Annotated in this window: 45 protein-coding genes, 1 tRNA gene, 1 rRNA gene and 2 other annotated features; of the genes, 45 read left to right on the top strand and 2 right to left on the bottom strand. The window is 53.0% G+C overall.

Going from position 1 to position 53,404, the window contains the following annotated elements; all coding sequences use genetic code 11:
• Positions 1–116: 116 nt before the first annotated feature.
• Both V4U84_RS25820 and V4U84_RS25815 read right to left on the bottom strand, forming a co-directional pair.
• Positions 117–1,169, bottom strand: a complete 1,053-nt coding sequence (locus V4U84_RS25820) for an IS4 family transposase (RefSeq protein ID WP_334076942.1) — start codon at positions 1,167–1,169, stop codon at positions 117–119.
• A gap of 1,233 nt (positions 1,170–2,402) precedes the next feature.
• Positions 2,403–2,476, bottom strand: a tRNA-Arg gene (locus V4U84_RS25815).
• A 139-nt stretch (positions 2,477–2,615) separates the two neighbouring features.
• Here V4U84_RS25815 and V4U84_RS25810 point away from each other — a divergent pair.
• The 45 genes from V4U84_RS25810 to V4U84_RS25590 form a co-directional block, all read left to right on the top strand.
• Complete coding sequence (locus tag V4U84_RS25810) at positions 2,616–3,551, top strand: hypothetical protein (RefSeq protein WP_334076040.1); 936 nt, start codon at positions 2,616–2,618, stop codon at positions 3,549–3,551.
• A 210-nt stretch (positions 3,552–3,761) separates the two neighbouring features.
• Complete coding sequence (gene tig / locus V4U84_RS25805) at positions 3,762–5,174, top strand: trigger factor (protein ID WP_334078202.1); 1,413 nt, start codon at positions 3,762–3,764, stop codon at positions 5,172–5,174.
• 254 nt (positions 5,175–5,428) lie between these two features.
• Positions 5,429–6,019 (top strand): ATP-dependent Clp endopeptidase proteolytic subunit ClpP, encoded by a 591-nt coding sequence (clpP, locus tag V4U84_RS25800; protein ID WP_148457252.1) that lies wholly within the window; start codon positions 5,429–5,431, stop codon positions 6,017–6,019.
• Between the two features lie 12 nt (positions 6,020–6,031).
• Positions 6,032–7,288 carry an ATP-dependent protease ATP-binding subunit ClpX gene (gene clpX, locus V4U84_RS25795; protein ID WP_334076038.1) on the top strand — a complete coding sequence of 419 codons (1,257 nt, stop codon included), beginning with the start codon at positions 6,032–6,034 and terminating at the stop codon, positions 7,286–7,288.
• 194 nt (positions 7,289–7,482) lie between these two features.
• Positions 7,483–8,601: a flavodoxin-dependent (E)-4-hydroxy-3-methylbut-2-enyl-diphosphate synthase gene (gene ispG / locus V4U84_RS25790; RefSeq protein ID WP_334076037.1), complete on the top strand. Its 1,119-nt coding sequence runs from the start codon at positions 7,483–7,485 to the stop codon at positions 8,599–8,601.
• A 150-nt stretch (positions 8,602–8,751) separates the two neighbouring features.
• Positions 8,752–10,470 carry an ATP-dependent protease LonB gene (gene lonB, locus V4U84_RS25785; RefSeq protein WP_334076036.1) on the top strand — a complete coding sequence of 573 codons (1,719 nt, stop codon included), beginning with the start codon at positions 8,752–8,754 and terminating at the stop codon, positions 10,468–10,470.
• Between the two features lie 118 nt (positions 10,471–10,588).
• Complete coding sequence (lon, locus tag V4U84_RS25780) at positions 10,589–12,925, top strand: endopeptidase La (protein ID WP_334076035.1); 2,337 nt, start codon at positions 10,589–10,591, stop codon at positions 12,923–12,925.
• A 14-nt stretch (positions 12,926–12,939) separates the two neighbouring features.
• A complete protein-coding gene (gene yihA, locus V4U84_RS25775; protein WP_334076034.1) occupies positions 12,940–13,551 on the top strand; it encodes a ribosome biogenesis GTP-binding protein YihA/YsxC in 612 nt (203 codons plus the stop codon).
• A gap of 216 nt (positions 13,552–13,767) precedes the next feature.
• Entirely contained in the window at positions 13,768–14,355 is a 588-nt protein-coding gene (locus tag V4U84_RS25770; RefSeq protein ID WP_334076033.1) for a non-ribosomal peptide synthetase module, read from the top strand.
• A gap of 334 nt (positions 14,356–14,689) precedes the next feature.
• Positions 14,690–15,088: an adenosylmethionine decarboxylase gene (speD, locus tag V4U84_RS25765; RefSeq protein ID WP_148457265.1), complete on the top strand. Its 399-nt coding sequence runs from the start codon at positions 14,690–14,692 to the stop codon at positions 15,086–15,088.
• Positions 15,089–15,299: 211 nt separating this feature from the next.
• On the top strand, positions 15,300–16,685 hold the full coding sequence (hemA, locus tag V4U84_RS25760) for a glutamyl-tRNA reductase (RefSeq protein ID WP_334076032.1): 1,386 nt from the start codon (positions 15,300–15,302) through the stop codon (positions 16,683–16,685).
• Positions 16,686–16,847: 162 nt separating this feature from the next.
• The gene (locus V4U84_RS25755) at positions 16,848–17,495 is read left to right on the top strand and encodes a precorrin-2 dehydrogenase/sirohydrochlorin ferrochelatase family protein (protein WP_334076031.1); all 648 of its coding nucleotides are present in this window, start codon (positions 16,848–16,850) and stop codon (positions 17,493–17,495) included.
• Positions 17,496–17,498: 3 nt separating this feature from the next.
• The gene (gene hemC / locus V4U84_RS25750; RefSeq protein ID WP_334076030.1) at positions 17,499–18,461 is read left to right on the top strand and encodes a hydroxymethylbilane synthase; all 963 of its coding nucleotides are present in this window, start codon (positions 17,499–17,501) and stop codon (positions 18,459–18,461) included.
• A 5-nt stretch (positions 18,462–18,466) separates the two neighbouring features.
• Positions 18,467–20,020 carry a uroporphyrinogen-III C-methyltransferase gene (cobA, locus tag V4U84_RS25745; RefSeq protein WP_334076029.1) on the top strand — a complete coding sequence of 518 codons (1,554 nt, stop codon included), beginning with the start codon at positions 18,467–18,469 and terminating at the stop codon, positions 20,018–20,020.
• A 22-nt stretch (positions 20,021–20,042) separates the two neighbouring features.
• The gene (gene hemB, locus V4U84_RS25740; RefSeq protein WP_334076028.1) at positions 20,043–21,047 is read left to right on the top strand and encodes a porphobilinogen synthase; all 1,005 of its coding nucleotides are present in this window, start codon (positions 20,043–20,045) and stop codon (positions 21,045–21,047) included.
• A gap of 31 nt (positions 21,048–21,078) precedes the next feature.
• On the top strand, positions 21,079–22,380 hold the full coding sequence (hemL, locus tag V4U84_RS25735) for a glutamate-1-semialdehyde 2,1-aminomutase (protein ID WP_334076027.1): 1,302 nt from the start codon (positions 21,079–21,081) through the stop codon (positions 22,378–22,380).
• Complete coding sequence (locus tag V4U84_RS25730) at positions 22,377–23,321, top strand: RluA family pseudouridine synthase (protein ID WP_416367298.1); 945 nt, start codon at positions 22,377–22,379, stop codon at positions 23,319–23,321. The genes hemL and V4U84_RS25730 overlap by 4 nt, the downstream gene beginning before the upstream one ends.
• Before the next feature lie 129 nt (positions 23,322–23,450).
• Positions 23,451–24,788 (top strand): LysM peptidoglycan-binding domain-containing protein, encoded by a 1,338-nt coding sequence (locus V4U84_RS25725; RefSeq protein WP_334076026.1) that lies wholly within the window; start codon positions 23,451–23,453, stop codon positions 24,786–24,788.
• A 458-nt stretch (positions 24,789–25,246) separates the two neighbouring features.
• Positions 25,247–25,515, top strand: a binding site (T-box leader).
• Between the two features lie 97 nt (positions 25,516–25,612).
• Complete coding sequence (locus V4U84_RS25720) at positions 25,613–28,288, top strand: valine--tRNA ligase (RefSeq protein WP_334076025.1); 2,676 nt, start codon at positions 25,613–25,615, stop codon at positions 28,286–28,288.
• Between the two features lie 121 nt (positions 28,289–28,409).
• Positions 28,410–29,786, top strand: coding sequence for a bifunctional folylpolyglutamate synthase/dihydrofolate synthase (locus V4U84_RS25715; RefSeq protein WP_334076024.1), 1,377 nt, complete (start codon positions 28,410–28,412; stop codon positions 29,784–29,786).
• Between the two features lie 10 nt (positions 29,787–29,796).
• On the top strand, positions 29,797–31,170 hold the full coding sequence (murC, locus tag V4U84_RS25710; RefSeq protein ID WP_334076041.1) for a UDP-N-acetylmuramate--L-alanine ligase: 1,374 nt from the start codon (positions 29,797–29,799) through the stop codon (positions 31,168–31,170).
• Positions 31,171–31,283: 113 nt separating this feature from the next.
• Complete coding sequence (locus V4U84_RS25705) at positions 31,284–32,423, top strand: SPOR domain-containing protein (RefSeq protein ID WP_334076023.1); 1,140 nt, start codon at positions 31,284–31,286, stop codon at positions 32,421–32,423.
• Positions 32,424–32,657: 234 nt separating this feature from the next.
• Positions 32,658–33,260 carry a Maf family protein gene (locus tag V4U84_RS25700; RefSeq protein ID WP_334076022.1) on the top strand — a complete coding sequence of 201 codons (603 nt, stop codon included), beginning with the start codon at positions 32,658–32,660 and terminating at the stop codon, positions 33,258–33,260.
• A 118-nt stretch (positions 33,261–33,378) separates the two neighbouring features.
• The gene (radC, locus tag V4U84_RS25695) at positions 33,379–34,050 is read left to right on the top strand and encodes a RadC family protein (protein WP_334076021.1); all 672 of its coding nucleotides are present in this window, start codon (positions 33,379–33,381) and stop codon (positions 34,048–34,050) included.
• A gap of 38 nt (positions 34,051–34,088) precedes the next feature.
• Positions 34,089–35,123, top strand: coding sequence for a rod shape-determining protein (locus V4U84_RS25690; RefSeq protein ID WP_334076020.1), 1,035 nt, complete (start codon positions 34,089–34,091; stop codon positions 35,121–35,123).
• Between the two features lie 113 nt (positions 35,124–35,236).
• Positions 35,237–36,115 carry a rod shape-determining protein MreC gene (gene mreC / locus V4U84_RS25685; protein ID WP_334076019.1) on the top strand — a complete coding sequence of 293 codons (879 nt, stop codon included), beginning with the start codon at positions 35,237–35,239 and terminating at the stop codon, positions 36,113–36,115.
• Positions 36,108–36,638 carry a rod shape-determining protein MreD gene (mreD, locus tag V4U84_RS25680; protein ID WP_334076018.1) on the top strand — a complete coding sequence of 177 codons (531 nt, stop codon included), beginning with the start codon at positions 36,108–36,110 and terminating at the stop codon, positions 36,636–36,638. Before mreC ends, mreD begins: the two co-directional genes overlap by 8 nt.
• Before the next feature lie 79 nt (positions 36,639–36,717).
• Entirely contained in the window at positions 36,718–37,380 is a 663-nt protein-coding gene (minC, locus tag V4U84_RS25675; RefSeq protein ID WP_334076017.1) for a septum site-determining protein MinC, read from the top strand.
• A gap of 3 nt (positions 37,381–37,383) precedes the next feature.
• The gene (minD, locus tag V4U84_RS25670) at positions 37,384–38,178 is read left to right on the top strand and encodes a septum site-determining protein MinD (RefSeq protein ID WP_334076016.1); all 795 of its coding nucleotides are present in this window, start codon (positions 37,384–37,386) and stop codon (positions 38,176–38,178) included.
• A gap of 6 nt (positions 38,179–38,184) precedes the next feature.
• Entirely contained in the window at positions 38,185–39,333 is a 1,149-nt protein-coding gene (locus V4U84_RS25665; protein WP_334076015.1) for an FtsW/RodA/SpoVE family cell cycle protein, read from the top strand.
• Between the two features lie 131 nt (positions 39,334–39,464).
• Positions 39,465–40,382, top strand: a complete 918-nt coding sequence (locus tag V4U84_RS25660) for a M23 family metallopeptidase (RefSeq protein ID WP_334076014.1) — start codon at positions 39,465–39,467, stop codon at positions 40,380–40,382.
• Positions 40,375–41,232 (top strand): M50 family metallopeptidase, encoded by an 858-nt coding sequence (locus V4U84_RS25655; RefSeq protein WP_334076013.1) that lies wholly within the window; start codon positions 40,375–40,377, stop codon positions 41,230–41,232. The genes V4U84_RS25660 and V4U84_RS25655 overlap by 8 nt, the downstream gene beginning before the upstream one ends.
• A 65-nt stretch (positions 41,233–41,297) precedes the next feature.
• Positions 41,298–42,491 carry an Rne/Rng family ribonuclease gene (locus V4U84_RS25650; protein WP_334076012.1) on the top strand — a complete coding sequence of 398 codons (1,194 nt, stop codon included), beginning with the start codon at positions 41,298–41,300 and terminating at the stop codon, positions 42,489–42,491.
• A gap of 56 nt (positions 42,492–42,547) precedes the next feature.
• Positions 42,548–42,635 (top strand) — a sequence feature (ribosomal protein L21 leader region).
• 13 nt (positions 42,636–42,648) lie between these two features.
• A complete protein-coding gene (gene rplU / locus V4U84_RS25645; protein ID WP_059040908.1) occupies positions 42,649–42,960 on the top strand; it encodes a 50S ribosomal protein L21 in 312 nt (103 codons plus the stop codon).
• A 13-nt stretch (positions 42,961–42,973) separates the two neighbouring features.
• Positions 42,974–43,306, top strand: coding sequence for a ribosomal-processing cysteine protease Prp (locus tag V4U84_RS25640; RefSeq protein ID WP_334076011.1), 333 nt, complete (start codon positions 42,974–42,976; stop codon positions 43,304–43,306).
• Positions 43,307–43,325: 19 nt separating this feature from the next.
• Complete coding sequence (rpmA, locus tag V4U84_RS25635; RefSeq protein WP_044481732.1) at positions 43,326–43,637, top strand: 50S ribosomal protein L27; 312 nt, start codon at positions 43,326–43,328, stop codon at positions 43,635–43,637.
• A 184-nt stretch (positions 43,638–43,821) separates the two neighbouring features.
• Positions 43,822–44,565, top strand: a complete 744-nt coding sequence (locus V4U84_RS25630) for a Spo0B domain-containing protein (protein ID WP_334076010.1) — start codon at positions 43,822–43,824, stop codon at positions 44,563–44,565.
• A 14-nt stretch (positions 44,566–44,579) separates the two neighbouring features.
• Positions 44,580–45,893: a GTPase ObgE gene (gene obgE, locus V4U84_RS25625; protein ID WP_334076009.1), complete on the top strand. Its 1,314-nt coding sequence runs from the start codon at positions 44,580–44,582 to the stop codon at positions 45,891–45,893.
• A gap of 233 nt (positions 45,894–46,126) precedes the next feature.
• Complete coding sequence (locus tag V4U84_RS25620) at positions 46,127–46,564, top strand: ACT domain-containing protein (protein ID WP_334076008.1); 438 nt, start codon at positions 46,127–46,129, stop codon at positions 46,562–46,564.
• A 73-nt stretch (positions 46,565–46,637) separates the two neighbouring features.
• Positions 46,638–47,924 carry a homoserine dehydrogenase gene (locus V4U84_RS25615; protein ID WP_334076007.1) on the top strand — a complete coding sequence of 429 codons (1,287 nt, stop codon included), beginning with the start codon at positions 46,638–46,640 and terminating at the stop codon, positions 47,922–47,924.
• 106 nt (positions 47,925–48,030) lie between these two features.
• Positions 48,031–48,999, top strand: a complete 969-nt coding sequence (gene thrB / locus V4U84_RS25610) for a homoserine kinase (protein ID WP_334076006.1) — start codon at positions 48,031–48,033, stop codon at positions 48,997–48,999.
• Positions 48,996–49,880, top strand: a complete 885-nt coding sequence (gene pheA, locus V4U84_RS25605) for a prephenate dehydratase (RefSeq protein ID WP_334076005.1) — start codon at positions 48,996–48,998, stop codon at positions 49,878–49,880. The genes thrB and pheA overlap by 4 nt, the downstream gene beginning before the upstream one ends.
• Before the next feature lie 2 nt (positions 49,881–49,882).
• Positions 49,883–50,761: a branched-chain-amino-acid transaminase gene (gene ilvE, locus V4U84_RS25600; protein ID WP_334076004.1), complete on the top strand. Its 879-nt coding sequence runs from the start codon at positions 49,883–49,885 to the stop codon at positions 50,759–50,761.
• Positions 50,762–50,924: 163 nt separating this feature from the next.
• Entirely contained in the window at positions 50,925–52,853 is a 1,929-nt protein-coding gene (locus V4U84_RS25595; protein ID WP_334076003.1) for a LysM peptidoglycan-binding domain-containing protein, read from the top strand.
• Positions 52,854–53,246: 393 nt separating this feature from the next.
• A 16S ribosomal RNA gene (locus V4U84_RS25590) occupies positions 53,247–53,404 on the top strand; the annotation flags it as partial.

Genomic DNA, 53,404 nt, shown 5'->3' with positions numbered 1-53,404 from the left:
TTTTCCATATCGATTTTTAAGTAATTGGCCAAAAAATGAAGGGGGTCAGAAAATAGATGCGTTATTCCATTTTATGGATATTAACTTTTTGTTCTATTTTGCCTCTTCACTCAGCTTCATTTTCTTCTTGGCTTGATCATTCCAACCGATGTGTTCATAATAGGCGGTTCCTTGTACATTTTTGTACTCCTTTGACGCCCTTTGTTGTTCTGGCTTTTACTCCTTCGATGAAGCTCGGATTCAAGTAGCAAATTAGGTTTCTCCCATAAAAGACGAAGTGATTGAAGCACTTCCCACAAACTCATTCGGGTTCCACTGATCACATGAATGAGCATGGCCATAGCATAAGCGATCAAAGCGATAAAGATCTGGTTCCCTATCCCTTGAGGATCATAGCTATACAGCTTCACTAATCGCAAATGCTGCTTCATCCACTTGAAAAATAGCTCGATCAGCCAACGCTGCCGATAGATGTCCGCGATTTCCTCAGCACTTAGGTCAAAGCACGAAGTAGCCAGACGATACTTGCGCCCCTTTTCATCCAAAAACTCTACAAGGCGTAAAGAATTCTCTGTCTTGCGAAAGGCACTCCCTAATTGAACGATAGCATCTCGGATGATGTTTGAATCCGGATGAACCGGCAGCTCTTGCTCCACCTGCCAAACCCTATGTTTTTCGTTGATTCGAGTTACGAATTGAACTTTTTGCTCTAGCCAAGTATCGAACTGTTTATACTTCACATAACCGCGATCCATCACGTATATTGTGCCGTCATCTTCGACCAGAAAGTTCATGGTTTCGTAGTCACTCACATTCCCCGTAGTAGGGATGGCCTTCTCAGGAATGACCTCTTTCTCTTCATTTTTAGTCAAAACCAAGACTCGAACATGAATTTTGATTTGAGTGTGGTCACGGGTTACGTACGCCCAGTTGGCCAGTGTCGCCGGAAGTCTTAGACAAGTCGAGTCGATAATCCGAATCTGTGTGCCCTTGATTTCCGATGGAGCTTTCTGCTTGACCTTGCCGATGAGTTCAAGGAATAGACCTTCGAGTATCTCGGTAGGAATCATCTTTAGACGCCTGGAGATTTGAGAACTACTGATGCTGGATAGTTCCAGACTTTCCTGCAGCGTTGTGCTTGTTCGAAGTGGCTTGAGAAATGTGTTCATAAGAATCCCACTTAGCGAGTTGGGAGGCTAAAATTAACTTGATACTTTTTAAGGTAGTAAGCTTGCGAACACGATGATCGGAAATTGGAAAGCTAAAATTTTCTTCAGAAATATAAGAAAAGCATTGACGAATCACAGATAAATTGTGTATGTTACCCATGGTTGGCTCCTTTTGTTGAGATGAGTTATGGGTAACGCATCTAACTCAACAATAGGAGCTTTTTTTATTTTATTCCATGAAAATAACATATAAATTAACATATTTAGTAAATACTGTTCCGTTAATTTCTTGTGTCAGGTTTAATGCAATGCTAGTGCCTTTTGGGACGTTAATTCGGCCCGATTCGGCTCCGAGGGAATCATAGCGGTCAAAGGGCCTTATTCCCCTGATGCGGGCCCCGAAATCAGGTTTTGGCCCGCTTTTTCCCTATATAAGGCCCTAAAAAGCAATGACGTTGCATTAAACCTTCCTTGATGCTGCCCATTTAGGGCCAATCCGCCGCTTTGGCAAGCAACATGTCGAACTTAGATCGTCTCCCCCTCTAAATCATGCTAACGGTCGCCACGGCCCCTATTTGCCCTGTTTGCGCTGACTCCAAATTCTAACGGTCGCCACGGCCCCTATTTCATATAAGTATGGCTGTTTTGGTCGAAATAAAGGTAAATAACGGTCCACACGACCGTTAAAATCCCAATACGTGATTCAATCGCAACATAACGGCTCTCACGGCCGTTAGACTTCCTAACTGCAGAACCTTGTTTAGAGGCCTGTACTTATTTCGAAGTTCTCTAAAAGAGATTAAGGCATCAAGCTCCGTTGTAATCATGTGTCAGGGTTAATGCAATGCTAGTGCCTAAAAAGCGCTTATTTCACTCGACCCAGCCAAATTCGACAAAATAGCGCCGCATATGGCACTTATTCACCTACCGGCTTTTCAAATAGCAAAGCTGGCCGCTGACAATATACGGCCTAAATTCCTCCCAAAAACGTGGGGGCTCGCTCCGACGAACCCCTACCGGGGTTCTCATCCCCATTGGACGCAAAAAAGCCGGTTCACGTATGAACCGACTTTCTTCTTACGTCCCAGGAGGGATACTCGCGCTGCTGCGCGAGACTCCGCTCGTCCTTCCCTGCTAAGCGCGGGAGGTCTCGCTCCGACGAACCCCTACCGGGGTTCTCATTCCCAAGGGACGCAAAAAAGCCGGTTCACGTATGAACCGACTTTCTTCTTACGTCCCAGGAGGGATTCGAACCCCCGACCGACGGCTTAGAAGGCCGTTGCTCTATCCAGCTGAGCTACTGGGACATGATACATAAAAAACAGAAGCAAAAAAGATTATATCATGGCAAATTAGTTTGCGCAATAGGGTGGCTGGGATTTGCTATAATGGGATGATTTTTGCCTTCTTTCATCTCTATGCTATAATCTCAATAAATTAGACCGGATGAAAGGAGGTGCCCTTATCAGCGACACTCACAACCAGAAGGACAACGTGGTCTTGTTTCCCAAAACCTTGGATTTTTACCAGATTGAATTGACGAGAATGCTGGAGACCGAGCGATACGGCGAGGCTGCCGAGCTTCTGCGGTTTTTATTGCAATGCCAGGGCCAGGACGACAGGCAGTATGCGGAATGGAGGAACTTGTTGGATTGGCTCACGGACGCGTTTCCCATGCTACAGGATGAAGCGGCGAACCACACCGGCCTATCGGACGATGAGGAAGAGGACGAGGATGTCATAGCCCGGCGGCATGTCGAGGCCAAGATGGCCGAGGATCATCAATACGCCGACAAGCTTTTGCGGGCGGTCATCGGGAAGCCGATGTCGGAGCAGACGTTCCTTGCGCTGGAGCAGCTGGCTTATCTGGATCGGCCGGAAGTCGACGAGGCGCTGATTGATTGGCTGAGCCGACAAGAACTGCATCCTTTGCTTCAATATCGGGTACTTCAAATCTTAAAACGCCGCGGGGCCCATGGTGTCGTTTCGTTTTTTCGCTTTGGGGAGAAGGTGGAGATCGAAATCGAATCCGTGCCGATCAAGCCGGAGGATTTCCCTGCACCGGTTCAGCATGTTCTGGAACGCGTTGGCGATCAGACCCAGGTTCATGATCCGACGTTGTTTTATTTTGCCCAGGAGCTTTGGACGCAGTTTGTTATGGCCATTTACGGGACGATGGATTACAGGTCGCTGCTGAGCGATGAGGACAGCATGATCGACATCTGGGCCGCCGCACTCCATCAAATGGTCGCGGACAGCTTGCCGGGCGGGATTCATGAAGAGGAGATCCGGAGTTTGTACGGCATCACCGACAATTTGCGGCTGCGTTTCGAGCAAGCTTGCCGGTCCATGCGGCAGTTCGTAACGGCGGGGCTGAAGTAATGAACAATGTTTACAATAAAAACCGGTAAATCTGGAACCCGAAGGGGAACCTACTAACAGCTCTTGTAAAATGCTGTATTGTTGTTTATAATATAGTGGTTATTCTCGAACGTGGACTAAGACAGCTATACTGAAACCAAGATAGCTGCTTTATCGCGCGATTCGGTTTCAGTATTCAGTATAAGTGAAATTTGGAGGGGAAAGCATAAAATGAAAGCAACTTGGGAAAAAATAGAGAAGAACCTCGGCGTTCTCGAGGTTGAAGTGGAAGCGGAACGCGTTGCCGCTGCACTGGATAAAGCTTTTCAAAAAGTAATTAAAAAAGTAAACGTACCCGGATTCCGTAAAGGTAAAGTACCTCGGTCGATCTTTGAGGCCCGTTTCGGTGTGGAAAGCTTGTACCAAGACGCCATCGATATTTTGCTTCCTGAAGTTTATACTGAAGCGGTTGATCAAACGGATATTTTCCCGGTAGACCGCCCGGAAGTGGATGTTGAGCAATTTGCCAAGGGACAACCTTTCAAGTTTAAAGCTAAAGTAACCGTGAAGCCTGAAGTGAAGCTTGGCGACTATAAAGGTATCGAAGTTCCTGCAACTAACACCGAAGTTGGCGAAGAAGAGTTGAGCGAAGAGCTTACCCGCATGCAAGAACGCCATGCCGAGCTCGTCGTGATCGACGAAGAAGCTGCACAAAACGGTGATACCGTTGTCATCGACTTTGACGGCTCCGTGGACGGAGTTCCGTTCGAAGGCGGCAAAGCCGAGCGTTATTCCCTTGAACTGGGCAGCAACACCTTCATTCCTGGTTTTGAAGATCAGGTTGTGGGACTGGCTACAGGCGACTTTAAGGACGTAACCGTTACTTTCCCTGAAACTTACCATGCTGAAGAGTTGGCGGGTAAAGAAGCGGTATTTAAAGTGAAAGTTCACGAAATCAAGCGCAAACAGCTTCCTGAACTGGACGACGAGTTTGCCAAGGACGTAAGTGAATTCGATACGTTGGACGAATACAAAGCGGATCTGAAGAAACAATTGGAATCCCGCAAGGAAAAAGAAGGCGCATCTGAACGCGAAAGAATTCTCGTTGACAAAATCGGCGAGAATGCCGAAGTGGAAATCCCGCAAGCCATGATCGACAGCGAAGTGGAGAACATGGTACGCGACTTCGATAACCGTCTCCGCGCCCAAGGCATGAACCTGGATATGTTCCTCGGTTTCTCCGGCCAAACGGTTGAAGATTTGAGAGAACAAATGAAGAACGACGCCGAGAAGCGTGTTCGCAACAACCTGGTGCTTGAGCAAATCGCGAAAGCCGAGAAAATCGAAGCGACGGAAGAGGAAGTCAACAAGGAGCTTCAGGATATGGCGGACGCTTACAAGCGCACTCCTGAGGAAATTCGTAACATCCTTGCCGCGAACGGCTCGCTGGGAAGCGTGAAAGAGGACGTTCTTCTTCGCAAGACGATTCAGTTCTTGACGGAAAACGCCAAGGAAGTTCCCGCCGAGCAATTCGAAACGGCGGAGAAATCCGAGGAAGCCGACAAGCCGGCCAAGAAAGCGACGAAGAAAGCGGCCAAAGCGGATGATTCCGCAGCGGAAGAGAAACAAAACGAAGAAGAATAAGTCCTTGCCCGCAAGGAGCTATTTGATCATACAACACAAGGCAAATGCTAAGGCACGTATAACTTAATGCGTGCCTTAATTTTTCACCTTTTATCCATACAATTATTTCCACCCGGGAATAGGATATCCCTATCGGTTATATATTGTAAATTCAAACACATAAACTGTATGGGGTGAAAAATGACATGCGCCTTTGAACGTGATAAAATAATCTAGGGCGCAGGAAATTTGATAATAGAAAAGAGGTTGGTCACATGAGTCTGGTACCTATGGTCGTGGAACAAACAAACCGGGGAGAACGGTCTTACGATATTTACTCTAGACTGCTCAAGGATCGCATTATTTTCTTAAGCAACGCGATTGACGATGACGTAGCCAATCTCGTGATTGCCCAACTGTTGTTCTTGGCAGCCGAGGATCCGGATAAAGACATCCATCTGTACATCAATTCTCCGGGTGGTTCTGTCACTGCGGGGATGGGTATATATGATACGATGCAGTACATTAAACCCGATGTGTCAACGATCTGTGTGGGCATGGCGGCCAGCATGGGCTCGCTTTTGCTGACGGCAGGCGCTCCGGGTAAGCGATTTGCGCTTCCGAACAGCGAAGTGATGATTCATCAACCGCTCGGAGGAGTTCAAGGGCAGGCGGCGGATATCAAAATTCATGCCGAATGGATTATCAAGACACGGGAGAAGTTGAACCAAATCTATGTGGATCGGACGGGTCAACCCCTTGAGAAAATCCAGCGCGACACGGACCGTGATTTCTTCATGAGCGCGGAAGAGGCTAAGGCCTATGGGATTATCGACCAGGTCATCAACAAGCCGATTAAACCATAAAGGGGTGTTTACATGTTTAAATTCAACGATGAAAAAGGACAACTGAAATGCTCATTCTGCGGAAAATCGCAGGAACAGGTCCGCAAACTGGTTGCCGGGCCGGGCGTTTATATATGTGACGAATGCATTGAATTGTGCACGGAAATCGTGGAGGAAGAGCTCGGACATGAGGAAGAGCTCGATCTCAAGGAAATTCCGAAGCCGATGGAAATCCGCGACATTTTGGATCAGTATGTTATCGGTCAGGAGCAAGCGAAGAAGTCGCTTTCCGTGGCGGTTTACAACCACTACAAGCGGGTAAATTCGCAGAGTAAGAACGATGACGTCGAGCTGCAGAAGAGTAATATTCTGCTCTTGGGACCGACAGGTTCGGGGAAAACGCTTTTGGCGCAAACGATGGCGAAGATTCTTAACGTTCCGTTTGCGATTGCCGATGCCACATCGCTTACGGAAGCCGGTTATGTGGGCGAGGATGTGGAGAACATCCTGCTGAAGCTGATCCAGGCAGCGGATTACGACGTGGAGAAAGCGGAACGCGGCATTATTTATATCGATGAAATCGATAAAGTGGCCCGTAAATCGGAGAACCCGTCGATTACGCGCGACGTTTCCGGGGAAGGCGTACAGCAAGCTCTCTTGAAAATTCTCGAAGGTACGGTAGCTTCCGTTCCGCCGCAAGGCGGCCGCAAGCATCCGCATCAGGAGTTCATTCAAATCGATACGACGAACATTTTGTTCATCTGCGGCGGTGCCTTTGACGGTCTCGAGCAAATGATCAAACGCCGGATCGGTAAGAAGGTCATCGGGTTTAACACGGCAAACGACGGACAAAAGGACCTGAAGCCGGGCGAATATCTGTCGATGGTCTTGCCGGAAGACCTCTTGAAATTCGGTTTGATTCCGGAATTCGTAGGGCGTTTGCCGGTCATTTCTACTCTGGAGCCGTTGGATGAAAAGACGCTGGTCCGCATTTTGGCGGAGCCGAAGAATGCCCTCGTGAAGCAATACCAGAAGCTGCTTGAGCTTGACAACGTCAATCTTCAGTTTGAGCCGAAGGCGCTGGAAGCCATTGCTCGCGAAGCGATCAAGCGGAATACCGGCGCGCGCGGATTGCGTGCGATCATCGAAGGCATTATGCTGGACGTGATGTATGAGGTGCCGTCCCGCGATGACATAACCGATTGCGTCATTACCGAAAAAGTCGTGATCGAGAAGACGTCGCCGGAACTCGAAGGCAATAAGAACAAGAAGCAGGAAGAGAGCGCGTAAGGCGGAAGCCGGATCGCTTACAACCCAAGTTTTCCATCACGCAGCAGGAATGGCCCTTTGGGGCCTTCTTTGCCTTTAACGGACCTTTTCCGTTATTCTGCGATTAATCTAAAACGGCACACCACACTTGCTTCGGAGTTTGTTGTCTGACTTGAAGTGCAGTGAGATTTGGCGTTATGGGGGGAGGCCAGAATATGTTCTTGAGACAAGATACGCGACCGGTGAAGGTCGGCAATCTGACGATCGGCGGGAGCAATGAAGTCATTATCCAGAGTATGTGCACGACCAAAACGGCGGATGTCGCCGCGACGGTTGCTGAAATCCACCGGTTGGAGGAAGCCGGCTGCCAGTTGGTTCGCGTGACGGTGAATAACGAGGAAGCGGCTGCGGCCATCAAGGAAATCAAGAAGCAGATTCACATACCGCTTGTGGCCGACATCCACTTTAATTACAAGCTGGCTCTGCTGGCTATCGAGAACGGGATTGACAAGGTACGGATCAACCCCGGGAACATCGGTCGGCGCGAGAAGGTCGAAGCCGTCGTTAAAGCCTGCAAGGAGAGAGGCATTCCGATTCGAATCGGCGTAAACGCAGGCTCTTTGGAGAACCACCTTCTGGAGAAATACGGGTACCCAACGCCGGAAGCGATGGTGGAAAGCGCGTTATTCCATATCGGAATTTTGGAAGAACTGGATTTTCACGATATCATCGTCTCGCTGAAGGCCTCGGACGTACCGATGGCCATTGCGGCGTATACCAAGGCGGCGGAAGTTATTCCTTACCCGCTTCATCTCGGCATCACGGAAGCCGGTACGCTCTTTTCCGGTACCGTGAAGAGTGCGGCCGGAATTGGGGCGCTGCTCTCCATGGGGATCGGTTCGACCGTGCGGATTTCGCTCAGCGCCGATCCGGTTGAAGAGGTCAAAGTGGCCCGTGAATTGCTGAAAACGTTCGGTCTGATCACAAATGCGGCCACGCTCGTGTCCTGTCCCACCTGCGGTCGCCTGGACATTGATCTGTTCTCGATCGCCAATGAGGTGGAGGACTATATCGCCAACCTGAAAGTACCGATCAAAGTCTCGGTACTGGGATGTGCGGTCAACGGTCCCGGCGAAGCCCGGGAGGCCGATATCGGGATCGCCGGTGCGCGCGGGGAAGGATTGTTATTCCGTTACGGAGAAATGATCCGTAAAGTACCTGAAGCCGAGTTGCTTTCCGAGCTCAAGAAAGAGATCGACCATATCGTCGAGGTGTACGAAGCGACCGGCGAAATTCCGGGGCGGAAGGAACATCGGTCGTTTAGCGCGAAATAAGTCTGGATTTTACAAAGCCGTGGGCTGTCATTTACGATAGTCCGCGGCTTTTTTTGCGAAAAAGATATGATTCTTCCGTGTGGGTCGTTTTATGATGGGGTGAAAGGGCTATACTACCAAGTATCAGTCAAAGTGGGGAGGTTCTGTGACATGGATCTGAGTGTCATTCTGATGTCCGTTCAAATGTTTTTTGCTGTAGTCATCGGCCTGTATTTCTGGAATCAGCTGCGCAATCAAAAAGGAAACCGGACGGCGGTGGACCGCGAATCTCGCAAGGAGATGGAGAAGCTGCGCAAGCTGCGGGCGATTTCGCTGACGAAGCCGCTTGCGGAGCGGACGCGTCCGGCTTCATTGAGCGATATCGTCGGCCAGAAGGATGGGCTTCGTGCCTTGAAGGCGGCGCTGTGCAGCGCAAATCCGCAGCACGTGATCATTTACGGGCCGCCGGGCGTAGGCAAGACCGCTGCGGCACGCGTGGTTATGGAGGAGGCGAAGAAGAACCCGGTCTCCCCTTTTAAAACCGACGCGAAATTTATGGAGATCGATGCCACGATCGCCCGGTTCGATGAGCGCGGGATCGCGGATCCGCTGATCGGATCGGTGCATGATCCGATCTATCAAGGGGCCGGGGCGATGGGGGTCGCCGGTATCCCGCAGCCGAAGCCCGGGGCCGTAACCAAGGCCCACGGAGGGATTTTGTTCATCGATGAGATCGGTGAACTGCATTCCATCCAGATGAATAAGCTGCTGAAGGTGCTGGAAGATCGGAAGGTGTATTTGGAGAGCGCCTATTACAATTCCGAGGATACCGGTACGCCGGCGTATATTCATGATATTTTCCAAAACGGCTTGCCTGCCGACTTCAGGCTCGTGGGCGCGACGACGCGCTCGCCCCAGGAGATTCCGCCCGCGCTGCGTTCCCGATGTATGGAGATCTATTTCCGGCCGCTGCTTCCGGAGGAGATCGCGCAAATCGCCGAGGATGCCGTGAAGCGAATCGGATTTCAGCCTTGCCCGGAAGCGGTGGAAGTCATCAAGAAATACGCCACCAACGGCCGTGAGGCGGTTAACATGGTGCAGTTGGCGGCAGGACTCGCGCTGACGGAGAAACGGGATCACCTGCTGGCGGCGGACCTGGAATGGGTGGCCACAAGCAGCCAGCTGGTACCTCGTCCGGACCGGAAAATTCCGGCGCAGCCGGAAATCGGGGTCGTCAACGGGCTGGCCGTTTACGGGGTCAACATGGGCACGCTGCTGGAAATTGAAGCGACGGCTGTTCCTGTGGAACCCGGCAAAGGCATCTACAATATCACAGGTGTAGTGGATGAAGAGGAAATCGGAGGGGGGACTCGGACGCTTCGGCGCAAGAGTATGGCCAAAGGCTCGGTCGAAAATGTGCTGACCGTGCTGAAGCGGATCGGTATCGACCCTTCCGGCTATGATCTGCACATTAACTTTCCGGGAGGGACGCCGATCGACGGTCCGTCAGCGGGTCTGGCGATCGCGACGGCCATCGCCTCGGCGATTAAACGGATTCCGGTGGATCACCGCGTCGCCATGACGGGAGAAATCGGTATCCATGGCAAGGTTAAGCCGGTCGGCGGTGTGGTCGCCAAGGTGGAGGCCGCTTTTCAGGCCGGGGCAACCACGGTGCTTATTCCGAAGGATAATTGGCAGACTCTTTTTGAAGGCTTGGACGGATTGCGGGTCATTCCCGTTGAATCGGTCGGCGAAGTGTTCCGGCATGTCTTCGGCCCCGAAGCCGAGAAGGACTTCGGCTTTATGTCGGGTGGAGAGCTGTTTGCGCCTTTGCCGGCGCCGGCGCCTTTTCTGCATGCCGAGTCGCCTCCATCCAACGGCGTGGTCTGACCGGGGTTGGGTTCTGGGCGGCTGCCGTTTGGGCAGCCGCTCTTCATTGGTGTTTTCATGTAACATTTGTTAAAATAGGAATGATATCTTAACGAGAACGTTTGGAGGTGCGAAAACGATGGGACCCCATAAATCCAGAGGTCGTCGTTTTCCTTTGCTGCCTTTGCGCGGCCTTCTCGTCTACCCGAGCATGGTGCTTCATTTGGATGTAGGCCGGGAAAAGTCGGTGAAGGCGCTGGAGAAGGCGATGGTCGACGACAATTTGATTCTCCTCTGTTCTCAATCCGAAGTGAACATTGAAGAACCGACCCAGGAAGACATTTTTCGTATCGGTACAGTCGCGAAAGTTCGGCAAATGTTGAAGCTGCCGAACGGCACCATCCGGGTGCTGGTCGAGGGGATGGAACGTGCCGAGATTGTGGAATATTTGGATAATGAAGAGTATTACGAGGTGATTGCCAAAGAGCGGCCGGAGGAGGATACGACCGATCCGGAAGTCGATGCGTTAATGCGCACGGTGCTCACCCAATTCGAACATTATATCAATTTATCGAAGAAGGTTACCCCCGAGACGCTTGCGGCGGTTTCGGACATTGAAGAAGCGGGCCGCCTCGCCGACGTCATTACGAGCCACTTGTCCCTTAAAATTAAGGATAAGCAAGAGATTTTGGAGACGATCGACGTCCGAAAACGCCTGGAAAAATTGCTCGACATTTTGAATAACGAGCGAGAAGTGCTGGAGCTGGAGCGCAAAATCAGCCAGCGCGTCAAGAAGCAGATGGAGAAGACCCAGAAGGAATACTATCTGCGGGAACAGATGAAGGCGATTCAGAAGGAACTCGGCGAGAAGGAAGGGCGGGCCGGCGAAGTCGAGGAATTACGGGCTTTGCTCGAGGAGAAGAACCTGCCGGAGAAAGTCCGCGAGAAGACGCAGAAGGAGATTGACCGGCTGGAGAAGATGCCGGCCAGCTCCGCTGAAGGCGGGGTTATCCGCAATTATGTGGACTGGCTGCTGAGCTTGCCTTGGGACGAGAAAACCGAGGATGACCTGGATTTGGCCAAAGCGGAGCAGGTGCTGAACGAAGATCATTACGGACTCGATAAACCCAAAGAGCGCGTTCTGGAGTATCTGGCGGTACAGAAGCTGGTGAAGAAGCTCAAAGGGCCGATCCTCTGTCTAGTAGGGCCGCCAGGGGTGGGTAAGACTTCGCTCGCCCGCTCGATCGCCAAATCGCTCGGACGCGAGTTCGTGCGGATTTCTTTAGGCGGAGTTCGCGATGAAGCGGAGATCCGCGGGCACCGGCGGACCTATGTGGGCGCGATGCCGGGGCGGATCATCCAGGGGATGAAGACGGCCGGGACGCTGAATCCGGTGTTCCTGCTGGACGAAATCGATAAGATGGCCTCCGATTTCCGCGGGGATCCGTCATCGGCGCTGCTTGAGGTGCTCGATCCCGAGCAGAACAACACGTTCAGCGATCACTTCATCGAGGTTCCTTTCGATTTGTCGAACGTCATGTTCGTGACGACCGCCAATGCGGTCCATAACATTCCGCGTCCGCTCCTGGACCGGATGGAAATGCTCTATATTCCGGGCTACACGGAATTGGAGAAGCTGCAAATCGCTACCCGTTACCTGCTGCCCAAGCAGAAGCGGGAGCATGGGCTGGAGCCGGAGCAGTTGGAGATCGGCGAAGAGGCGCTTCTCCGCACCATCCGGGAGTATACCCGGGAATCGGGGGTGCGGAATCTCGAGCAGCAGGTTGCCGCTCTGTGCCGGAAGGCCGCCAAGAAGGTGGTATCCGAAGGGCTGCAGGAGATCACAATCGGCCCCGAAGAGATCAAGGACTATCTGGGTGTGCCTAAATACCGGTACGGCGTAGCGGAGCTCGAGGATCAAATCGGTACGGTGACCGGACTCGCTTGGACGGAAGTAGGCGGAGAGACGTTAGTGATCGAGGTCACCGTCGTCCCCGGCAGCGGGAAATTGACGCTGACAGGAAAGCTCGGCGACGTGATGAAAGAGTCCGCACAAGCGGCTTTTAGTTATACGCGTTCGAAAGCCTCGGAGCTGGGGATCGCTGCCGACTTCCATGAGAAGAACGATATCCATATTCATATCCCTGAAGGGGCGATCCCGAAAGACGGACCATCCGCGGGCATTACGATCGCCACCGCGCTGATTTCCGCGTTAACGGGTCGCCATGTATCCAAGGATATCGCGATGACCGGAGAAATTACGCTGCGCGGACGCGTTTTGCCGATCGGCGGTTTGAAGGAGAAATCGCTGGCCGCGCATCGCGCAGGTTACAAGAAAGTCCTGCTGCCGAAGGATAATGAGCGCGATTTGCGCGATATTCCGGACAGTGTGAAGGACGATATGGTGTTCGTGCCCGTATCCCATATGGACCAGGTGCTGGAACATGCGCTTGTGGAGCAGCCGGAAGTGCATTAGAGAGGATTGAAACGATGAAGATAACCAGTGCAGAATTTGTGATCAGCGCTGTAGGACCCAGCCAATACCCTGAAGACGCCTTGCCGGAGATCGCTCTGGCAGGGCGTTCCAACGTCGGGAAGTCCTCGCTGATCAACCGTATGATCAACCGTAAGAACTTGGCCCGGACCAGCTCGACTCCGGGGAAGACCCAGCATTTGAACTACTACCGGATCAATGACGAAATCTACTTCGTCGATTTTCCCGGTTACGGCTATGCCAAGGTGTCCAAGTCCCAACGTCAGGTTTGGGGAAATATGATCGAAAAATATTTGCTGGAGCGGGAAACGCTCCGGCTAGTCCTGCTTGTCATCGATTTGCGCCATCCGCCGTCCAAGGATGACGAGCTGATGTATGACTGGTTGAAGCACTATGACTTGCCTGTCTGCGTGGTGGCGACGAAAGCCGATAAAATTCCGAAGTCCCGCTGGCAGAAGCACTTGAAGGTAATTCGGGAAGCGCTCGTAATGCGTGCGGGCGATCAGATCGTTATGTTTTCCTCCGAGGAAGGCATCGGTCGGGACGAGCTATGGTCGCAAATATCCCGTTATGCGATGCCAGACAGCTTGGACACTCCCAAAGAGTGAATTAGAAAAAATTGCATAAATCGATGGATCAAGAAGGGATTCGGAGAACAGTCGGCAGGAAAGTGAGCATGCAGGGGGATTGTTGCGGCTAAAAACGGCTAAATCCGTTTTTTTCTGAAAAATGGCAGGATTTCACGTTTTAATCGCTGAGCAAATCATTAAATGAGTAGTGTATAATTATTTTAAAGGATTGTTAAAAGAATTGAGGAGATTTTTATGGCTCAGCGGTTAGCCACAGAGTATGTTAATGCCAGTTTGCGTTTGTCGGAAGTTCAGATGTCGCAGTTTATTCACAAAGTGTATGATCCTCACGTCCGCCAGCGGGTCAAGGTGCTGGATAACGGAAGTCAAGAGGTGGTGCTGGAGGATGACAGCGGAGAGGAAGTCCATCTGCCTTTTGACCGCAGGGACGGTTATTATGTCTGTGAATTGTCTTTCCGCTTGGAAAAACCCCATTTGACCAATGTAATGAGACTTCTGTTTGCCGCCTTCAAGGGTTCGGGCATGGTCACAAGAATTTATAACGGATTCATGATGATGTATTATTATCAAGATGGCCGGGTGCGCAAGATCCTTGAATTCTCCCGGGATTCCTACAAATTGGTGTATGAGTTTAAAGATACGTTGGGCGAGCTTCAAAGAATTTACCGGAATAACGATGTGGAACGGGAGATTGAAGGTATTCATACCCGCATCAACACGTTGCTCGATCAGCGAATCGTCGCCAAAGATGCCGCCTCGGTAACGGCAATCGATGATGAACTGCGAGGATTCACACGCCGGTTGTTCGTTCTGGAGGCCTGATCCTTATCTTGCTGAGTAAGAACTAATCCATCCCATCAATGAATTTCTATGCAGCCCGCGATTTAAGGGGAGACCTTGAATCGCGGGTTTTTCGTTGCTTTTTTTCTGCACCGAACGCCCGTATCCGGAATAATATTTATCTGTGGTCAAAAAAGTGTTGCATTTGTCATCGATAGATGGTATTTTTAATCTCGTTGAAAAGAAAATAGGAACCAGGATTCACTCAGGACATGGAGATGTTGCGAGAGATTTTTCCCTCGGGAAGTGAATGACGTAGGTCCTAGCGGATGAAATTTTTTCAAACATTTTATTCCTAGGAAGGGGGAACCGAAAGATGGAATATTCAACTTTCGGAAGACACGTTGCTGTTGATACTTGGGGAGTCGATTTTGAGGTACTGAACAACGCAGAGCTGCTGCAAGCTCATATGGTGGAAGCTGCCGAATCTTGCGGAGCCACGGTGCTGTCCGTGCAATCCAAACAGTTCGAACCACAAGGTGCCACGGTGCTTGTTTTGCTGTCGGAGAGCCATCTCTCGATTCATACGTATCCTGAGAGAGGTTTTGCTGCGATTGATTGTTACACTTGCGGTGAGACCGTAGACCCGCAGCTGGCAATCGATTACCTGGTTTCCGTATTAAAACCGGAAAAATGCTACGCGAAGAAACTGATTCGCGGTTTGGGCGAGCTTGAGGTCGTGACTCCGGTCGTTAATCAAGCGGAGTTGGTTTAAGACCTATATAATTTACTTAGAAAATGGGAAAGATATTATAACCATGGAAGAACTTCCATGGTTATTTATTTTATTAAAATTTTACATTTCATAAATAATTCATAAAAAACTCATGGAAAACCCCGAGTTTGCGGTGGCCTCTGTGATATAATTAACATAGTTTGTTCAAGAGGAATGCTGTCACAACTTCTAAAAGGCAGGTGAACTTGCAATGCACATTGTCGTAGTCGGGTTAAACTATCGGACGGCGCCTGTGGAAGTAAGAGAACGCTTTGCGTTTGCGGATCAGGATATGCCACAAGCGCTGCAGGAGTTGAAACGCACCAAGAGTGTATTGGAAGGCGTCATAATCGCAACCTGCAACCGCACGGAAATTTATGTGGTCGTAGACAGACTGCATATGTGCGGGTATTTTATCCGAAGTTTTATGGAGAAGTGGTTTGGTATTCCGCGCGAGGAATTTACCAAGCATTTATATATGTATGAAGACGAGCAAGCCATCCGTCATCTGTTTAGAGTCGCATGCGGCCTGGATTCCATGGTGTTGGGGGAAACGCAGATCCTGGGTCAGGTCCGCAGCGCTTTTTTGCTGTCCCAGCGCGAAAAAGGTACCGGAAAGTGGTTCAACATGCTGTTTAAACAGGCCGTTACTCTAAGCAAGCGGGCCCATTCGGAAACCTCGATCGGCGAGAGTGCGGTTTCGGTCAGCTATGCTGCCGTGGAGCTTGGAAAGCGGATCTTCGGAAGCTTCACCGGCAAGCGGGTGCTGATTCTCGGCGCCGGCAAAATGAGCGAATTGACGGCCAAGCACTTAAGCGGAGCGGGAGCGGAGGAAGTGATTGTCGCCAATCGTACGTTCGGACGTGCGCAGGAGCTGGCCGCCAAATTTAATGGCACCCCTTGCTCGATGCAGGAAGCGATGAACCGGCTGACCGAGGTCGATATTTTGATCAGTTCGACCGGAGCCGAGGGTTACGTCATTACGCAATCCCAGGTAGCCAAGAGCATGCAGCAGCGTCCGGACCGGCCGCTGTTTATGATCGATATCGCGGTTCCCCGGGACATCGATCCGGCCATCGGCGAGCTGGAGCATGTGTTTTTGTACGATATCGACGACCTCGAAGGAATTGTGGAGAGCAATCTGGAAATGCGGCGGGGAGAAGCCGTGAAAATTGAAGAAATGATCGAGGCGGAAATCGAGGTTTTCGGAAACTGGCTGCAAACTTTGGGAGTCAAGCCTGTGATCCGGGCCTTGCAGGAGAAGTCTTCCACCATTCATGAGACGACGCTGGAGAGCATGTTCAACAAGCTGCCCGAGCTCGATGAGCGTCAGCGGAAGGTCATTCGCCGGTTGACCAAGAGCATCGTGAACCAGATGATGCACGATCCGATCAACCGGATTAAAGAGATGGCGGGGGAGGAGAAGGGAGCCGAGGCGCTCGACTGGTTTACGCAGATTTTCGCGTTGGAAGAGCATATCAAGATGCTGGACGAGTCGAGTCTTGAAAGCGGAGCTTCCAAGGAGGTTTTGGAGCTTTCCGAAGAGAAAGAAGCGTCGGCACAGCCTCCCCTCTCTCTGGTACACGCATCCGTGTAAAATATGCCCCGAGCCTTCAGTTTGACTTTCGGTCGGATTCGCCGGAATGTTGCGAGGGCTTGGGGTTTCTTGCTGTTTTTCGACCGGTTCGCTGGAAAAATGCAAAAGGGTACAGTATGCTATACACAATACGGAAACTTCAGGAAGGGTACCTATAACTTTATGACTTATTATGTTCCGCTGATGATGAACCTGGAAAACCGTCGGTGCGTGATTGTGGGCGGCGGCTCCGTAGCCGAAAGAAAAATGGTCTCGCTGATCGATGCAGGCGCCCGGCTTGTGCTGATCAGCCCTACGGCCACTTCCTTGCTGGAACGATGGGATGCGGAAGACCGGCTGACCTGGGAGCGGCGCCGCTACCGTGAAGGCGACTTGCAAGGCGCTTTTCTCGTCTATGCGGCCACGGATCAAGCGGAGGTCAACGATGCCGTAACGGCGGAGGCCAATGCTCTCGGAATTCCCGTTAATCATGCGGGAGAGGGCGGAAAGGGATCCTTTATTTCGCCGAGCGTTGTCCGGCGGGGCGGGTTGGTTTTGGGCGTTTCCACGTCCGGGGCGGGCCCTCTGGCGGCGAAAAAGTTAAGCCGGGACTTGGAGACGCATTTCGGCGAGGATTATGAAACCTATGTGGTGTTTTTAAGTTTGGCCCGAAAGATGATCAAAGAGCGGGTGGCGGACACACAGCGAAGAGCCGTTCTCTTCAAAGCCTTGGTGGAGATGGATATACTCGCATCGATCCGCGAGGGCCGTTTTCCGGCTTGGAATGAGGATAAATGGATCGCATGGATGGATGAATACCGGGAGGAATGAAGGATGAGACGAACCATTGTGGTAGGGACAAGGCAAAGCCAGCTCGCCCTGACGCAGACGGGACAGATAATCGACAGCTTGAAGGCGATCTGCAGGGACCGGGGGCTTCCTTACGATTTCGAGATCAAGAAAATCGTAACGAAGGGCGACCGGATATTGGACGTTACTTTGTCCAAGGTCGGAGGCAAAGGCTTGTTCGTCAAAGAGATTGAGCAGGCGATGCTGGACGGGGAGATCGACCTGGCGGTACATAGCATGAAGGATATGCCCTCCGAACTCCCCGAAGGGCTGATCAACGGCGCCGTTCCGAAGCGGGTAGATCCCCGGGATGCACTGATTTCCAAGGAAGGGCGCACGCTCGACGAATTGCCGCAGGGAGCGAAGGTGGGCACTAGCAGTCTGAGAAGATCCAGCCAGCTTAGTGCCTATCGGCCGGATCTCGTACTGGAGCCGATTCGCGGCAATATCGATTCCCGGCTGCGAAAGCTGGAGACGGAAGGCTTTGATGCGATTATTTTGGCGGCAGCCGGCCTGTTCCGGATGGGCTGGGAGGATAAAATCACCGCCTATCTTCCGACGGACGTATGCCTCCCCGCGGTCGGCCAAGGAGCACTCGGGATCGAATGCCGGGAGAACGACAAGGAGGTCCGGGAACTGCTGGCCTTGATCAATGACCCGGAGACCGCGCTGACGGTGGCCGCCGAACGCAGGTTTCTCGGGGTTTTGGGAGGAAGCTGTCAGGTCCCGGTCGGCGCATTTGCGGTTTTGGGCAAAAACGAACAGGGCTCGGGATATGAAGAGCTTGCCCGTGAAATCGTTTTGACCGGGATGGTAGGGGCGCCGGACGGGCGCGTTATCCTGAAAGAAACAATGGCGGGGAATGACCCGGCTCTGTTGGGGGAAGCTGTGGCGGAAAAGCTCATTTCCGAAGGAGCGGACGAAATTTTGGCGGCAGCCAGGGAGTGATGGAGATGACGGGGAGAGTATATCTGGTTGGCGCAGGGCCTGGGGATGCCAGGCTGATTACCGTGAAGGGGCTGGATTGCCTGGCGAAGGGCGATGTGATCGTCTACGACCGGTTAGCGAATCCCAGCTTGCTCGGCAAGGCGAAGCGCGGTGCGGAGAAAATCTATGTGGGCAAACGGACGGACCGACACACAATGAAGCAGGAGGATATCAACCAGCTATTGGTCGACCTGGCCTTGACGGGCAAAACGGTAGTGCGCCTGAAAGGCGGGGATCCGACCATTTTCGGACGCGTCGGGGAGGAAGCCGAGCTGCTGCGCAAGCACGGAATTCCTTACGAAATCGTGCCTGGAATCACCGCGGCAATTTCGGTGCCGGCCTACGCCGGCATCCCGGTAACGCACCGGGATATGGCCTCGTCGCTATCGATCATTACCGGGCATGAGAGCCCGGATAAGCTGGATTTGTCCATTCATTGGGAAAAAGTGACGAACGCGACGGGAACGCTGGTATTTATGATGGGCGTGGCCAAAATCGGCTACATCAGCCGGCAGTTGATGAAGCACGGCCGGCCGCCCGAGACCCCGGTCGCTCTCGTGCGCTGGGGAACCCGCGCCGAACAGGAGACGCTGACCGGCACGCTCGCGGATATCGAGCAGAAGGTAATGGAGGCCGACTTCAAGCCGCCGGCCGTCATCGTGGTCGGCGAGGTCGTGAACCAGCGGGAGCAGTTGATGTGGGCGGAGTCCTTGCCGCTGTTCGGCACGCGTATTCTGGTGACCCGTTCCCGCTCCCAGGCGAGCGAACTGGTTCGGCAGATCGAGGACCTTGGCGGCGAGCCCTACGAATTTCCGGTCATCGACTTCGAAATGCCTTCGGGCGAGCCGCTGGCTGCTGCGGAGCAGGCGTTGGAGCGCTTGCCGGAATATGACTGGGCTTTTTTTACCAGCGTAAACGGCGTGGAGTTTTTCTTTCATCACTTGGAGAGAATGGGTAAAGATATCAGAGCCTTGCATAACGCCCGGATCGCGGCGGTTGGTCCCGCGACGAAAGAAGCGTTGAGACGCTACGGGATCGCGGCGGAAGAACTGCCGGGACGCTATCAGGCCGAAGGACTGCTTGAGGCGTTCGATACGGCGCTGAAGCCCGGACAAAAGGTGCTGCTCCCGCGCGGCGACTTGGCGCGCTCCTGGCTGCCCGCAGCGCTTCGCGACCACGGCCTCGACGTCACGGAGGCGGTGATGTATGCCACCGTTCCGGCCTCGGATGAGGACGAAGAGTTGCTTAAAATGCTGAAAGAAGGCAAGATTCATGCCGTCACCTTCACCAGTTCATCGACGGTGACGAATTTGCTCGGCGCTCTGAAGCGCATGGGGATTGAGGACCCGGCGTCCGCGCTGGAAGGCGCGGCCATCGCCTGCATCGGCCCCGTGACGGCGAAGACAGCCGAGGAGGCGGGACTTCGCGTAGAGATTCTCGCCGAAGAAGCGACGATTTCGAGCCTGGTGGCCGCTCTTCTCGGCTGGAAGCAGGGCGGCGGCCGCCGAAAGCTGAATTGATTCTTTAAGGGAGGATTGTTTCATGAGTTTTCCGATTGTAAGACACCGCCGGCTGCGGCAATCCGCCGCCATTCGCGGCATGGTGCGCGAGACGGTTTTGACGGTGGATGATTTCATTCAACCGATATTTGTGGCCCACGGCAGCGGAATCAAGAACGAGATTTCCTCGATGCCGGGCGTTTATCATTTTTCGCTGGACACGCTTGACGAGGAAGTAAAGGAAATCGTTGACCTCGGCATCCCGGCGGTCCTGTTGTTCGGCATTCCGGAAACGAAGGACAGCGTAGGTTCCTCCGCGTTCAATGAGGAAGGCATCGTTCAGCAGGCTACGCGCAAAATCAAGGCGCTGTATCCGGATCTGCTGGTCGTGGCCGATACCTGCCTGTGCGAGTTTACCGATCATGGCCACTGCGGAATGGTACATACTTTTGAGCGCGACGGCCATCTCTGCGGGGATGTGCTGAACGACGAGTCGCTGGACCTGCTGGTTCGTACCGCGGTCTCTCAGGCCAAAGCCGGAGCGGATATCATCGCGCCCTCCAATATGATGGACGGCTTTGTGCAAGCGATTCGCGCGGGGCTGGACGAGGCGGGCTTCAGCCATATTCCGATCATGTCCTATTCGGTGAAATACGCGTCCGCGTTCTACGGGCCATTCCGCGAAGCTGCGGATTCGGCACCGCAGTTCGGCGACCGCAAGACGTACCAGATGGACCCGGCCAACGCGCGCGAAGCGCTCAGAGAGGCGGAATCGGACGTGCTGGAGGGAGCGGACATGCTGATGGTGAAGCCGGCGCTTGCCTTTATGGACGTGCTGCGCCTGCTCCGGGACCAATTCGATCTGCCGCTCGTAGCTTATAATGTGAGCGGGGAGTATTCCATGGTCAAAGCGGCTTCCGAACGGGGCTGGATCAATGAGCGGGCCATCGTTACGGAGATGCTGCTCGGCATGAAGCGGGCCGGTGCGGATATCATCATCACCTATTTCGCCAAAGACGCTGCCCGCTGGCTGCGCGAGGGTAAATAGAACTAATATTAACGGGTGAGGAGAGGTTCTCATGAGTGAAAAGATCGGGCGGCGCAGCGAAACGCGGTCCCGCCAGGCGTTTGAGGAAGCAAAAACGGTGATGCCGGGCGGCGTGAACAGTCCGGTTCGCGCTTTTAAATCCGTCGGTCTGACCCCGGTATATGTAGAGCGTGGAGCCGGTTCGCGCATTTATGATATCGACGGCAACGAATTTATCGACTATGTCGGATCCTGGGGACCGCTGATTATGGGACATGCCCATCCGGACGTTGTGCAGGCCCTGCAAGAAGCTACGGCCAAGGGCACGAGTTTTGGCGCCCCGACGCTGCTTGAAACGGAGATGGCCAAGTTGGTGGCCGAGCGGGTCCCGTCGATCGATATCGTGCGGATGGTCAGTTCCGGGACGGAAGCGACGATGAGCGCGATCCGTCTGGCCCGCGGCTATACGGGAAGAAACAAGATTATGAAATTCGAAGGGTCCTACCACGGCCACGCGGACAGCCTGCTCATCAAGGCCGGCTCCGGTGTAGCCACACTCGGATTGCCCGACAGTCCCGGTGTGCCGGAAGGCGTGGCGTCCAATACGATTGCGGTACCGTATAACGATTTGGCTTCCGTCGAGCTGGCGTTTCAGCGCTTCGGCGGCGAAATCGCCGGCGTGATCGTAGAGCCGGTGGCGGGCAACATGGGCGTCGTGCCGCCGCAGCCCGGATTTCTGGAGGGCCTGCGGAAGCTGACGACGGAGCATGGCAGCCTGTTGATCTTTGACGAGGTCATGACCGGGTTCCGGGTCGATAAACACTGCGCCCAAGGGCGCTTTGGCGTTACGCCGGATTTGACCTGCCTGGGCAAAGTGATCGGCGGCGGATTGCCGGTCGGTGCCTACGGCGGCAAACGCGAGATCATGGAGCAAATCGCTCCGGTCGGCCCGATTTATCAGGCAGGGACCTTGAGCGGCAACCCGCTGGCCATGACGGCGGGCTTTACGACCCTCTCGTTGCTGACAGCGGAAGTGTATGACCGGCTGGAGGCCTTGTCGGCCCGGCTCGAGGCAGGATTTATCGCCAACGCCAAGGAGAAGGGGATTCCTTGCCGGATTAACCGGGTCGGCTCGATGGTATGCCCATTCTTTACGGATGCGGAGGTCATTAATTACGATACGGCGAAGAGCAGCGACCTTGATATGTTCCGGCGGTATTTTGCCGCGATGATCGAGGAAGGCATCAATATTGCGCCTTCGCAGTTCGAGGGGATGTTCGTATCCGGGGTTCACACCGAGGCGGACATCGATGCGACGATCGAAGCGCACCGCCGTGCGCTGCATAAGCTGTGAGCGCGCCGGTTTCGGGAACCCGGCGGGGCGAATGGTACGAACTGATGCCGGGGAAGCTGAAACCTCTGGAGCCGGGGGGCCGCTATGAAGCGGCCCTCCTTTGGCTTTCGCGGGAGCTGGGGTTCCCGGCCAAGCTGCTCCGGGAGCTGGATGCGGCCGACGAGATCAAGCTGGCCGGGGATCGCCTGCGCCTGCGCTTGTTTCCGCCGCGGGTGTCCCAGTATGCCCCCGTGGAGCGGCCGGTCCGGATTTTGTACGAGGACGACTTTTGCCTCGTCGTGCATAAACCGGCCGGGCTGAAGGTGCATCCGGACGGGGCCGGTTCGCCGCCTACGCTGGCGAACCTCGTGGCGGCGGTGTTCGCGCAGCGGGGCGAGCCGGTCGCCCCCGGGCATATCCACCGGCTGGACGAGTACACATCCGGCCCGGTGCTCTACGCCAAGAACGCCATGGCGCAGCTGAAGCTGGACGCGTCCATGGCGCGGAAGGAGATCGGCCGGGTTTACACGGCGCTGGTGGAGGGGCAGGTCTCCCCGACCCTCCGGGTCATTCGCGAGCCGATCGGCCGGGATCGCCACCACCCCTCCCGGCGGCGGGTATCCCCGTCGGGCAAGGACGCGCTGACGCGAGTGGAGCTGGTCGAAACGTATCCGAAGGCCAGCCTGGTGCGGCTGACGCTGGATACGGGGCGAACCCATCAAATCCGCGTTCATATGAGCCATGCGGGTCATCCGTTGATCGGAGATACCCTTTACGGCGGCGGTTCTGCTCTTTTTCCGCATCAAGCGCTGCACGGCGAGAGCCTGGCCTTTCCCCATCCATTGACTGGGGAACGGATCTGTGTGGACGACCCCTGGCCGGATGGCTGGAACCGGTTGCTAGAACAATTGCAGCAAGGCGGGGACCATCATAAGACAAGCACGGCCAAAGGCCGGAATTGAGCCGGAATTCCGTTAAAAATCAGGCATGCACTCTATTTTCAAGCATATAGATAAAAACGAGCGATGATGGGGCCCTTCATTAGAGCGGACCCCAATCAGGTCTGGTTATGCTGAAAGGAGGCAACCTATTTGACGGATTCATCCTACGGTTTAAGGTTTGATATTTATGAACGCGTCCATTTGTCGGAACAGGTGACCGGTATCGACGAATTGGAGGAAATCGAGCTTTTTCCAAGAATCCAGGTCGTTCCGGGAGAAGAGTATGCTTCCCTCCGCGGCCATCTGCTGTTGTCGGGACTGTATCGGGGGGAAGGCGGTACGCATGAATTGGAACATTGGATCCCGGTTGAGATTACGATTCCGCTAAGCCGGGTCGGAAGGCTGGAGGATATTGCGGTCGAAATCGAAAATTTCGATGTAGACCTGCTAAGTGCCCGAAGCTTGAACATTACGGGGGTTCTATCGCTTCAGGGGATCGAAACCTCTTCGTTGACGGAGGAGCCGGAAGAGTGGAAGGACCGGGAGTTTGTAACTTCCCATGAACCTGCCCCTGAGGTACGCGGCGATGCGGACTTGGATCGTTCCAACCCGTGGGGGCGGGAATTTCATACCGGGAATGTCCGGCCGACTTACGCGGAGAATTTTCGCACTTGGGAACAGGAGGCCGAGCCCGGTTCGGAAGATGCGGACGAGCAGCCGCAGGTTCTGACGTGGAACAATGTGGATTCGCCGCTGTTTGCCCAGTCCGTTCTGGAGGACAAGGAGGCGGAATGGACGGAGGCGCCCCCCGGTTCGCGGGAACCGTCGGCCGAGGCTGCGGGCGGAGTGAAGGAAGAGCTGGACGAGGGCTTGCTTGAGAGAGCTCTGGACCCGGGCGAGGCGCATAGGGAGCAAGACCATTTCCTTTCCGAAACCGCCGCCGAAACAGTCCAACTCCAGAAGGAACGGGACCATACTGAGGACGCCCTTGGTTCTGAACCGACTCAAGTCGAGAATGAGGTTCCCGTCTTGGCCGAATCGGAACCGTTGGAGCATATCGGGACGGAGATTTTGGAAGAAAAGAATCAGATCCCACCGGAGCCCGCCGAGGAGAAAAAGGAATTGAAAATCGCCCTCGGCAGCAAAAAGAACGACGGAGGGCAGCATGACGACCACTTTGGGATCAGCAAGCTGCTATCCACTCAACGGACGGATGCCGAACCTGTCTACGAGGCTTCGGAGGAAGAGAACGTCCAGGCTGCGGCCCAGGATTCGGGGGATGGCGAGGAAGTGCGGTGGAAAAGTCTGTTTATCGGCAATACTGAGGAACAGACGCCTTTCCGTAAGGTCAAGCTGGTAATCGTCCAGCGTGAAGAGACATTGGATGAGATCGCGGAGCGTTATCAGCTCAGCACGCGGGAACTTCAGTTGTACAACCGCCTGAGCGAACAGCATCTGAATGAGGGACAGGTGCTGTATATTCCCTAATCCATGAGACGCGGACTATTGAAAGCTGCACAGTGAATTTGTGCGGCTTTTTTTGTTGTTTAAGAAACTCCGGAGTCCGTGATGCATTTAACGGGAGTTACTCCCGTTAATTGGGTGCCTTTGTGGCAGCAGAGGTGAATTATCTGGAGAACCTCCCGCTAATTCATCTGAAATCGAATAATTGGCGACTGGGATCGCGAAATAGCTGGAGCTTTTCCAGCTAATTTGGACTCAATGGACAAAAGTGGTAAATTAACGTGAGGTTTTCCCGTTACTGGTCTTTAAGTGGACAAATCGCCTAACTTACGCAAACTCTGCTGATAAAAGTCACCGGCCGGGCGGCTAGGAATCTGCTTCTGTCTCCATGAGAAGGACAAATGTCCATTTTTGAATCGTCAGGTTGACTCCGGGACATAATCAAGATATTATGAAAAAGATAAATGCCGCAATACCCATTATTAAAGACCAAGAACGGGAAGAGTAGGCAGTGAACCCTTCAGAGAGCGGAATCGATACGCTGGAAGATTCCGCAGGATACAGCTGGCCGAAGTCGCCCGGGAGTCGTCCGTTTGATCCATATCGTTCTGATATGCTAGACCGGGCCGGCCGCAGCCGTTATCTGCATGAGTGTCGCAAGCATAGCGAAACATTACGGGAAATGGCCATGTGGTTGCTTTGCCTGCGAAACAAAGGTGGTACCGCGAAAGTAAAGCCTTTCGTCCTTTGAGACGAGGGGCTTTTTGTGTTTTCTTGGCCCATCATCACAGAACCTCAAACTTAAATTGTGCCAAAGTCATTTCAAATGTAATGGAGGTCAGGTACAAATGACAGAAAAGCAAGAACAGCAACCCTTGTCGGCGGAAATGCCGACGACCTACGACCCGAAAGCGGCGGAGCAGAAATGGTACCGCTATTGGATTGAGAAAGGTTTTTTCAAAGCGGATCTGAAACCGGATGCCGAGCCGTATTCGGTCGTCATTCCGCCGCCAAACGTAACCGGTATGCTCCATATGGGTCATGCGCTGGGTACAACCATTCAGGATATCCTGATCCGGACGAAACGGATGCAGGGGTACAACACCCTGTGGCTTCCGGGTACGGACCATGCCGGGATCGCCACGCAGACGAAAGTGGAGCAGAAGCTTAGAGAACAAGGCGTATCTCGTTATGATTTAGGACGCGAAAAATTCCTGGAGAAGGTCTGGGAATGGAAGGATACTTATGCCGAGACGATCCATGAGCAATGGGCGAAAATGGGCTTCTCTTTGGATTATTCCCGCGAGCGGTTCACTCTGGACGAGGGGCTTTCCAAGGCCGTCCGCGAAGTATTTGTAAAATTGTATGAAAAAGGCCTGATTTACCGAGGCAAATATATTATTAACTGGGACCCGGCCGCACGCACCGCCCTCTCCGATATTGAGGTGGAATACAAGGAGGTCAACGGGCACCTCTATCACTTGAAGTATCCGCTTAAAGACGGAAGCGGTTCGATCACCGTGGCCACGACTCGTCCGGAAACGATGCTTGGCGATACGGCGGTAGCCGTTCATCCTGAAGACGAGCGCTATAAAGACATGATTGGCAAAATGTTGATTCTCCCAATCATAGGACGGGAAATTCCGATTATCGCGGATGAGTATGTCGACAAGGAATTCGGCAGCGGCGCCGTTAAAATCACCCCGGCCCATGATCCGAACGACTTTGAAGTCGGGATGCGTCATGATTTGCCGCAGGTCATCGTTATGGACGAGAGCGGAAAAATGAACGGGGAAGCCGGGAAGTATCAAGGCTTGGATCGCAGCGAATGCCGCAAGCAAATTGTGAAGGACCTTCAAGAACTTGGCGTATTGATCCGGATCGAAGACCATGTCCATCAGGTTGGACACAGCGAGAGAACCGGGGTAGTTATTGAACCCTATCTGTCGACGCAATGGTTTGTAAAAATGAAACCACTTGCCGAGGCGGCGATTGCGGAACAGAAGGCCAGTCAAGGCGTTCAGTTTGTTCCCGACCGGTTTGAAAAAATCTATATGTACTGGATCGAGAATGTTAGGGATTGGTGTATCTCTCGCCAACTGTGGTGGGGCCACCGCATTCCGGCCTGGTATTCCGAGGAAACCGGGGAGATGGTTGTTGCCCGTGATGAAGCCGAAGCGAAGGCTAAACTGGGCCGTGACGATTTGAAGCAGGATGAAGACGTGCTGGACACATGGTTCAGTTCGGCTTTATGGCCGTTCTCCACTTTGGGCTGGCCGGATACGGAAAGTGAAGACTTCAAGAAGTTCTTCCCCACCAACGTTCTTGTTACCGGGTACGATATCATTTACTTCTGGGTTGCCCGCATGATTTTTACCTCAATGGAGTTCACGGGCAAAAAGCCGTTTAGCGACGTACTGCTTACGGGACTCGTTCGTGATAGCGAAGGCAAAAAGATGTCTAAATCGGCCGGCAACGGGGTTGACCCGCTCGAAGTCATCGAAAAATACGGGGCGGACGCCATGCGCTATATGCTGTCCACGAGCAGCACCCCGGGGCAGGATCTTCGCTTCCATTGGGAACGCGTAGAACAGGCGCGCAACTTTGCGAACAAGATCTGGAACGCTTCCCGCTTTGCATTGATGAACATGGAGGGCGTCAAATTTGAGGATATCGACATCAGCGGAGAGTTGACCACGGCGGATCGTTGGATTCTGCATCGCTTTAACGAAACTGCGCGGGAAGTTACCCGATTGATCGACGCTTATGAGTTCGGGGAAACCGGACGCCAGTTGTACAACTTTATTTGGGATGATCTTTGCGACTGGTACATCGAGTTCGCCAAGTTGTCCCTGTACGGAGAAGACGCCGCCGCGAAGCGGAAGACCCAATCGGTTCTGGCCTACGTGCTGGATCGCACGCTGCGGTTGATTCATCCGTTCATGCCGTTTATTTCCGAGGAAATATGGCAGCACCTGCCGCATCATGGCGAAACGATTACGTTGGCGGAATGGCCTAAATATGATGCTGCGCTGGAAGCGCCGGACGCCGTTCAGGAAATGAACCTGTTGGTTGATATGATCCGGGCCGTCCGGAATATTCGGGCGGAAGTGAATGTGCCGATGAGCAAGAAAATCGAACTGCTCGTTAAACCGGCGAATGCGGAGTTGCTTGAAATCGTCAACCGGAACGCCCATTACATCAGCCGTTTCTGCAACACTTCCCGATTGGATCTGTCGATCGAGGCGGCGGTTCCGGACAAAGCGATGACCGCGGTGGTTACCGGAGCCGAACTTTACCTTCCACTTTCGGGGCTCATCGACATCAGCCAGGAAATCGCCCGGCTGGAAAAAGAACTGGACCACCTGAATAAAGAAGTCGAGCGCGTGGAGAAGAAGCTGGGTAACGAAGGATTCGTTTCCAAAGCCCCGGCCAAAGTCATCGAGGAAGAAAAGGCCAAGATGGCGGATTATGCCGAGAAGCGGGATAAGGTTCTTGCGCGGATCAGCGAATTGAAGGCTTAGGCTAAAGGATGCAACCAATCCGGCTGTAGTTATTCCCGGCATCGGGAGAGGCGCAGCCGGATGCTTACTGTCTGCTGTTTTAATGCAGGTTCATTCCATCAAAAATATGAAGGTGAATGCAATGGGGGTTCAAGTAGAAGAAGAGAACGGCGGAGCGCTGCGAAGCTATGGCGAGGCCGTCGATTGGATCAACGGTTTGATTCCATTTGGAATACGTCCGGGGCTTGACCGGATTCATAAGCTGATGGAGCGGCTTGGGAATCCGCACCGGCGTTTGAAATTTATTCATGTGGCGGGGACGAACGGGAAGGGATCTTCCTGTGCCTTTTTAACCCGCACATTGCTGGAATGCGGTTATAGCGTAGGGACATTTACCTCGCCGTATATTACCAAATTTACGAACCGGTTTCAGTATAATGCACAGGATATTCCCGAGGAGACGCTGCTGTCGCTCAGCAATCGGGTGCTGCCCTTGGTGCGGGATATCGCCGATAGCGAGCTGGGTTCTCCAACGATGTTCGAGGTCAGCACGGCCATCGCCATCCTTTATTTTGCCGAGGAATGCTATCCGGATGTGGTAGTATGGGAGACGGGCCTTGGGGGAAGGATGGATGTTACCAATATTGTGACGCCTATCGTTTCTTTAATCACGAATATAGGTTATGATCATACGGATATTCTCGGTGACACCATCGAGCAGATCGCCAGGGAGAAAGCGGGAATTATCAAGCCCGGTGTTCCGGTGGTCAGCTGTGTCGAGCAGCCCGAGGCCATCGATGTATTAAAAGAGACGGCAGCCAGGCAAAAAAGCACACTTTACTTGCTTGGCGAGCAGTTTTTCTATGAGCGGTCCCAATTGGGTGATCAAGGGCAGGAAATGCATTTTCGCGGACCGTTTCGCGACTTCCGGTTGAATCTCTCCATGCTGGGAGAGCATCAATGCAAGAACGCGGCCGGCGTGATGATGGTTCTCGAAATATTGCGGCAGTACATGGCCTTCGTGTTGGAGGACGGGGATGTTCTTCACGGCTTCCGGAAGACGGCGTGGGCGGGAAGGCTGGAGCGAGTGTCCGTGAATCCGCACATCGTGCTTGACGGGGCCCATAACCCCGAAGGGGCGGAGTCGTTGGCAAAAAGCCTGAAGGAGACGTTTCGCTACCGCCGGTTGATTTTGATGATGGGGATGTTGGCGAATAAGCATCATCGTGCCTACCTGGAGCATATATTACCTATAGTGGATACGCTTATACTGACCGAGCCCGATTTCCGTCGAAAACTGGATGCGGGCGCGCTGTATGATCTGGTACTGGAGCTGAAGGATTCAGTGGCGAAACCCGGTCTGGAAATCGTTGTGGAGCGTGATTGGAAAAAGGCGCTTGCGCTTTTGGCGTCACGGACGGAACCGGAGGATCTTGGGGTGGTCACCGGGACGCTGTATATGATCTCGGATGTGCGGGCAACCCTTTTGCATCAAACCGATTCTGAAAAAGGCTGGTGAATGGAAATTGCTGAATACAACTGAACAACATGTGCATTTTATCGGTATCGGTGGCTATGGTATGAGCGCTATTGCCCGGGTGATGCTGGAGATGGGGTATACCGTGACCGGATCGGATGTCGCTTCCCAGGAACTGACCGAGAAGTTGGCCGCCAAAGGGGCGAAAATTTATATTGGACATACCGCCGAGCATGTGCACGGCGCCGATCTTGTCGTTTATTCCACGGCGCTTCCAAAGGATAATGTGGAGCGTCTAGAAGCGGAGGAGCAAGGAATTCCGATCTTGCACCGTTCGCAGATGCTGGCCCGTTTGCTGAATGAACGGCAGGGCGTCGCGGTTGCCGGCGCGCACGGCAAAACGACGACTTCGTCGATGATCGCGCTGGTGATGGAGCAGTGCGGCACGGATCCGACTTACATTATCGGCGGAGAAATTATGGGGATCGGAACCAACGCCAAGGCCGGACAAGGGCGCTTTGTCGTCGCCGAGGCGGATGAGAGCGATGGGTCCTTTCTCCAATATCACCCTTCAATGGGCGTCGTCACCAACATCGAGGCGGATCATCTGGAGAATTACGGAGGGGACTTTGCCCGGTTAAAAGAAGCGTACGTCCAGTTTTTGAACCAGACCAAGCCGGACGGAACGGCGGTCGTTTGCGGAGACGACGCCAACATTAAGGAACTTCTTCCCAATCTCAACTGCCGCGTGATCACTTACGGCATGGGAACGGGTTGTGATTATTCGGCAGATGCCGTTAAGCTGGGTGACCGCCACGTCACTTTTATCATGAGAAAGGGACAGCAGGAATTGGGGATGATCGAGCTTTCCGTACCGGGTAAACATAATGTTTATAACGCTATGGCTACAGTCATCGTCTGTCTGGAGGCGGGCATTCCCTTTGCGGACATCGCGTCAGCGATTATCGGCTTCCATGGCGCAAAGCGCCGGTTCCAGGTGCTGGGCGAAAAAGGCGGCGTTCTCGTCATTGACGACTACGCCCATCATCCTACGGAAATCGAGGCCACGATCGCCGCAGCGAAAGCGACGGGTAAACGGATTATCGCCGTATTCCAGCCGCAGCGGTATACGCGTACGTTTTTCCTGCTGGATGCGTTCAGCCGGGCGTTTGGCGAAGCGGATGAAGTGATCATTACAGACATTTACTCTCCCGCCGGCGAACAGCAAATCGAAGGGGTTCATTCCTCCAAGCTGGTTGATCTCATCAAGCAGAACAGCAATGCCGGGGCCCGGTATCTTCCGACGAAACAGGATGTGATCGCGGATCTTCAGGGCCGGCTTCAACCGGGGGACCTCGTTCTTACGATGGGTGCCGGCGATATTTGGAAGGTTGGCGATACGCTGGCCAAAACTTTATCCGATTAATGGAAATAGACGAAAAACCTCGCGGGCAGCGAGGTTTTTCTTGCGGTTTGGCATATAAAGGACCACACGCTCATATGGTAACTTTAGAAGAATGGACAAGGAGCGTGCGGACAGTGGATAAGGCCAAAATGACATTCCGTTTTGACGATGAGCAGCAGCGGCGGCGGGACATGAAGGAGTCCGCGTTATATGCGGCCCCGGCTGCCGAAGCGAAGCCGGAGATGTTGCCAGCGGTTGGAGAGCCGGCGATGCCTATGTCCGGCGGGCAGCCGCGGTCTCACGAGGAGCCGCCTCCCGGAGGAGGGATCACCTACCGTCCGGTGGAAATCGCCGACGACTGGAACGACCCGTTTTCGGATTATACCGGAACGGGAGGGGCGATCCTGCCGTCATATACCACCCGAAAATCAAGGACATCGTGGTGGAAAGTGGCGGGATCCTTGACCGGTGCGATCGTTACGGGCGCCCTGTTCGGATTCGTGGTCTTGTCCATGTTTAGCGGGAATGTGAGCGTCCCCATCCCGGGGATTACCGTCCCCGATCGTTCCTCGGCCGGACAGTCTGCGGAGATTCCTGTCTTTGGGCAAATCGGCGGGGAGCTTGGGGAGGAGGACGATAAGGGGATGCCGGTAACCATCGCAATGCCGGGGCAGACCTATCATTTTTTGCAGTACGGCGTATTTTCCACGGCGGAAGGAGTCGAACTGGCTCAACAGGAACTGGAGGCATCCGGCATCGCCGCCGCCAGGGATACCGTTGACGAGAAGCGGGTATACGCCGGGGTTTCTTCCGACCGCGAACAAGCCAAATTGTTAAGCGGCCAGCTTAAAACGGCGGGAGTCCACCTTATCCTTCATGAAATTGCTCTTCCTTCTTCCGCCGAGCTCGTTTATAACGGGGACGTCACCGTCCTGGAGCGTTATTTTGCCCGGAGTGCGGAGTTGATCGATTGGCTCGGTACATTGTCCGCGTCCCGCCTGGTGGAGGTCAAGCCTCAACTATTGACGGCGGAGGAACAGTCGGAGCTGGGGGAGCGCCATCAGCGATGGACGGAAAGCGCGGCGGCGGTGCGTGAGCAACAGCCCGAGGCCTTCGCGCAAGATGTAGGGAACCTGGAAAAGGCGATGAACAGCGCCGTCGAGGCGATGGCCGAATACCAGAAAACGGGGGCCAAAACGCTGCTTTGGGAAGTGCAGGATCAAATTATGGGCTTTATATTAGGCGAACAAAAAATGCTAGGGAGTCAAGATTAGATCATGGCTTCACGAGCATATAAAACGGCAGGAATGGTAATACCTTCCCCTGCCGTTTTTGTGTTTGTATTGCTGCTAAATAAACCTTATAATAATGAAGTGTCAAAAAATGGCGAGGGTGACAGTGTCAGAACTGTCGAATCGTTATCACCGTCAGAGTCCAGCGGCCGGCATCATGAAGGAAGAGAGGCTTCCTTTAGACAAGCCGGCTTCGAAAAAGGAGAGTAGTGCATCTTGGATGCTACCATAACCCGACGCATCATCCTGGCTTCGACATCCCCGCGACGCCGCGAGCTTGTCGCTTCTTTGCATATTCCGTTCGACATTGTTCCCAGCCATGCCGAGGAGACGACTCCCGAGGGCTGGGAACCGGATAGAATCGTAACGGAGCTCGCCAAGCGGAAGGCTGAAGCCGTATACCGCCAACTGGATGACGGGGACCGGCACGGCGTGATCGTCGGTAGCGACACGATCGTCGTCAGGGACGGAGCGGTTTTGGGCAAGCCGGCGGACGCACGTGAGGCCGCCTCGATGCTTCGTTCACTGCAGGGTAGAACCCATCAGGTGTATACCGGGGTAGCTTGCATCGACAGCCGCACCGGCGCCAGCAAAGTGGATTACCGCATGACCGTAGTGACGATGAGAGCTTTGCGCGAAGAAGAGATTGAAGCGTACGCCGCAAGCGGTGAAGGACTCGACAAGGCCGGCGCTTATGCGATTCAAGGCTTGGGGGCGACGATCGTCACCGGGATCGAAGGGTGTTACTTTAATGTAGTCGGATTACCGTTGTCCTTGCTCGCGGAAATGCTGGCATCGTTCGGAATTCAAGTGTTTTGACCAGTTAGGGAAGAGATAAAGCATATCCTTCCGAATCGTGACTTTGTCGTAAGGCCGTTATGGCTTTGCTAATACATTCGGAAGCGAGGGATCGCATTTGGTAGATGCATCAACCTATATGCTGCGTGACATTCCCAATGAGGAGCGCCCCAGAGAGCGTATGCTCCGCTGCGGGGCGGGAGCTTTAAGCCAGACGGAGCTGCTGGCTATTTTGCTGCGGACGGGGACCCGTCGTGAATCGGCGATTCATATGGCGCAGCGGCTGCTCGGGGAAATCGGCGGCATTCGCGGCATGATGGACCTGAGTCTGGAGGAATTAACGAATATGAAAGGGATCGGCCCCGCCAAGGCCGTCCAGATTAAAGCCGGCATCGAGTTGGGTCAGCGGCTGGCCAAAACCCGGCTGCCCGAGGCGCAGGTAATTCGCAGCCCCGGCGACGCCGCCGACCTGCTTATGGAAGAGCTCCGATATTTACAGAAGGAGCACTTCGTCTGTTTGTTTTTAAATACGAAAAATCATATCATTGCTCAAGAAACACTGTCGATCGGAAGTCTTAACGCCTCGATCGTTCATCCGCGGGAGGTATTCCGTGCCGCTATCAAATGCAGCAGCGCCTCCCTCGTCTGTGCCCATAATCATCCCAGCGGCGATCCGACGCCAAGTCCGGAAGATATCCGGATGACCCGGCGGCTCATGGAAGCTGGCGAAATCGTAGGCATTGACGTGCTGGACCATATTGTGATCGGAGACGGGAAGTTCGTCAGTTTGAAGGAGCAGGGCTTGATGTAATATAATCGATAAGATATAGAAGGAAAGGGAGATACAGCATGTTTGGTGGCTTTACGAAAGATTTGGGAATCGATTTGGGAACGGCAAATACCTTGGTTTATACGCGTGGAAAAGGCATTATCGTGAGAGAGCCTTCGGTAGTCGCTATTCATACCGATACGAAAAACATCGTCGCGGTCGGCGAATCGGCCAAGAAAATGATCGGCAGAACGCCGGGAAACATCCGGGCGATTCGTCCGATGAAAGACGGCGTGATCGCGGATTTCGACACGACGGCTACGATGATCAAATATTTCATTCGCCAGGCACAGAAGCAACGTTCTTTGTTTCAACGCCATCCTAACGTGATGGTTTGCGTTCCTTCCGGCATTACGGCCGTGGAACAACGCGCCGTGGAGGACGCGACCAAGCAGGCCGGAGCCCGCGAGGCTTACACGATCGAGGAGCCGTTTGCCGCGGCGATCGGGGCGGATCTGCCGGTCTGGGAACCGACCGGCAGCATGGTGGTGGACATCGGCGGCGGTACGACCGAGGTCGCCGTGATTTCGCTGGGCGGCATCGTGACCAGCAAATCGGTGCGCGTGGCCGGGGATGAAATGGATGAATCGATCATCCAATACATCAAACGGCAATATAATTTAATGATCGGGGAAAGAACGGCCGAGCAGCTCAAGATGGATATCGGATCCGCACTCGCTTTGGAAAAGGTGGAGACGTTGGAAATCCGGGGCCGCGATCTGGTGAGCGGCCTGCCCAAAACGATTACGATCACTTCGGATGAAATTTCCGAAGCGCTTAGCGATACGGTAAACGCGATCGTCGAAGCGGTGAAAGTCACGCTGGAAAAATGTCCGCCCGAGCTGGCCGCGGATATTATGGATCGCGGGATTGTGCTGACCGGTGGAGGCGCGTTGCTCCGCAATCTCGACAAACTGTTGGCCCGCGAAACGGGCATGCCGGTCATCGTCGCGGAGAATCCGCTGGACTGCGTGGCGATCGGAACGGGCAGAGCCTTGGACAACATCCATTTGTTTAAGTCAAAAAGCAGCTCGGCCCTCCGCTCCAGACGCTAGGCCGAAATGAAACCCTTGGATAAAGCGGCGCCGTCCAGACCGGACGGCCAGGCCGTTTTTCTCTGTTTTTATAGTGAGTAACTTGAAATGGGAGAATTTAGTAAGGTTGGAGGGTGCTGAAACTGTTTAAGCTGCTGGGCAACAAAAGACTGTTTATTTTGTTGATGGGACTTATTCTTTTTATTGCGGTCATGGGCTTCACCCTGGGATCCAGAGCCGGCTTGTCCTGGCCCGAGAAATTTGTCAAGGACACGGTCGGTTTCGTGCAATACGTATTTTACAAGCCTACTAGCTATGTGGCGGGTTTGTTTGAAGATATTTCTGAACTGCATGCCCTGCAGGAAGAGAACGAAGAGCTCAAAATTGCGCTCTCCCACTATACGCGCGACAAAGCCCGTTTTAACTTTATTGAGCAGGAATACACTCGGCTGCAAAATGATCTTCATTTTACCGAGGAGCAGAAAAAACTGTATAAGTATGAATGGAAGATTGCCCAGGTTATCAGCGTGAATGATGATCCGGTCAATCAGACCATCGTTGTCAATCTCGGCAGCCGTGAGGGCGTCAAAGAGGGAATGGCGGTTCATTCGTCCAAAGGCCTCGTCGGCATTGTCAGCCGCGTCAGCAGGCTTACGTCGACGGTGAAGCTGATCACGACGATGGATGCGCGCGACCCGAATTCCAACGGAATTGCCGTTACGGCCCAAGGCAAGGAAAACTCGGTGTTTGGCGTCATCGAATCCTATGACAAGAAGACCGGAACGTTTCTGATGAGCCGCATTGAAGATCCAAAGCCGTTGGCCAAGGAGGACCTGATCGTATCCTCAGGGATCGGCGGCGTATTCCCCCGGGGAATGATTATCGGGAAGGTCAAGGACATACAAGTGGGCGAGTTCGGATTAACCTATACAGCGACGATACAACCCGCGGCCAGCTTTACGGACTGGAAGGAGCTGTTTATCGTGTTCCCGGAGGCTGAGAGTGGTGAATAAGCGCAGAACGATCCTGATTTTGCTTCTGTTCCTCCTCTTTATACTGGAGGGCACGATTCTCCCCTGGCTCATTCCGGCGGCGTGGGAAACCCGGATTAATCCGCATCTGGTTTATATCGCCATCTTATTTTTCTCCGTTTATGAGGATCGCCATTCCGGGCTTATTCTGGGGCTTTGCTTCGGCTTGTTGCATGACGTCGTTTATTATGGCGCGATGGTCGGAACTTATTCCTTTGCTATGGGCCTTTGCGGCTATTTGGTCGGATTGTTGTCACGAAGCAAGCAAACTCCGCTGCCTTTGATGCTGATTTTTGTCATCACCGGAAGCCTGCTCTTCGATTCGATTGTTTTCGGCACCTATTCGCTGTTCGGGGTGGTGCATGAGCCGTATTCCTGGGCCATGATGAATCACATCATTCCCAATGTATTCATCCAATTTTTGTTTGCTTTGATGATCTATGTACCTCTGCGGAAGCAGCTCGAGATTATTACGAAACGCCGTTCCCCCGAGGAAAAGGCCTGACTTTTCGGCACATTTCAAGGGAAACTAGCAGGAACTTTCCGCCTCCTGCACGAAATGAATAGGGGGGAGGGACAGGCTTATGACAGTAAAGTCGAATCATGTTACGATTAAAGGCATCAAAGATGGCCTGGTTTTCCTGCTGGACGACAAGTGCGACTTCGGAGCTTTGCTTGAGGAATTGCGTTATAAACTGGAACATAGCCATCAAAACATATTGACGGGTCCGATTATTCATGTTGACGTGAAGCTGGGAACTCGGATCGTGAACGATGAACAGAAAGAAATGATTCTTGATATATTGAGCCGGAAAGGAAATCTGCTGGTTCGTTCCGTGGAAATGCCCGAGCTGATGCCGGCGGTAGACCCGATGAAGTCGCTGACGACCATGACCGGGATCGTCCGCTCGGGACAGGTCCTTCACCATGAAGGAAACCTGTTGTTCCTGGGCGATGTTAACCCGGGAGGAACCGTGGCTTGCACGGGAGATATTTTTATACTCGGCGCTTTGAGAGGTATGGTGCACGCCGGGCTGAAGGGCAATGAGGAGGCGGTCATTGCGGCCTCCTATTTGGCGCCGACTCAACTGCGGATCGCCGAGGTGATCAGCCGCCCTCCGGATGAATGGGAAAACCGGGAGACCAGTATGGAGTTCGCTTTTCTGCGTGACGGGAAGATGCAGATTGATAAAATAGGGAACATGTTTCGAATTCGGCCGGATTTTAACGCGTTTAAAGGGGTGTAATCTATGGGAGAAGCTATTGTGGTCACATCGGGGAAGGGCGGCGTAGGCAAAACGACAACCTCGGCAAACATCGGTACGGCGCTTGCGCTGCTTGGCAAGAAAGTATGCCTGGTGGATACGGATATCGGTTTACGCAACCTCGATGTCGTGATGGGTCTGGAAAATCGCATCATTTACGACCTGATCGATGTAGCCGAGGGCAGATGTCGGTTAAATCAGGCGCTGGTGAAGGACAAGCGCTTCGATGAACTATACATGTTGCCCGCGGCGCAAACGAAAGATAAAAACGCCATTTCGCCGGAACAGGTGAAGGATATTGTCCTGGAACTGAAAAAGGACCATGAATACGTGATTATCGACTGTCCGGCCGGGATCGAGCAGGGATTCAAGAATGCGATAGCCGGAGCGGACCAGGCCATTGTCGTGACCACGCCGGAGCATGCCGCCGTTCGCGACGCGGACCGGATTATCGGGCTGTTGGAAAGCTCGCATATTTCCTCGCCCAAACTGGTCGTGAACCGGATCAGGCCTAATATGGTCAAGTCGGGAGATATGTTGGAAATCGAGGATATTCTTCAGGTGCTGAATATCGATCTGATCGGGATCGTTCCGGATGACGAACTGGTCATCAAAGCGGCCAATTCGGGCGAACCGACGGTGATGAACCCGGATTCCAGAGCCGCCATCGCCTATCGGAACATCGCCCGCCGGATTCTGGGCGATACAGTTCCGCTTATGCTGCTGGATCAGAAAAAAGGCGTGTTTACGCGGTTTAAAAAGTTTTTTGGAATGGGTTGATTTTCGTTGTTCTTTAAATTAAAAAAAGTGGATTGGCCGATGGTCGGCGTTCTGGTACTTTTTATGGTATTCAGCGCCTTGCTGGTCCGAAGCGCAATCGCGCCTTACGAGACCCAATTCAGGGCATACGATCTGAAAACCCTGGCATTTTATTTGGCAGGGTTTGTTGTTGTTTTCGGTATGGCTTTAGTGGATTACAGAACTCTTTTAAAGTACAGTTGGTATATTTATGGGGCGGGTTGTGTATCGCTCGTTGCGGTGTATTTGTTGGCCCCGGAAATCAACGGAGCCCGCAGTTGGTTCGTACTGCCCGGGGGCCTGCAATTTCAGCCGGCGGAACTCGTGAAGATCATTCTGATTTTGGCGGTAGCCTACATGCTGGGTCAGCGGGAAGGGCAGCCTCTGCGCTTTCGGCGCGATATCGTTCCGATCACGGCCGTGACGCTGCTTCCGTTCTTGCTCGTTCTGATCCAGCCCGATCTGGGGAACGCCATCATTTACCTCGTTATTCTTATCGCGATGCTATGGATCGGGAACACGAAATACAGCCATGTGCTGATCGGTCTGACCGCAGTCATAGCGGTGCTGATCGCTTTCGTAACGCTGTTCCATGTGTATAATACCCAAATTCATGATTATTTGGAGAAGCATCAGAAACTGCACTGGTATCAGCGGATCAACACGTTTATTAACCCGGATCAGGCCTCAAACGATGACAAGCACCAATCCAATTACGCGAAGATCGCGATCGGTTCCGGCGGTTTGACGGGAGACGGATATATGAAGGGGGAACTGAAGAATAAAAAGTTCGTCCCTTACCCCTACTCCGATTCCATCTTTGTCGTGGTCGGCGAGGAGTTCGGCTTCCTGGGCTCCGCCCTGCTGCTGCTCGTATATTTCCTTTTCGTCTACCGGATGATACTCATTGCGATGCATTGCATAGACCGGATGGGCGCTTATATTATCGTGGGCATCGTGGCGATGTTTCTGTTCCAAATTTTCGAAAATGTCGGGATGATGATCGGATTGATGCCGATTACGGGGATTACTCTCCCGTTTATCAGTTACGGAGGGACCTCCTTGCTGATCAACATGCTCTGTATCGGTTTGGTGTTCAGCATCAAACTGCATCAGGAAAAATATAAGGTCGATTAACTACCGGGGCCGGAAGGCTCCGGTTTTTTTGCTTGAGCTTCCGAACTCCGCCGGACGCCGGCGGCTTGTTCATATTTCGGCCAAGCTCCTCATACATATATAGCACTAGATGCGACCGGGAGGGTGCGGAGATGGACGTAAAATCGAATGTTCGAAAGCGACGCGAGGAACGCATCAGGCAATTGACGGCCGGAGATTTGGCCGGTACCGGCCAGATTTATGCTTTTGACGACGCCCAAGGGGGAGGAAGGGATCGTGGGAGAACGGAGGAGCACAGCCCTTCGGTTGTCCATCAACAGCCCGCAAGGGCGGATTACGATCCCGATCCTGATCCGGAGCTTCTGTGGAAGCGGGGAAAAGGGCGATGGAACGACAAAACGGAGGTTTTTCCTCCCGGAGGGGATGGGGGGGATACGGAAAGAAAGCGCCGTTCTTTTGGGTCGTCCTTGTGGGTTCGTACGGTCCTAAGTGCGATTCTGTTTGCGGGAATATGGGGGGTTGACCGGTTTCAGCCGGACTGGTCCTTACCTATTCGCGCTTTTGTGGCCCAGTCTTTGACGCAAGAAATGGATTTTGGGGCCGCTGAGGCCTGGTATGAGAAGATTTTTGGCGGTCCGCCTACCTTTATTCCAATATTCAAGCATCATGAAGAACAGGGGCTTAAAGTTGATGCCCCGAACGGTTTTGTCCCCCCGATCCAGGGCACGCTCGCCGAGCCCTTTGTGCTTAATCTTAAGGGTGTGGAAGTCATCCCCGGCGCAGATTCGGGCGGCGGGGCCGAGGTGAAAAGCATAGAAACCGGGCGTGTACTTAACGTGACGAATGACGCGTTGACCGGCACGACGGTGACGGTTCAGCATGCCGAAGGATATGTTTCGGTTTATGGTCACTTGGAGAAGCTTGCCGTCGGTAAAGGGGATTGGGTGGAAGGAGGCGATCTGCTCGGAACTTTGCCGGCTTCCTTGGACGACGCGCATCCTACCTTGTATTTCGCCCTGAAAAAGCAAGATCGGTATATCGATCCTACGGATGTGATTTCATTTGAATAATTGGGGCGGAATGCGGATATCTTTTCATCCTTTGTTCGTGCTGGTGATGCTCGCTTCCGTTTTTACCGGGCATTTTATCGAGCTTGCGGCCCTGTTTGCGATCGTGTTTGTCCATGAACTGGGCCATGTCGCGGCGGCCCGGATGTTCGGGATACCCGTGATATCGGTGCAACTGCTTCCCTTCGGCGGCGTGGCGGTGATGGAAGATACCGGCCGCCTCAGCTCGGCCCGGGAGATGATCATCGCTTTGGCCGGTCCGGCCCAAAATGTGCTGCTGATCGGAATCTCCTGGCTGCTTCATGCGGGCGGGCTCTGGGAAGGCCCTTTTTTCGCTTATTTTGTGGAGTGCAACTTGCTTATCGCACTGTTCAATTTGCTGCCGATTTTGCCGCTGGACGGTGGTAAAGTTTGTCAATCCCTGTGCGGGATGTTCCTTCCGTTTCATCCTACACTGGTATGGTCGATCCGGATCAGCCTGGCGGGCAGCGTGCTTGTCGTTTTATATTCGGCGCTGCCTCTTCTCCTCGGAACCGGCCCGCTTCATTTTAACCTATTGCTGGTAGGCGTTTTTTTGCTCTATTCCAATTATGTCGATTACCGGAACATTCCTTATCGTTTTGTGCGTTTTTTGGTGAACCGGGAGGGGGCTTTCACCCGCCATCTGATGTACGGGAGTTTGGCCCAACCCATTATCGCCGATAGATCGAAACCTTTGGATCAGCTTTTGCGTCTTTTCAGGAGAGAAAAGTATCATTTTATATATATCATGAACCTGCAGGGACAAATTGTGGCGGTAGTGCCCGAACAGCGGGTAATCTCCTCCTATTTGCGGGGCGACCCGGGCGCCTGATGCAGGAAGCCGTGGTATAATATAAAAAAGCGTTTGGTCAGAACGTACGAATGAGGGTGAAATCAATGAAACAGTTGATGATTCACTGCGGTCCTGATTCCACCCAGATGGCGCTGCTGGAAGAGGATAAGCTGGTGGAATATGCAGCTGAGCGTTCTCAAAAAAGAGGACTCATTGGCAGTTTTTTTAAAGGCAAAGTGATGAATGTAGTTCCGGGAATGCAAGCGGCTTTTATCGACATCGGGCAAAAGAAAAACGCATTTCTTTATATTGATGATTTGCTGCATCCTCACTTGGAAAAGCAACCCAAGACAAAACCACCGATCACGGATTTGGTTCGTCCGGGACAGGAACTTATCGTCCAGGTCGTCAAAGAGGCGATCGGCAACAAGGGAGCGAGGGTGACGACGCACTACTCGCTGCCGGGACGTTGGCTCGTATACATGCCGTCGGCCGGTTACGTGGCGGTATCGAAGAAGATCGGCCGGGAAGAGGAGCGCAACCGCCTGAAAGAAATCGGCGAGGCGCTTCGCCGCTCCGAGGAAGGGCTTATCCTCCGGACCATAGCGGAACATGCCGGGGGGCAGGAGGTGCTTGAAGACCTAACCCAGCTTCGGAAGCAGTGGGAAGCGATTCTTGGGAAAGGGGAGCAGGCTCCCGCACCTTCCGAACTGCATCATGACCTCAGCATGGTGCAGCGGCTGTTGCGGGACGTATACAGTCCGGAAACGGACGAGCTTATCATGGATTGCGCCGAGCAGGCGGGGGAAACTTCCGCCTTTTTGGCCGGAATGCTGCAGGGGAAGAAGCCGAACATCCGGTTGTATCAAGGCGATGTCCCGATGTTTCAGCATTATGGTATTCGGCAGCAATTGGACAAGGATTTTCAACGCAAAATTTGGTTGCCGGGAGGCGGTTATCTCATCTGGGATATAACCGAAGCTTTGACGGTCATCGACGTCAATACGGGGAAATTTACCGGGGGTGATAATCTGGAGGATACCGTCTTCAAGACGAATCTGGAGGCGGCCCGGGAAATTGCCCGATTGGTCCGGCTCCGGGATACCGGAGGGATCATCATCGTCGACTTCATTGATATGAGCCATGAAAACCATCGCTCCACCGTGTTGGACATGCTGGAGAACTCGATGACCGGGGACCGTACGCAGCATCATATTTTAGGCTGGACCAAACTGGGCTTGTTGGAAATGACGAGGAAACGGATAAGGGAACAGTCGCAATTTCCATGTGATCATTGATTTTTTAGGTAACCCGTGATAGTATATTAGGGTATGTGTTATAAGTTGGTCTTGTACACATGCTGCAACCGCTCCGATCGGGTTTGGAAGTCCGCTTGTCTTCAGCGACGGCGGCACCTGAATCAGGCGAGTCTGAGACATGAGGAGGTGCAAGCAAATGTACGCAATTATCGAAACCGGCGGTAAACAATACCGTGTTCAAGAGGGCGATGTTCTTTACATCGAGAAATTGAACGCTGAGGATGGCGCTAGCGTGACGTTCGACCGCGTGTTGGCAGTATCGAAAGGCGAAGGTTTGGTAACGGGAGCTCCATTGGTATCCGGCGCGAGTGTAACGGCGAAAGTCGAGAAACACGGCAAAGGCCAAAAAGTCATCGTTTACAAATACAAGCCGAAAAAGAACTACCACAAGAAGCAAGGTCATCGTCAACCTTACACAAAAGTGACCATCGAGAAAATCCAAGCGTAAGAAGGTGCGATAGGTGATTATCGTCTCCATTCTGCGCGACGGGGATAACGACATTGCTGGTTTTGAAGTATCCGGTCATGCGGGTTATGCCAAACCGGGACAGGACATTGTGTGCGCCGGTGTTTCCGCCGTTACCGTTGGTACGGTGAATTCCATTGAGGCGCTGACGGGAACCGTAATGGAAGCCGAGATGAAGAACGGCTTTCTGAATGCAAAGCTTCCCGGTGAAGTTCGTCCGGATATGGCACAGCAAGTACAACTGCTGCTCTCATCCATGGTCGTTATGCTGCGGAGTATCGAAGGCTCATACGGAAAGTATATTCAAATAAAAGACGTGATTACTTGAAGAAGGAGGTAGATGGACAATGTTGAAATTGGATCTTCAGTTGTTCGCTTCGAAGAAGGGCGTAGGTTCCACGAAGAACGGACGCGACAGCATCGCGAAACGCCTGGGCGTTAAACGTGCTGACGGCCAAACGGTTACCGGCGGAAGCATTCTCGTTCGCCAACGCGGCACGAAAATTCATCCGGGTACCAACGTGGGAATCGGTAAAGACGACACGCTGTTTGCCAAAGTGGACGGCGTCGTGAAATTCGAACGTTGGGGTCGCGACCGTAAAAAAGTGAGCGTCTACCCAGTGGAAACCGCTCCTGTAGCGGCTGCGGTAGAAGCTTAAGAGCTTTGCTGACTAGCGAGGTATAGAAGCCCTTGGCATATGGATGCCAGGGGCTTTTTTATTCGGATGTATGCAAGAAAAGTATATATTGATGTGCAGTTTTTCTGACAAGGTTTATGATATACTGGGTATTGATGTCAGGGTGGAAGGCACACCCAATCTGTTTAGAGGAACGGGGAAACGCATGAAACATCGGCTAATGGCGCCGGCTTTGGTTGCCGCGCTATCCATTGCTTGTCTGATTCTTATGTATTATCTCCACTCACCGGCGGCTTATTTACTTCTTAGTGCTTGTCTGCTCGGCATTTTTTACGGGTATGTAAGGTATATAAACAAGAAGGCGGAAACCGAGCGCAAGCAGTTGCTCGAATCCGTGCAAAGAACAGCGACGGCGACGCTGGGACATCATCGTCATGATTGGATGAACGATCTGCAAATTTTGTATGGTTATATTCAGTTGGGCAAGTATGATAAACTGGCCGGATGTGTGGACAGAATAAAAGAACGGATGGTTGCGGACAGCAAAATCTCCAAATTAGGGGTTCCTTCGCTTGTGTTCTTCCTCCATTCGTTCCGCGAGCTGAACAGGTCGGTGCAGCTTGAGGTTTCCATCGCGGACGATTTGCAGCTTGGCGATCTGCTCACCGTTGAAGACGCCGAGGAATTTACGGAAGCGATCATCGAGACCATCCGGGCCTATCAGTTTAGCGGGCGGTCTTCCTGGGGAGAGGTGTTGCAGTTGAAACTGTCCCTGTGCCGGGAGGGCGGCGAAGTGCTTGCGGTTTTTGAAAGGGACGGCGGCTCCGCGGATAATGTGGAAATTTTGAAACGGCATCTGGATTTGTGGAACTCCGGAAAAAGAGTGCTGGCCGAGCAGGTCGATCCCAAGCTGATCTGTTTAAGGCTGAGAGTGTCTTGCGCAAACTAGAATGAGGTGAAGGCATGTTTGTAGATAAAGCGAAAATATATGTTAGAGGCGGCGATGGCGGCGACGGCCTCGTCGCGTTCCGGAGAGAGAAGTATGTGCCTGAGGGAGGACCGGCGGGCGGCGACGGCGGCAAGGGAGGAGACGTCATTTTCCGCGTGGACGAGGGGCTGCGGACTTTGATGGACTTCCGCTATCAGCGGCATTTCAAGGCCCAGCGCGGAGAGAAAGGGCGCAACAAGAGCCAGCATGGGGCCAATGCCGAGAATATGATCGTCCGAATTCCTCCGGGAACGGTCATCATTGACGACGATACGCAGGAAGTGCTGGCGGACTTGACCCGGCACGGACAGCAGATCGTTGTCGCCCGCGGCGGGCGCGGCGGGCGCGGCAATATCCGTTTCGCTACGCCGAACAATCCCGCTCCCGAACTGGCCGAGCACGGGGAGGAAGGCGAAGAGCGCTGGATCGTGCTGGAGCTGAAGGTGATGGCCGATGTGGGGCTTGTCGGTTTTCCCAGCGTCGGGAAATCCACGTTGCTTTCCGTGGTGTCGGCAGCCAAGCCGAAAATCGGCGCCTATCACTTCACAACCATTACACCGAACCTCGGAGTAGTGGACGTCGGCGAGGGGCGCAGCTTTGTCATGGCCGACCTGCCGGGACTGATCGAGGGTGCGCATGAAGGCATCGGCTTGGGCCATGAGTTTTTGCGGCATGTGGAACGAACGCGGCTAATTATCCATGTCGTGGATATGGCCGGTTCGGAAGGGCGTGATCCGTTCGAGGATTGGCTGAAGATCAACGATGAACTGAAATTGTACAATGCCGATCTGGAGAACCGTCCGCAAATCGTGGCCGCCAACAAAATGGACATGCCGGAAGCGGAAGAAAATCTGGAGCGGTTTAGAGAGCAAATCCAGGAAATTCGTCCGGATCTGGAAATCCTGCCGATCTCCTCATTGACCCGTAAAGGGGTCCAGGAGCTCATGTACAAGGCAGCCGATATGCTGGATCAAATTCCGGAAGCGCCGGCCATTGAAGAGGTAACCGAGCTAGCGGAAAGAAAGATTTACAAGCTCGAAAAAACCGACGACAACAGCTTTACGATCCGCAGAGAGAACGAAACCTTCATCGTCGAAAGTCCGAAGATCGAGCGGATGATGAAGCGGATGCAGTTGAATACCCATGACGCGATTCTCAAGCTGGCCCGCACTTTACGCCATATGGGCGTCGACGAGGAGCTCCGCAACCGCGGTGCCAAGGATGGAACTTTGGTTCGCATCGGGGATTTTGAATTCGAGTTCGTCGAAGGAAGCAGCTACTACTATTAAACCTTTTATATAAACGGATATGCTGAACTAAACGAAACGGGTACCGCCCTTCAAAGGGACGTTGTATCCGTTTCTGTATATTCTGGCGTCGCCCGACAAGGAGGTAATAAATGGGCAATTACGCGTACATAAAAATCCGCGCTGGTATTTCACAAATAAGGATTGCCTCTGACCGGTGATTTCGATATAATGTCCACTATACGTAAACAAGAGTCTCTAAGGAGAGGACGTTTGTGAAAGAACGCTATTATTTGGTCCGTGAGGATATTTTGCCCGAGGCGATCATCAAAACGCTGCAGGTGAAGCAACTGTTGGCGGTCGGGGATGCGAAGACGGTCCATGAAGCGGTGGCACAGGTAGGGCTGAGCCGCAGCGCTTTTTACAAATACAAAGATGGGATTCATTTGCTGAATCAGATCGAACGCGAGAGCATCGTTACGGTCTCTTTTGATCTGGAGCATCGCTCGGGGATTTTATCCAAAGTTCTTGCCCAGATCGCCGGGGCCGGCGGGAACTTGCTCACGATTAATCAGAGTATTCCTCTGCAGGGCAGAGCGAATGTGGTCATTTCCGTGGAGACCTCCCGGATGACCGAGGATTTGGATACGATGATGGAAATGCTCCAAAGCATTCCGGGTGTCAAAAAGACGCAAATCGTCGGCCAAGGGTAATGGCAACAAAACAAACCCGGCGAAAGAATTAAGTTCATGCCGGACAATATGATGAAGCAGGAGGGGACATATCGTGAAACCCGTTAAAGTAGGTCTTCTTGGATTAGGTACGGTCGGTACTGGGGTGGTCCGTATTGTGGAGGGGCACCAGGAGGATTTGAGCAGCCAGGTCGGTTCCCCGATCGTAATCGAGAAGGTAGCTGTCAAGAGTTTGGACAAAAAGCGGAATATTGAAATCGACCGCGGCAAGTTGACGGAGGATCCATGGGAGGTCATTCGCGATCCCGAGATCGATGTCATCGTCGAGGTCATGGGTGGGGTTACAAGCACGAAAGAGTACATTCTTGAAGCGCTGGACCGCGGCAAACATATCGTAACCGCCAATAAGGACCTGATGGCGCTCTACGGATCGGAAATTTTGGCCAAAGCCATGGAGAAGCAATGCGATGTATTCTACGAAGCCAGCGTCGCCGGAGGTATCCCGATTATCCGGACGCTGATCGAAGGCTTTTCCTCGGATCGAATCATGAAAATTATGGGGATCGTCAACGGTACGACAAATTATATTTTGTCCAAAATGAGTGAGGAAGGCGCTTCATATGATGATGTTCTTCAAGAAGCCCAGGCTCTTGGTTATGCGGAAGCGGACCCGACCTCCGATGTGGAGGGGCTGGACGCCGCACGCAAAATGGCGATACTCGGTACGCTCGGCTTCCGGACCAATGTGGAGCTGCAGGATGTACAAGTCCGCGGAATTTCGTCGGTGAGCAAGGAAGATATTCTTTACGCGAAGCGGCTGGGGTATGAAATGAAGCTGCTCGGTATCGCAGACCGCCAGGATGACGAATTCAGCATCAGCGTTCAGCCGACGATGGTCAAGAAGAGCCATCCGATCGCCGCGGTGAACGGTGTTTATAATGCGGTGTACGTCTACGGTGAGGCGGTTGGCGAAACGATGTTCTATGGAGCCGGTGCGGGCGAAATGCCGACGGCCACTTCGGTGGTAGCCGACCTGGTGGCCGTTGTGAAGAACTTGAAGCTTGGCGTGAATGGACTCAAGGCCATCGTACCTTACAAACCCAAAAAGCTGAAGAGCGACGAGCAAATCATGTTCAAAAATTTCCTCTTGCTTCAGGTTGCGGACAAAGCGGGGGTCCTCGCGCAAATTACCCAAGCGTTCGCGGAATACGAAGTGAGCCTGGAATCGGTTGTTCAATCCCCTAACGCGGACACGCCGGACGCCGAGATTATGATCGTTACCCACAATGCCAGCAAAGCAAGCATGGATCAGGTACTGCAGCATTTTGAAACTCTGGAAGTGATACGCCGGGTTAAAAGCGTATACCGGGTGGAAGGGTAACGGCAGAGGAAAAACTAGACCGCAATTCCAAATGATAAAGGAGCTTCGCATTCATGAATGCCTTAATAGCACGAAATATATACAAGGAATATAGTCGAGGTTGGTTATGATCCGGCAGGAAGGGGTGCGGGTCAAGGTGCCGGCCAGCACCGCGAATCTCGGGCCGGGCTTTGACACGCTCGGCATGGCGCTGAATCTTTATGCCTGGCTGGAAATCAAACCGGCGTCTTCTACGGTTTTTCATTTGTATGGCGACAATTTGAACGGATTGCCCAAGGACAAAAGCAACTTGATCTACAAGGTCGCCCAGTCCGTGTTTGCAACGGCGGGCATTTCCGTGCCGGAGTTGGAAATTTCGATGTACTCGGACATCCCGCTGACGCGCGGACTTGGCAGCAGCGCTTCGGCGATCGTCGGCGCGCTCTATGCCGCCAATCTGCTGATCGGCTCGCCGCTGACGCGCGAACAACTTTTCGACATGGCCACCGCTTTGGAGCATCATCCCGACAATGTAGGCGCCTCTTTGTACGGCGGGTTTATTACGGCCGTTTGGGACGGGATGCACGCCACCGCCCTGCGGATTGAGCCGCCGGAGGAGCTGGAGGTGCTCGTCGCCATTCCCGATTTTCAGCTTTCCACTACCGCGGCAAGAGAAGCGCTGCCGAAGCAAGTCAGCATGAGCGACGCGGTTTATAATGTCAGCCGTGCCTCGTTGCTTACCGGTGCTTTGGCTGCCGGAAGATTGGATCTGTTCGCGGAAGCGATGCGCGATCGCCTGCACCAGCCATACCGGGCGGCTCTTGTTCCCGGGATGGCCCGAATTCTGGATGAGGCCCCCCGGTACGGGGCCCTGGGAGCGGCGCTAAGCGGCGCGGGGCCCACCATCCTGGCATTAACGGACCGTAATAATCAGCGCGGGGAGGAACTAAAGGATTTCCTGCTCCGCGTCCTTGATAGCGAGGGGATTTCCGCCAAAACACTTTGGTTAAAACCTTGCACGCATGGAGCCGCCGAGATTACTATGGAAAAAGAACGTTCAATACTGGACATTATTAAAGGGGAAGTAAAAGCATGAAACGAATCGCTTTGCTGCCGGAGGGCTCGGTTTCTCATGAGGCGGTGCTTCATTTGTTCGGTGATGAGCCTGTGGAACTGCACCATTATAAACAGATCTCGGATGTGTTTTTAGCGACGGCAAATGGAAAAACCCAGTACAGCGTTATCCCCATCGAGAATACGATCGAAGGCTCCGTAACCTTGCATATGGATTGGCTCGTCCATGAGGTGGATATCCCGATGCAAGTCGAATGGGTCTATCCCTCCATTCAAAATTTGATCGGAAGAAGGGATGAATTCCAATCAGAAGGGGTTTTGGATTTTTCCAAAGTGAATAAGGTCCTTTCACACCCGGTCGCGATGGCTCAATGCATGCAGTTTATCCGTTCGCGCATGCCGCATGCGGAGCTGGAGCATGTGGGCAGTACTTCCGAAGCGGTGGAGATCGTAAGCCGGCATCCGGGGGCGGGTTGGGCCGCCGTCGGAACCACTTTGGGGGCCAAACGGCATCATTTGGACATTCTGGCGGATCGGGTTACCGACCATAACAATAACTATACGCGTTTTGTTCTGATCGGACCTGAGCGCCTGCCAGTCGGCTCAAGCCGATTCGAGCAAAAAACCAGCATTCTCGTTACCCTGCCGGAAGATTTTCCGGGCGCGCTTCACCAGGTGCTGTCGGCATTTGCCTGGCGCAAACTGAACTTGTCGCGGATTGAATCGCGGCCAACCAAGAAACGGTTGGGAAGTTACTATTTTTATATGGATGTACTCGCTCCAATGGACTCGGTGCTGCTTCCTTCGGCGATCGGGGAAATTGAGGCGTTGGGATGTCAGGTGCGTATTCTGGGCAGCTATCCAAGTTACACCTATGAAGGACTAAAATCGGAGGTGCAGTAATCATGGCAGAACAATGGATTTATTTAGACGGACAATTCGTGACAAAGGAAAATGCAAAAGTCTCTGTATACGACCACGGTTTTTTGTATGGTGACGGGATTTTTGAAGGAATTCGCATCTACAACGGCAATATTTTTAAATGTAAGGAACATCTCGACCGGCTCTATGACTCGGCCAAATCGATCATGCTGAATATTCCGCTTACCTATCAGGAGATGGAAGAGGCCCTCGTCGAAACCCTGAAGCGGAATGAACTTCGCGATGGTTACATCCGGTTGGTGGTTTCGCGCGGACCGGGCAACTTGGGACTGGACCCGAACCGCTGCCCGAAGGCATCGGTCATCATTATCGTAGAGCAGTTGGCGATTTATTCGGAGGAAGCTTACAAAACCGGCTTGAAGACCGTTTCCGTATCTACGAGACGAAATGTTCCGGATGCGCTCAATCCGAAGATCAAGTCGCTTAACTACCTGAACAATATACTGGTGAAGATCCAATCCAATCTTTCGGGCGCGGGCGAAGCGATTATGCTGAACGCTCAAGGGTATGTTACCGAGGGCTCCGGGGATAATATATTTATCATCAAGAACGGTGTCATCACAACGCCGCCTTGCTATCTCGGAGCACTGGACGGCATTACCCGCCAGGCGATCATCGCCATTTGCCATCAAAAAGGCTACAAAATCAAGGAGGAGCCTTTTACGCTGCATGATGTTTATGTCGCTGATGAGGTGTTCCTGACGGGGACTGCGGCTGAAGTCATCGCCGTTCGGGAAGTCGACGGCCGTGTGATCGGCGAAGGCCATGCCGGACCGATTACCTTGGCATTGCTGGAGGAGTTCCGCAGCATCGTCGATAAAGACGGCGTTAAAGTTTGGTAAGCCGCTGAAATTAGGAAGATCCTACTCTATCTCGGAAGAGACGGGTAGGATTTTTTTATTTTCCCGAGAGTCAAAAAACTGGGCTTCTGCATAGGATGTATTAATTGGGCCCCGGGGCGGGAGATTCACGTACCGGAGAAGAAATTTAGGAGGTCTTTAGCGCGTGAAAATTCACATTGTCAAAAAGGGAGACACTTTATTTGAACTATCCAAGAAATATAATGTGCCCCTTCAAAAGTTGATTGAAGCCAATCCGCAAATCGTTAATCCGGAACAATTGAATCTGGGCGATAAGGTGAAAATTCCGGCGGCTGCGGTCCCGGTCGAAGGGGAGGGCTTCAATGTATACAAACATGTGGTGAAGTCGGGTGATAGTTTGTGGAAGCTCGCGAAAGCCTGGGGAATGTCCCTGCAAACTTTAATCGGGGCTAACCCTCAACTCAGTGACCCTAACGAATTAAAAGTAGGGGAAGTTATCAACATTCCCTCAGGCGCACCTCATTCGCCTTCGTCGTCAAGCCAGGAAAATTCGAATAAACCGCCTGTCGTTTCGGGGGCCGCCGGTAAGAAAAACACGGCTCCCATGACGGAAGCCAAGAAAGAAGTGAAGCTGGAGAAGGTTGAAAAAGTGGAGAAGGCGGAGAAAGCGGAAGAATTGAAGCAGGTTCCCGCTCCCGCTCCTGCTCCAAACGTAGCGCCCATTCCGGCTCAGGAACCCGTACCTTCAGCCCTCTCTGAACCGATGCCGGCTCCGGTAAATGTGGAACCGCCCAAGCCGCCTGCACCGTTGCCGACACCCGTACAAGTGGAGATTGGCGTAGAACATATCTCTTATGAACCAATCTTTTATGAGAATATTAACATTCAGCCCGTACATTCCGAAGAGCCGCCATGTCCGCCAAAGCCCGAATACCCCATCTTACCGTCCCCGTATAATTATCAGCTGGAGCAGCCGACATTTGTAGCACCGACTCAAGCTTATCCGGTCTCGCCTTGCGGTTGCCATGGGTCCGTACCGAAATATGAAAATGAGAACTTGTTTCATCAGTACCCCGTAGAAGCGGAAAAAGTCTTTAGTTACGACTATCCTCAATCGCTGGATCATTTGATGCCTTCCCAACATGCGTACAGCGGGGAATATCCTGGAATCTCCAACGCACCGATGTATATGGCACCCGATAATATCGGGCCGGAGACCGGAGGTTATCCTATGGACTCTTATATGGAGAAGCCATGTGATAATATGCATCACAGCCATGAACCGGCTTGGCAGCAGCCTTGGACGGGATATCAAGCGCCGGCAAATATGCCGTTAACCCACGAAGCGTATGGAGGGGTTCAATCTTACGGTTGGCCGACTCCGTATATCCCATCGCCTTGCTGCGGTCCTCAAACGTTCTATCACCAAGCGCATTACCAGCCTGGAGAAAACTATCCTCATACGATGCCTATGTCGAATCCACACTATCCTGTATCCCCCTATGGAATTCCTGAAATGCCGGGAATGCAGGGAATGCCGGGAATGCCGGGAATGCCGGGAATGCAAGGAATGCCGGGAACGCAGGGAATGCAGGGAATGCAGGGAATGCAGGGAATGCCGGGAATGCAGGGAATGCAGGGAATGCAGGGAATGCCGGGAATGCAGGGAATGCCGGGAACGCAGGGAATGCAGGGAATGCAGGGAATGCAGGGAATGCAAGAAATGCCGGGTATGTATGGTATGGCTGATATGTATGGTATGCCGGAGATGCCTAATCAGCCTAACGTTCCCGTGGCACCTCTGGGAGGGTTTGGAGCATCAGTGCCTGGTTACTTTGAACGGGATGCGGAGGCTGATTCGGATGCCGCGACGGATGAGGCTTTGAAAGCCAATGCGACCACAAGCCAGGCAGATGTTTCTTCCCAAGCGGCGAAAACCCGAACAAGGGAAAAATCCAATGCCAAAAAAGATGCCAGGATATCGGGAAGAACGCTGGCCGGGAAAACGAATAAAAGAAAAGGCGGATCTTCCTCTGATTCTATCAAAAAGAAATCGAATTCAGAGGTTCGGGATGCAAGATCCGAGCTGCGCAACCCTTGGATTAACGGATAAGCAGATAGATGATGCGAAGGAAAAGCGGAGGTAACCCCTCCGCTATATTTTCTATTTTGTCTCCTCATAATGCTTGGATGGACAATATTCCATTAAATACTAGAGCTTAATTGCTTGAGCCTGTTGCTGTTTTATGTTATATTAATTATCCCGATGAGCGGACAAGCTTGTCGGCCGGAAAGCCGCTTTTCGAAACCTGATTTTTTCTCAAAAAAAAGTGCTTGCTTTCTATGAAACAGTATGATATATTATTTAAGTCGCCGCTGAAACACAGCGATGACGAAAGAAACGAAGTTGATCTTTGAAAACTGAACAACGAGTGGGTATTAAATGAGAAGTAAAATTCTCGTCAGATTCAAAATGAGCTATCAGCTTATTCAATGAGTTTCAACTTTATTGGAGAGTTTGATCCTGGCTCAGGACGAACGCTGGCGGCGTGCCTAATACATGCAAGTCGAGCGGACTTGATGGAGTGCTTGCACTTCTGATGGTTAGCGGCGGACGGGTGAGTAACACGTAGGCAACCTGCCCGTAAGACTGGGATAACTACC

This window comes from Paenibacillus sanfengchensis (genome assembly GCF_036864765.1).
GTDB classification, from domain to species: domain Bacteria; phylum Bacillota; class Bacilli; order Paenibacillales; family Paenibacillaceae; genus Fontibacillus; species Fontibacillus sanfengchensis.
This window is presented reverse-complemented; position numbering and strand designations above follow the sequence as displayed.

Bases quoted from the DNA above. Each gene is read 5' to 3' on its own strand.
- speD (WP_148457265.1), top strand. From the start codon at position 14,690: ATGGAATATTCAACTTTCGGAAGACACGTTGCTGTTGATACTTGGGGA.
- ispG (WP_334076037.1), top strand. From the start codon at position 7,483: ATGTTCTTGAGACAAGATACGCGACCGGTGAAGGTCGGCAATCTGACG.
- V4U84_RS25720 (WP_334076025.1), top strand. From the start codon at position 25,613: ATGACAGAAAAGCAAGAACAGCAACCCTTGTCGGCGGAAATGCCGACG.
- V4U84_RS25650 (WP_334076012.1), top strand. From the start codon at position 41,298: ATGAAACAGTTGATGATTCACTGCGGTCCTGATTCCACCCAGATGGCG.
- clpP (WP_148457252.1), top strand. From the start codon at position 5,429: ATGAGTCTGGTACCTATGGTCGTGGAACAAACAAACCGGGGAGAACGG.
- hemC (WP_334076030.1), top strand. From the start codon at position 17,499: ATGAGACGAACCATTGTGGTAGGGACAAGGCAAAGCCAGCTCGCCCTG.
- V4U84_RS25660 (WP_334076014.1), top strand. From the start codon at position 39,465: ATGGACGTAAAATCGAATGTTCGAAAGCGACGCGAGGAACGCATCAGG.
- lonB (WP_334076036.1), top strand. From the start codon at position 8,752: ATGGATCTGAGTGTCATTCTGATGTCCGTTCAAATGTTTTTTGCTGTA.
- thrB (WP_334076006.1), top strand. From the start codon at position 48,031: ATGATCCGGCAGGAAGGGGTGCGGGTCAAGGTGCCGGCCAGCACCGCG.
- clpX (WP_334076038.1), top strand. From the start codon at position 6,032: ATGTTTAAATTCAACGATGAAAAAGGACAACTGAAATGCTCATTCTGC.
- rpmA (WP_044481732.1), top strand. From the start codon at position 43,326: ATGTTGAAATTGGATCTTCAGTTGTTCGCTTCGAAGAAGGGCGTAGGT.
- V4U84_RS25755 (WP_334076031.1), top strand. From the start codon at position 16,848: ATGACTTATTATGTTCCGCTGATGATGAACCTGGAAAACCGTCGGTGC.
- pheA (WP_334076005.1), top strand. From the start codon at position 48,996: ATGAAACGAATCGCTTTGCTGCCGGAGGGCTCGGTTTCTCATGAGGCG.
- V4U84_RS25690 (WP_334076020.1), top strand. From the start codon at position 34,089: ATGTTTGGTGGCTTTACGAAAGATTTGGGAATCGATTTGGGAACGGCA.
- hemL (WP_334076027.1), top strand. From the start codon at position 21,079: ATGAGTGAAAAGATCGGGCGGCGCAGCGAAACGCGGTCCCGCCAGGCG.
- tig (WP_334078202.1), top strand. From the start codon at position 3,762: ATGAAAGCAACTTGGGAAAAAATAGAGAAGAACCTCGGCGTTCTCGAG.
- V4U84_RS25770 (WP_334076033.1), top strand. From the start codon at position 13,768: ATGGCTCAGCGGTTAGCCACAGAGTATGTTAATGCCAGTTTGCGTTTG.
- V4U84_RS25810 (WP_334076040.1), top strand. From the start codon at position 2,616: ATGAAAGGAGGTGCCCTTATCAGCGACACTCACAACCAGAAGGACAAC.
- V4U84_RS25715 (WP_334076024.1), top strand. From the start codon at position 28,410: ATGGGGGTTCAAGTAGAAGAAGAGAACGGCGGAGCGCTGCGAAGCTAT.
- V4U84_RS25630 (WP_334076010.1), top strand. From the start codon at position 43,822: ATGAAACATCGGCTAATGGCGCCGGCTTTGGTTGCCGCGCTATCCATT.
- obgE (WP_334076009.1), top strand. From the start codon at position 44,580: ATGTTTGTAGATAAAGCGAAAATATATGTTAGAGGCGGCGATGGCGGC.
- lon (WP_334076035.1), top strand. From the start codon at position 10,589: ATGGGACCCCATAAATCCAGAGGTCGTCGTTTTCCTTTGCTGCCTTTG.
- radC (WP_334076021.1), top strand. From the start codon at position 33,379: ATGCTGCGTGACATTCCCAATGAGGAGCGCCCCAGAGAGCGTATGCTC.
- hemA (WP_334076032.1), top strand. From the start codon at position 15,300: ATGCACATTGTCGTAGTCGGGTTAAACTATCGGACGGCGCCTGTGGAA.
- rplU (WP_059040908.1), top strand. From the start codon at position 42,649: ATGTACGCAATTATCGAAACCGGCGGTAAACAATACCGTGTTCAAGAG.
- V4U84_RS25820 (WP_334076942.1), bottom strand. From the start codon at position 1,169: ATGAACACATTTCTCAAGCCACTTCGAACAAGCACAACGCTGCAGGAA.
- yihA (WP_334076034.1), top strand. From the start codon at position 12,940: ATGAAGATAACCAGTGCAGAATTTGTGATCAGCGCTGTAGGACCCAGC.
- minD (WP_334076016.1), top strand. From the start codon at position 37,384: ATGGGAGAAGCTATTGTGGTCACATCGGGGAAGGGCGGCGTAGGCAAA.
- cobA (WP_334076029.1), top strand. From the start codon at position 18,467: ATGACGGGGAGAGTATATCTGGTTGGCGCAGGGCCTGGGGATGCCAGG.
- minC (WP_334076017.1), top strand. From the start codon at position 36,718: ATGACAGTAAAGTCGAATCATGTTACGATTAAAGGCATCAAAGATGGC.
- hemB (WP_334076028.1), top strand. From the start codon at position 20,043: ATGAGTTTTCCGATTGTAAGACACCGCCGGCTGCGGCAATCCGCCGCC.
- ilvE (WP_334076004.1), top strand. From the start codon at position 49,883: ATGGCAGAACAATGGATTTATTTAGACGGACAATTCGTGACAAAGGAA.